Origin of the sequence: Streptomyces sp. NPDC014006 (assembly GCF_043088925.1) — a bacterium.
Lineage (GTDB): Bacteria > Actinomycetota > Actinomycetes > Streptomycetales > Streptomycetaceae > Streptomyces.
In genome coordinates, this window is the sequence record NZ_JBICAJ010000005.1 from 225,057 (window position 1) to 279,340 (window position 54,284).

A 54,284-nucleotide genomic window follows, 5' to 3' on the forward strand; every position below is an offset into this window, starting at 1 on the left:
GTGTGGCCGGCGCGGGCGAGGTTGCGGGCCATCGCGGCGCCCATGATGCCGGTGCCGAGGACGCTGACGGTGAGCTTGTCGGTCATGAGGCGGGAGTTCCTACTCGTGGTGGGCGGTGCGGACCTCAGGCTCCAGCCTTCCCGGAGACGGCCCCGGCAAGCACGCCGTGAGCGGGCCCGCTGCCCCGCGTTCGGGTGAGCGCCGTTCGGGCCACGGGTCCGCGGAACTCACTTGCCGATGCCCGCCGACAGGCCGCGCACGAAGTGCCGCTGGCCGATCAGGAAGACCGCGATCATCGGCAGGGCGGCGATGGTCAGGCCCGCGAACAGCACCGGCCAGTCGGAGTTGAGCCGCCCGGCCATGTCGGCGAGACCGACCGGGAGCGTCTTGAGCCGGTCGTCGGTGATGAAGACCAGCGCGAAGGCGTACTCGTTCCAGGCGAACAGGGACTGCAGGACCGCCGCGGAGACCAGGATCGGCCGGGCCATCGGCACGACCACCCGCCAGAACGTCTGCCAGCGTCCTGCGCCGTCGATGAACGCGGCCTCCTCCACCTCCACCGGCTGGCCGAGCAGGTAGGCGCGTATGAGGAAGGTGGTGAAGGGCACCTTGAACGCCGTGTACAGGACGATCAGCGCCCAGTAGGTGTCGTAGATGTGCAGGGCCTGGAGCAGTTGGGACAGCGGCACGATCGCGACGGTCGGCGAGAGCATCATCGCGCCGAGGACCAGCAGCAGCGCGGGCTGTGAGCAGGGGATGTCCAGGCGGGTCAGGCCGTACGCCGCCCACGCGCTGACCAGGACGACGGCGAGGACGCTCGCGGAGGTGACCAGCAGGGAGTTCAGGAGGTAGCCGAGCACGCCCTGGTGCCAGGCGTCGGCGTAGGTGCCCCAGTGGGGGTGGGCGGGCAGGCCCCAGGGGTCGGAGAAGATCTCCCCGTTGGACTTCAGGCCGGAGACGGCCATCCACAACAACGGGTAGAGCACGGCGATCGCGAGGCCCGCGAGCGTGGCGTGGGCGAGGACGCGCAGCGCCGCCGTGCCGGCCGTGCGGGCGCGCCGGGCGGGCGGCGCGGCGGCGGTGGCCGGGGTTTGGGACCGGTCGAGGGTGAAGGTCATGCCGTGGCCGCCTTCCTGCGGGAGTGCAGGAGCTGGACGGCCCCTGCGGCGAAGGTGATCAGGAACATCACGGTGCCGATGGCGGCGGCGTAGCCCATGTCGTCGCCGGTGAAGGCGGAGGCGTACAGCCAGGTGCCGAGGACCTGGCTGGAGTTGGACGGGCCGCCGCCGGTCATCACCATCACCTCGTTGAAGACCAGGAACGCGCCGGAGATCGTGAGGATGACGAGCAGGGTGGTCATCTCGCGGACCATGGGCACGGTGACGGTGAAGAAGGTGCGGACGCGTCCGGCGCCGTCGACGGTGGCCGCCTCGTACAGCTCGCGCGGGATGCGCTGCATGGCGACGGTGAGCAGCATCGTGGTGTAGCCGAAGGACTGCCACTGGCTCATGTTGATCACGCCCCAGATGGAGGTGGCGGCGTCGCCGAGCCAGTCGTGCTGGAGGGAGCCGAGGCCGACGGCCTTCAGGGCGCTGTTCACCAGGCCCGCGTCCGGCTGGTAGAGGAACTGGAAGAGCAGGCCGGCCACCGTCATCGACACCGCCGCCGGGACGAAGTACACGGTGCGCAGCAGCCCGCGCAGCCGGCGCCCGACGGCCTCCTCCAGTACGGCGGCCAGCACCAGGGCGGCGCCTACCTGGAAGACCACCGACGTCACCGCGTAGAAGACGTTGTTGAGCAGGGCCTGCCAGAACACCGGGTCCGCGACCGCCTGCCGGTAGTTGTCCAGTCCGACGTAGCGCATGCCGGGCTTGAAGACGCTGAACTTGAACAGGCTGAGCCGGACGTTCTCGACGATCGGGTAGTAGACGAACAGCGCGACCAGGGCGAGGGCGGGCGCGACGTACAGGGAGTGGCGCAGCCGGTGCCGCATGCTGCCGTGGGGTGTGCCGGCGTGTCCCATGGGGGCACCTCCTTCGGGGCGGGTTCGGGGATGTGCGGGCAGGTCACGGGGTGACCCCGTAGCGCCGGGCCTGCTCGGCGCCGCGCCGCACCTCGCGCAGGGCCGTTTGCGGGGAGGCTCGCCCGGCGAGGACGGCCTCGGCCGCGGACAGATAGGGGTTGACGATCTTCTCCCCGGCCCGGGTGTCCAGCCATACGGCCATGTCGTGCCCGGCGATGGTGCGCTGGGCTTTGGCCAGGCCGGGCAGTTCGGCCGCGTCGGCGGTGCCCTTGACGGCGCTGAGCCAGCCCAGGTCGCGGACCAGGGTGCGGGCCTGGGAGCGGCTGGTGAGGAACTTCAGGAAGTCGAGCGCGAGGGCCTTGTGGGGTGAGGCGTTGGAGACGAGCAGTCCGTCCGCGCCGCCCGCGATGGCCCTGGGGTCGCCCTGCGCCCCGGGGATGCCCGGCATGGGGAAGAAGTCCCAGTGGTCCGCGAACTCCTTGGGTGCGCCGCCCTGTTCGGTGAGGTAGGAGAACTCCAGCGTCTCGAGGTACTGCATCGCGGCCTTGCCGTACAGCATCCGGGCCTGCGCGGACTCGTGGCTCATGCTGGTGCCGCCGGGGGCCATGCAGCGCTGCTTCAGCTGGGCGAGGTCGTTCAGGGCGCGGGCGTATCCGGGGTGGGTGAAGTCGCCCCGGCCGTCGTAGTCGCGGGCCAGCACGGCGGCCGGGACCTCGGACGCGTTGAACTGGGTGAGGAGGTGGCCGGCGGGCCAGCCGTACTGGTTGCCGAAGGCGAGCGGGGTGTAACCGGCCTTCCGTATGCGGTCGCAGGCGGTGAGCAGCTCCGGGAAGGTGCGCGGCGGCACGGTGACGCCGGCCTTGGCGAACAGGGTGGTGTTGTACGCGAACACCTTGGCGTCGACGTCGAGGGGGACGCCGTAGACGTGGCCGTCGAAGGTGAAGGCGTCGAGGGCGTTGCGTTCGAAACCGTCACCCCAGGCCGTGCCCTTGAGCGCGCCGCTGAGGTCGGCGGCGAGCCGGCCGTCGGCGAACTTGCGGGCGTACTGGCCCGGCCAGGCGAAGAAGACGTCCGGCAGCTCCCGGGAGGCGGCGAGGACGGCGATGCGGTCCTTGTAGGGCTGGTCGCCGACCGCCTGGAGCTCGATGGTGACGCCCGGGTTCTGCTGCTCGTAGGCGCGTACGGCCTGCTGGAAGTAGGGCGCGTACTCGGGGTCGGCCCACTTCTCCAGGACGGTGAGGTGGCCCTGGGGCCGGCCGTGGAGGGTGAAGTCGTTCGGGGTGACGGTGACCGGCCGTTGCCCGCAGCCGCTGACCAGCAGCATCAGCAGGGTGGTGAGCAGGCAGCCGACCACGGGGGCGGGAGTTCGGCGCATCGGTGGCTCCTGGCGGTCGGGATCGAAGGGGTCGGCGGGGGTCAGGGCGTGCCGGCGGCCTCGAACGCGAGCGGGTGGCCGAACGCGCCGGGCTGGGTGCAGACCTCGGCGGCGTAGGCGGCGGCGCGGGCGGCGGCGTCGGCGAGGGGGCGCCCCTCGTGGTGCAGGGCGACGAGCAGGGCCGCGAGAAAGGAGTCGCCGGCCCCCAGGGTGTCGGTGGCCTCGACGGGCACGACGTCCTGGTGGTGCGCGGTGCCCTCGTAGCGGATCAGCGCCCCGCGGGCGCCCCGTGTCACCACGGCCAGGCGCACACCGGCCTTTTCGGCGCGCCCCGTCAGGTCGAGGGCCTCGTTGTCGTCGGTGTCCGGGCGGGAGAAGACGGCGGTGTGTACGTACGGCAGGAGGGGCGCGGCGTACGCCCAGGGGCGGTCGGAGAAGTCGAAGCTGACCGGGCAGGCGGCGGCCAGGCGCGGCAGTTCCTCCTCCAGGTGGCTGCAGTCGCCGGTGTGCAGGAGGTCGAAGCCGCGCAGCCAGGCGAGGTCGGCGGCATCGGGGGTGAAGCGGGAGACGGTGGCGTCGCACTCGCCGAAGGTGCGGTTGCCGTCGTCCTCGACGTACACAGTGGCGTAGGCGTTGGGGCCGTCGGCGGTGCGCACGCGGTCGAGGCACAGGCCTTCGGCGGCGAGGGCGGCGCGGATGTGGGCGCCGGCGGTGTCGTCGCCGGTGACGCCGAGATAGGCGGCCCCGGCGCCGAGCCGGGCGGCGTGCACGGCGACGTTGAGGGCGTTGCCGCCCGGGTACATCAGGCCGCGCTGGGGGTAGCGGTCGACGACGTTGTCGCCGACTCCGCAGATGCGCATGGGGGTTCCTCGGCAGGGAGTCGGTGGGGTGCGGGTACGAGTCGGTGCGGTGCGGGTGGTGTGCGGGTACGGGCCGGCCCGGTGCGGCTCCGCACCGGGCCGGGGGTGGAGCAGGGATCAGGGGGCGGGACTCAGTACTCGACCTGGAACATGTAGCGCCGCTTGTCGAGGTCGTGGCCGCGCACGGACTCGTAGTGGCGGGCGAGACGGGTGCCGAAGACGTCCAGGGCGATGGGGGTGATGTCGCCGCGCAGGTGGGCGGGGACGCCCGGCAGGGAGAACATCGTCGAGTCCACGTGGTGGGCCTTCTTCGTGTACGTGTCGAGGAACGTCCTGGCCCGCTCGGCCATGGGGCGGGTGGCGTCCTCGCCGAGGAAGAGGATCACCGGCTGGTCCTCGGTGACCACCTCGAAGGCGCCGTGGAAGAACTCACCGGCGTTGTAGCTGCCGCCGTGCTTCCACTGCATCTCCATCAGGTAGCACATGGTGAAGCCGTAGCCGGCGCCGTAGTTGGGGCCGGCCGAGAGCACGTAGGTCACCGGCTCGTCGGCGAGCGCGGTCGCGATCGACGCGGCCAGCTCCTCGCCCTCCTCCTGCGCGGTGTACAGCGCGTCGGGCAGGGCCTCGTAGGCCCGCCGCAGCGCGGCGTAGTCGCCCTGGACGCCGGTCTTCTCCAGCAGCGCGTACCCGAGCTGCCCGAACAGCACGCCCTTGGGGGCGACGACGGTGTCCTCGCTGCGGTAGGTGAACGCCACGTGGGCGGCCCTGGCGAGGGGGCTGTCGGCGCTGCGGGTGAGCGCGGCGACCTTGGCGCCGGCCTCGCGGGCGTAGTGAGCGGCGGCGACGGTCTCCTTGGTGGTGCCGGTGTGCGAGGAGACGAGGACCAGGGAGCCCTCGCCGAGCAGGGCGGGCCTGCGGTGGTTGAACTCGTCGCTGTTCATGTGGAAGACGGGGAACTGCGCCCGGGTCTCCAGCAGGTACTGCACGGGGTAGGCGGCGGTGAGCGAGCCGCCGCAGCCCACCAGGAAGACGTTGCGCAGACCGGCTCCGACGACCTCGTCGACGAAAGCGCGTGCGGTGTCGTTCTGGCTGAGTGCGAAGGCCACGGCCTCCTTGAAGTCCTCGGTGATGGGCTTGAGGGGCAGGGTTGCGGTGCTCACGCGGTTCCTTCCGAGATAGGGATGGAGAACGTTCCCAATCACATGCCACAGCGGGCGGAGAGCGGATTGGGAACGTTCTCACCGGCGGTGGTGAGAACCTTCCCACCGCCCGATCCGGAGCGTCAAGACCCCCGTCGCGCCCGATAATCTGACCCCTGCCATGACGACGAACCGACGCAGCAGCGGCCGTGCCCGCCCCGCCACCATCCCCGACGTCGCCCGCGAGGCCGGGGTCTCGCGCTCCACCGCCTCCCGCGCCCTGGCGGACTACGGGGCCGTCTCGCCGCAGGCCCGGGAGAAGGTGCGCGCGGCGGCCGAGAAGCTGGGCTACCGCCCCAACCAGCTGGCCCGCTCGATGATCACGGGGCGCACGCACACGCTCGGCGTGGTCGTGGCCGACATCCAGAACCCGTTCTTCGCGGGCGTCACCCGCGGCATCACCGACGCGGCCCGCGCCGCCGGCTACCAGGTGCTGCTCGCCAACACCGACGAGGACGTCACGGCCGAGCGCGCGGCGGTGAAGACGCTGCTGGACAAGCACGTCGACGGTCTGATCGTCGCCCCCGCCTCCACGGCCGACGCCGCCCACCTGAAGGCCGCGCACACCTCCGGATGCCCCGTCGTGCTGCTGGACCGCCGCGCGCCCGGCCTGCCCTGCGACTCGGTCACCGTCGACAACCGGGGCGCGGCGAAGGACGCGGTGCGCCGTCTGATCACGGCCGGCCATCGCCGGATCGGTCTGGTGAGCCTGGTCGGCACCGGGGACGAGGACCCGTCGGGCCCGATCACGACGGGCCTGGAGCGCATCGAGGGTTACCGGGCGGCGCTGTACGAGGCCGGTATCGGGGACACCGAGCGGTATCTGCGCCGCGGCACCTTCCACCGCCAGGACCCGGCGGCACTGGCGGCCGACCTGCTGGCGCTGCCGGACCGCCCCACGGCCGTCTTCGCCACCGACAGCGTGATCGCCCTCGGAGTGCTGACGGCCGCGCGGGCCGGCGGCCTCACCGTGCCGGACGACCTGTCGGTGGTCACCTTCGACGACCCGGACTGGGCGGCAGCGGTGCGCCCGCGGATGAGCGTGGTGGCCCAGCCCGTACAGGAGTTGGGGGCACGCGCGCTGCGGGCCCTGACGGCCCGCATCGAGGGCAGCGGCGGGGAGCCGCAGCACATCACACTCGACACGACGTTCATCGCCCGGGACTCGGTGGCCGCACCCCCGGACGTTGATTGACCGACCGTTCTGGAATGAGCTAGCGTCAGCTCATGGCCAGGACCAAGGAATTCGATCCGGACGCCGTCCTCCTGTCAGCCCTCGACCTCTTCTGGCGCAAGGGCTACGAGGCGACGTCGATGGCCGACCTGGTCGAGCACCTCGGGATCGGGCGCGCCAGCATCTACGCCACCTTCGGCAACAAGCACGACCTGTATCTGAAGGCCCTGGACCGCTACGGCGAGGCGCACGACCCATTGCTCGCGCTGGAGCTGTCCCAGCCGGGGCCGGCGCTGCCCGCCGTACGGGCGGTGGTGCGCCGCTTCGCCACCGAGTCCGCGGACGACTCCCGCCGCGAGCGCGGCTGCTTCGTCACCAACACGGCGGCGGAACTGGCCCCGCACGACGACGCCGCCGCGCGCCGCGTGGAGCGCAGCTGGGGCCAAGTGGAGACCCTGCTGCACTCGGCTCTGTTGCGCGCCCAGGCCCAGGGCGAGCTGCCCGAGGCGCGCGACCCGCGCGCACTGGCCCGCATGCTGCTGGTCCTGATGCAGGGATTCCGGGTGGTCGGCAAGGCCTCCACGGACCCGGCCCGGGTGCTCGCAGCAGCGGAACAGGCACTGGCGCTGCTGGACTGACGTCCACCCTTGCGCACACGCTCCGGCGGGTACGTATTTCACTGCTCTGATATTTGACCGAACGGTCAATATGGAGACCGGCCCCACGGCCGGGCTCGCCGTCCTGCTCGCCGGCTGCTCGCCGTCGGCGACGACGCCGCGAGCCTCGCCGCGGCCGCGGCCCGGTGCGCGGCCGCGGCTCTCCCGTTCCTTCTCGCCCACCGTTCGGCAACGCGCTGAGGGCCCCCCGTTCCACCACCTCGTTCTTGTGGCTTTCTCGAAGGGAACTTCATGTCCGGCAATCGTTTCTCCGGCCGCACCGCCCTCGTCACCGGCGCCGGAACCGGAATCGGCCGGGCCGTCGCGCTCGCCTTCGCCGCCGAGGGCGCCCGGGTCGTCGTGGCCGGCCGCTCCGGGGCCCCGCTCGACGAGACCGTGGCGCTGGTCGCGCAGGCCGGCGGCACCGCCGTGGCCGAGGTCGCCGACGTCGCCCGGGCCGCCGATGTGCGGGCGCTGGTGCGCGCGGCAGTCGACCGGTTCGGCGCGCTCGACGTGGCTGTGAACAACGCGGGCGTCTTCCGTGGCGCGCCGCTCGCCGACCTCACCGAGGACGAGTGGCACTCCCTGCTCGACATCAACGTGACCGGCGTCTTCCTGGCCCTGCAGGCGGAGATCCGGCAGATGCGCACACAGCCCGGCGGCGGCGCGATCGTCAACCTCGCCTCCAACCTGGGCCGGCACAAGCAGGTGCCGAACACCGTCGCGTACGCCGCGACCAAGGCGGCCGTGGCCTCCCTGACCCGCGGGGCCGCGCTGGAGTACATCGCGGACGGCGTGCGCATCAACGCCGTCAGCCCCGGCTCCTCCGACACGACGATGTCGCTGCGCCCCGGGGAGAGCGAGGCGCAGCGCGCCGTCCGCATGAAGGACCGGTCACCGCTGGGCCGGGTGTCGTCCACCGAGGAGGTCGCCCAGGCGGTGCTGTATCTGGCCTCCGACGCGGCGGCGGCCTTGGTCGGCACCGACCTGGTGATCGACGGGGGCGCCGCGCTGTAGTCGGAGGTCAGCCCCCGCTCAGCGCCGCGAGCGGGTCGTCCAGCACCGGCTGCCAGGCCAACTCGGCCGCGCCGACCAGGCTGTTGTGGTCAAGGGAGCAGGCGAGGATGGGCACGCCGCCGCTGCGGCCCCACAGGCTGCGGTCGGCGACGACGGCGCGCAGCCGCTCGGGGTCGGCGTCCAGCAGCGTGCGGTGCAGCCCGCCGAGGATGATCCGGTCGGGGTTGAGGATGTTCACCAGGCCGGCCAGGCCCAGGCCCAGGCGGTCGATGAGCGCCTCGACGGCACGCCGGACGTCCGGGTCGTCGTACTCCTGCCGGATCAGGTCGTTGGCCTGCTGGAGCAGTGACACCTCGGGGCCGGGGTCGCGGCCCGCGGCGGTGAGCAGGGCGAGCGGGTCCGCCTCGACGTCGAGGCAGCCGCGGCTGCCGCAGTGGCAGGGGCGGCCGCCCTCAGGGTTCACGGTGAGGTGGCCGACCTCCAGGGCGAGGCCCGAACTGCCCGTGTGCAGCCGCCCGTCGAGCACCAGCGCACCACCCACGCCACGGTGCCCGGTGGCCACGCACAACAGGTCGCGCGAGCCCCGGCCGGCGCCGTGCCGGTGCTCGGCGAGCGCGGCGAGGTTGACGTCGTTGGCGGCGAAGGCCGGACCGGTGATCCCGGCGTCGCGCACACAGGAGGCGAAGATCTCCCGCACGGGCGCGCCCACCGGCCAGGCCAGGTGCAGCGGGTTGAGCGCGAGGCCCTCCGGTTCGGCGACCGCGGAGGGCACGGCGAGCCCGGCGCCGACGCAGCGCCGGCCGGTCTCGTGCAGCAGTTGCGCGCCCGCTTCGACCACGGACCCGAGCACCTTCGCCGGGTCGGCGTCCACGGTCTCGCAGCCGGGCGCGGTCGCGACGATCCGTCCGCCGAGGCCGACCAGGGCGGCGCGGAAACCGTCGGCGTGGATCTGCGCGGCCAGCGCGACGGGTCCGTCCTCGGCGAGATTCAGCCGGTGCGAGGGGCGGCCCTGGGCGCCGGCGGGGGCGCTGGGCCGGGCGTCGACACGGATCAGGCCGAGCGCCTCCAGCTCGGCGGCCACCGCGCCGGCGGTCGCGCGGGTGACGCCGAGTTCGGCGGTGAGCACGGCACGGGTCGGGGCCCGGCCGGTGTGCACGAGCTCCAACGCGGGCCCGAGCGCACCGCGCCCCCGGTCCAGCCGCGCCCTCGAGGTGGTCCCTTCCCCCGCCTGCCGGGGGTCCGCCTTGCCGCTCATGAGGGGGAGTCTGTCATGATCCGCTGCTCAGGTGGCGTCCGCCGGCAGCCCACTGACCCGCAGCGTGATGTTCAGCCGCCCGGTCAGCCCGAGCCACGGCGGTGCGCTGCCCGGCAGCACGCGCGGCACCCCGTGGTAGGCGAACCGGGACGGCCCGCCGAAGACGAAGAGGTCACCGCTGCGCAGCTCGACGTCTCTGTACGGCCGGCTACGGGTGGCGGTGTTGCCGAAGCGGAAGACGCATGTGTCACCGAGGCTGAACGACACCACCGGCGCATCGGCCTTCTCGTCCGCGTCGCGGTGCATGCCCATACGGGCGTCCCCGTCGTAGAAGTTGATCAGCGCGATGTCGTACGCCGCCACCGGCTCCGCCTGCGGGCCCAGCGCCGCGGTCACCGCCTGACGGCCCAGTTCGCCGAGCCAGGCCGGGAACGGCTTGACCGGCGCGCCGTCGCCGTCGACGACCGTGCGGGTGTAGGCGTACGGGTACCAGTGCCAGCCGAGGCAGACCTGGCGGGCGGTCATCGTGCCGCCGCCGGGTGTGCGCACGGTGCGCAGGCCCGCCGGGGGGCGGGCCCAGGTGCGGCAGGCGTCGAGCAGCGTGCGCTGCTGCCCGGCGTCCAGCCAGTCCGGCACGTGCACCGCGCCGGGTGCCGGCTCGGCCCTGCGGCGCGGGAACAGCTCGGTGTCCATGGCACCATCCTGCCCCACCGGGCCTGAACTGCGGCTCCGCTAGCCTGGACGCACCATGAACGACCGTATGACGACGCCCTGGGGCGAGCTCGCGCTGACCCGTTTCCCCGAGGACCCGCGCGACAGGCTGCGTGCCTGGGACGCTTCCGACGCGTATCTGCTGCGCCACCTGGCCGAGGAACGGGTCGATCTGTCCGGCACGGTCGTGGTGGTCGGTGACCGCTGGGGCGCGCTGGTCACGGCGCTCGCGGCGCACGCGCCGACGCAGATCACCGACTCGCACCTGGCGCAGGAGGCGACCCGCGCGAACCTCGCCCGCAATGGGGTGACTCCGGGGGTGGTGCCGCTGCTGACCACGCAGGACGCGCCGCCGGAGCGGATCGACGTGCTGCTGGTGCGGGTACCCAAGAGTCTGGCGCTGCTGGAGGACCAGCTGCTGCGGCTGGCTCCCGCCCTGCACGAGGGGTCCGTGGTGATCGGCACCGGCATGGTGAAGGAGATCCACACCTCGACGCTGACCCTGTTCGAGGACATCCTGGGCCCCACCCGTACCTCGCTGGCCCGGCAGAAGGCGCGGCTGATCCTGTGCACACCGCAGCCCGGGCGGGAACGGCCCGCCAATCCGTGGCCGTACACCTACCGGCTGGAGGACGGCATCGGGCCCGTCTCGGGGCGGCCCGTCGTGAACCACGCCGGGGTGTTCTGCGCGGACCGGCTGGACATCGGCACCCGGTTCTTCCTCCAGCACCTGCCGGCGACCGACGGCCCGCGCCGCATCGTCGACCTGGGCTGCGGCAACGGTGTCGTCGGCACGTCGGTGGCGCTGGCCAACCCCGAGGCCGAGGTGCTGTTCGTGGACGAGTCGTTCCAGGCCGTGGCCTCGGCGGAGGCGACGTACAAGGCGAACGGAGTGCCGGGGCACGGGGAGTTCCGGGTCGGGGACGGGCTGGCCGGGGTGGCGTCCGGCAGTGTGGACCTGGTCCTGAACAATCCGCCGTTCCACTCCCACCAGGCCACCACGGACGCCACGGCCTGGCGGATGTTCCAAGGCGCGCGGCGGGTGCTGCGGCCCGGGGGTGAGCTGTGGGTGATCGGCAACCGGCATCTGGGGTACCACCTCAAGTTGCGGCGGTTGTTCGGCAACAGTGCGGTGGTGGCCAGTGATCCGAAGTTCGTGGTGTTGCGGGCGGTGAAGCGGTGACACCGCCCCCGGGCAGATGTAGTGCGACAGGGCCGCGAATGCGGTAGCAGCGCTACCCTCCGGCGCATGTCGTACGACTCCGTGCGGGACTTCTACGACCGGCTCGCACCCGACTACCACCTGCTCTTCCCCGACTGGGACACGAGCATGGCCCGGCAGGCGGACGTGCTCGACGCGCTCATGCGCGCACGGCTCGGACCGGGGCCGCATCACGTCCTGGACTACGCGTGCGGCATCGGCACGCAGTCGATCGGGCCGGCGTTGCGCGGCCACCGGGTGACCGGCACCGATCTGAGTCCGGTGGCCACAGCGCGTGCGGTGGCCGAGGCCGAGGCCCGCGGCGCGCGCCTCCCCGGGGTCGCCGCGGACATGCGGCGGCTGCCGTTCCGCGACAGTTCCTACGACGTCGTGGTCTGCGCCGACAACGCTCTGCCGCACTTGCAGACGGCCGAGGAGGTCACCGCCGCCCTGCGTGAGATGCGTCGTGTGCTGCGTCCGGCTGGGCTGCTCCTGCTGACCGTGCGGGACTACGACCCGGTGCGGGCCCAGCTGCCGGTGTCGACGCCCCCGCAGGTCGCCGAGACGCCGGTCGGCCGGGCCTTCACCTTTCAGCTGTGGCACTGGCACGACGACGGCGCCCACAACGACTTGGAGCACTTCCAGCTGGTGCCCGCCGGGTCCGGCTGGGAGGTCCGGGTCCGCCGGACCACGTACTGGGCGCTGACCCGTGGAGAGCTGTCCGCGTGCGTGGAGGCGGCCGGTTTCGCGGGCGCCGACTGGATCTTGGCTGGTGACAGCGGGTTCTACCAGCCGGTGGTCACGGCCGCCCGCTGATCAGGCCGATGATCCGCGTCACCTCCCGGATCATCGCCTCGCGGCCCACGCTGAGGTACTTGCGGGAGTCCACTGCCTCGGGGTGGGCGGCGAGGAAGTCCCGGATCGCTGCGGTCATCGCCTGGTTGAGGGCGGTGCCGACGTTCACCTTGGTGATGCCGCCCGCGACGGCCGTGCGCAGTTCGTCGTCGGGGACGCCGGAGGAGCCGTGCAGGACGAGCGGCAGTTCCAGGGTCTTGGCGAGGCGTTTGAGGAGTTCGTGGTCGAGGGCGGCGGTGCGGGTGGTCATGGCGTGCACGCTGCCGATCGCGACGGCGAGCGCGTCGACGCCCGAGTCGGCGACGAAGCCGCGTGCCTCGGTGGGGTCGGTGCGGGCGCCGGGGGCGTGCGCGTCCAGCGGGCGGCGGCCGTTCTTCCCGCCGACCTGCCCCAACTCGGCTTCGATCCAGAGCCCTTGAGCGTGCGCCCAGTCGGCGGCGGCGCGGGTGGCGGCCAGGTTCTCGGCGTACGGCAGCGCGGAGGCGTCGTACATCACCGAGCTGAAGCCCGCCGCCGGCGCCTGCCGCAGCAGGGCGTCGCTCTGCACATGGTCGAGATGCAGGGCGATGGGCACCTCGGCGGCCTCGGCGGCGGCGACGGCGGCGCGGGCGAGCGGCAGCAGCCGGCCGTAGCGGAACTTCACGGCGTTCTCGCTGACCTGGAGGACGACGGGCGCGCCGGCCTGTTCGGCGCCGGCGATGACGGCCTCGACGTGCTCCAGCGTGATGATGTTGAAGGCGGCGACGGCTGAGCGGTCGACGGCGGCACGGGTGACGAGCTTGCCGGTGGTCGCGAGGGGCACGGCCTGTCCTTTCCGGGGTGTCGCGGGGCTCAGGGGGCGAGGATCACCGAGCGGGTGAGGTGGCGCGGTCGGTCGGGATCGAGGCCCCGGGCCGCGGCGACGGCGACCGCGAGGCGCTGGGCGCGGACGAGTTCGGCGAGCGGGTCGAGGCCGCCGTCCACCCACAGACCGCCGGTGGCCCGCACCTGGTCGGCGAGACCATCGGGCGCCTCGCCGAACATCCAGGTGGCGGTGCCCTCGGTGGTGATGCTGATCGGGCCGTGCCGGTACTCCATCGCCGGATAGGCCTCGGTCCAGGACAGGGACGCCTCGCGCATCTTCAGCCCGGCCTCGTTGGCCAGGCCGACCGTCCAGCCGCGGCCGAGAAAGGTGAACTGGCGGCAGCCGACGAGTTCTGCGGGCAGCTCGGCGGCCAGCGCGGTGCGGGCGTCGGCGACTGCGGCGTCGTCGTGCAGCCCGAGGTGGGCGCGCAGCAGGGTGAGCGCCGTGGTGGCGAAGCGGGTCTGCACGACGGAGCGCTCGTCGGCGTAGGTGAGCACCACGACGTCGTCGGCGGCTGCCATGACCGGCGTCTCGGGGTCGGCGGTCACGGCGGTGGTGCGGGTACGGCCGTGCAGCCGGCCGAGGAGGTCGAGCACCTCGGTGGTGGTGCCGGAGCGGGTCAGCGCGACGACCCGGTCGTAGGAGCGGCCGTGGGGGAATTCGGAGGCGGCGAAGGCGTCGGTCTCGCCCTGGCCCGCGTCCTCGCGCAGGCCGGCGACCGCCTGGGCCATGAAGTAGGAGGTGCCGCAGCCGACGACGGCGACCCGCTCCCCCGGTGCGGGCAGTGCCGCGGCGTGCGCGGCCGCCTCCGCCGCGGCGCGGGTCCAGCACTCCGGCTGGCTGTTCAGCTCGTCCTCGACGTGGGTCATGCGACTGCGCCTCCAAATATCTGTTTGTTTGTGCAAGATATAGCGAGCTTTCGAGCAACTTCAAGCATTCGACGCCAAGTGGGGTGCGCTAGGGTCACCGGTGAGCCGACATGTGGGAAGAGGGAGGTGCGGATGTCGCGCGACGCCCGCTGGAAGGCGCTGCTGGAGCTGCTCGTCGAACGCGGCCGGCTGGACGTCGAGGAGGCCGCCGCCGAGCTGCAGGTGTCGGCCGCGACGATCCGCCGCGACTTCGACCAGCTGGCCGAGCAGCAGATGCTGGTGCGCACCCGGGGCGGCGCGGTCGTGCACGGCGTGTCGTACGAGCTGCCGCTGCGCTACAAGACGGCCCGGCGCGCCTCGGAGAAGCAGCGCATCGCCAAGGCGGTGGCCGAGCTGATCGCGCCCGGCGAGGCCGTCGGGCTGACCGGCGGCACGACCACCACCGAAGTGGCCCGCGCGCTCGCCGTACGCGGCGACCTCGCCTCCGGCTCCCCCGCGCTCACCATCGTCACCAACGCCCTCAACATCGCGAACGAGCTGGCCGTGCGGCCGCAGTTCAAGATCGTGGTGACGGGCGGGGTGGCGCGCGCCCAGTCGTACGAGCTGATCGGGCCGCTCGCGGACGGGGTGCTCGGACAGATCACCCTCGATGTCGCCGTACTGGGGGTCGTCTCCTTCGACGTGGTCCACGGGGCAGCCGCGCACGACGAGGCGGAGGCGGCGATCAACCGGCTGCTGTGCGAGCGCGCCGAGCGTGTGATCGTGGCCGCCGACTCCAGCAAACTGGGCCGCCGCGCCTTCGCCCGTATCTGCGCGGCCGAAACGGTGAACACCCTGGTCACGGATTCTTCGGCGGACGCGGAAGAGGTACGGCGGCTGACGGAGGCCGGCATCGAGGTGGTCACGGTCTGACGGGCGCCGATGCCGACGGACAGCTCACCGGGAACACCCCCGCTCGACGCCTCCCGCTCGGCCTCCGCCTCCTTCGGCAAGCCGCCGGAGGCGTGCCGCGCCTAAGCTTGAAGCCGCCCCCGCGGGCGAGGTCCAGGGAGGCTGTGATGGCCCAGGCAGCGGACGAGGGTGTGAGTGGGTGCGCCGGGTGTCTGCCGGTAGCCGACCATGGGCTGATCGGTGATCTGCAGACCGTCGCGCTGGTCGGGACGAACGGCACCATCGACTGGTACTGCTGTCCCTCGTTCGACGCGCCGAGCGTCTTCGCCGCGATCCTGGACGCCGAGCGCGGCGGCTGCTTCGAGCTCGCGGCGAGCGGGGCGGCCCGTACCAAGCAGTTCTACTTCCCCGACACCAACGTCCTGATCACCCGCTTCTTCACCGAGGACGGCGTGGGCGAGGTGCAGGACTTCATGCCGCTCGGCGGCGGCCCGGCGGAGAGCGCGCGGCACCGGCTGATCCGCCGTGTGCTGTGCGTGCGCGGCACGGTGCCGTTCCGGGCCCGGGTCGCCCCGCGCTTCGACTACGCCTCCCGCACCCACACCCTGCGGCTGGACGGCGAGATCGCGGTCTTCGCCACCGACCAGCTCTCCCTGGCCCTCACCTCGACAGTCCCGCTGGCGCTGGACGGGCAGGACGTGCGGGCGGAGTTCAAACTCGCCGAGGGCGAGTCGGCGGTGTTCGCCCTGGACGAGCTCGGCGACGAGGTGGCGCCCCGCCGGTGCGCGAGCCGGGAGGCCGAGGAGCAGTTCGCCGCCACCGTGACGTACTGGCGCCGCTGGCTGTCCGCCTCCCGCTACCGCGGCCGCTGGCGGGAGATGGTGCACCGCTCGGCCCTCACCCTGAAGCTCCTCACCTACGCGCCGACCGGCGCGATCGTCGCCGCGCCGACCACCAGCCTGCCCGAGCAGCTCGGCGGCGAACGCAACTGGGACTACCGGTACGTGTGGGTGCGCGACGCCGCGTTCTGCGTGTACGCGCTGCTGCGGCTCGGCTTCAGCGAGGAGGCCGAGGCGTTCATGGACTTCGTCACCCGGCACATCAGCCCCGGCGACTGCCACGGCGCCGGGCCTTTGCAGATCATGTACGGCATCGACGGCCGCACCGATCTGACGGAACGCGAACTCCCCCGTCTGGCAGGCCACTTCGGCTCAGCTCCGGTACGCGTCGGCAACGCCGCCGCCGATCAGCTCCAGCTCGACATCTACGGCGCGCTCGTCGACTCGATCTACCTCTACGACAAGTGGGCGAAGCCGATCTCCAGCGACCAGTGGGACGACGTGTGCGCGCTGGTCGACTGGGTGTGCGCGCACTGGGACCAGCCGGACGAGGGCATCTGGGAGACGCGGGGCGGCCGCAAGAACTTCCTCTACTCACGGCTGATGTGCTGGGTGGCGATCGAACGGGCCATCCGCATGGCCAACCGGCGCGGACTGCCCGCCGACCTCAACCGCTGGCGCACGTGCCGCGACACGATCTACCGCCGGATCATGGACCGCGGCTGGTCGGCGGCACGCGGGGCGTTCGTCCAGTACGAGGACGGTGACGTGCTGGACGCGGCGGTGCTGATGATGCCGTTGTGCAAGTTCATCGCACCGACCGACCCGAAGTGGCTGTCCACGCTGGACGCCCTCACCCGGGACCTGGTCTCCGACTCGCTGGTCTACCGCTACGACCCGCTGAGCAGCCCCGACGGCGTGCGCGGCGACGAGGGCACCTTCTCGATCTGCTCCTTCTGGTACGTCGAGGCCCTGGTGCACGCCGGCCGGCTCGACGAGGCGCGCCTCGCCTTCGAGAAGATGCTGACCTACGCCAACCATCTGGGGCTGTACGCGGAGGAGATCGGCCACACGGGCGAGCAGCAGGGAAACTTCCCGCAGGCGTTCACCCATCTCGCCCTGATCAGCGCGGCGTTCAACCTGGACCGGGCACTCGGCTAGCCAAGGGGGACCTTCACATGAGCGACGGGAACACGTCGACGGCGGCGCAGTACTGGGAGCCCGTGTGGCGGTCGGGCCGCCGCTACCGCACCATCGACGACCAAGAGGCGGCGGTGCTGCGCCGGCAGGTCGGGCAAGGCGCGGGACGGCCCGCGCTGGACATCGGCTGCGGTCTGGGCGAGCTGGCGGCCCGGGTGCACCGGCTCGGCTACCGGGTCACCGCCGTCGACTGCGCGCCGACGGCGGTCGCGGGTGCCCGCCTGCGCCACCCCGAACTGGACGTGCGGCAGCTGGACTTCAGCGCCGGCGACCCGGCCGGGCTGCTGCCCCACCACGCCTACGCGCTGATCACCTGCCGCCTGGTCTTCCGCTGGATGCCTGACAAGCCGGCCTTCCTCGCCCGCGTCCGCGCCCTCCTCGCCCCGGGCGGTGTCTTCTGGGTCGGCACGTCGATCCACGATCCGTCGCACGGCGAGCCCCACCCGTGGCAGCTCACGCCGGGTGAAACCGAACTCCTCACCGCCGACTGGTCGCGCGTCGACACCGAGGACCTGGACGGCTATCACTGTCTGGCGCTGCGCCCCTGAGCGGCGGCGCATGCGGGCGCCCCGCCGCGGGTAGGGTGCGACGCACACGGGGCCGACCCCCGGTTCGTCCGCCCCTCCCGCGGCAGGAAGGAACGCCATGAGCGCCCACCCGAGCACCGACGGCGCACTGCCGCCCTCCTTCATGGCCGCCGAGACGTCGTCCTTCGTGGACTTCCTCGCCGCGCAGGCACCCGACCTGCTGCCGGGCCACCGCGAACTGCCGCCCGCCTCCCCGGGTTTCGAGGCACCGCACGGTACGACCATCGTCGCGGCGACCTACGCCGACGGGGTGCTCGTCGCGGGCGATCGGCGCGTGACCATGGGCAACGTCATCGCCCACCGCGAGTACGAGAAGGTGTTCCCGGCGGACGAGCACTCCGCGGTCGCCATCGCCGGTACGGTCGGGATCGCGGTGGAGCTGGTCCGGCTGTTCCAGCTGGAGCTGGAGCACTACGAGAAGATCGAGGGCACCGCGCTCTCCCTCGACGGCAAGGCCAACCGGCTGACCACGATGGTGCGCGGCAACCTCGGGATGGCCATGCAGGGCCTGGCCGTGGTGCCCCTCTTCGCGGGCTACGACCTGGAGCGGGGCGCGGGCCGGATCTTCGGCTACGACGTCACCGGCGGCCGTACCGAGGAGCGGGGCTTCACCGCGACCGGCTCCGGCTCCGTGTACGCGCGGGGCGCGCTGAAGAAGCTGTACCGCGAGGGGCTGGCGGAGACGGACATCGTCACGGCGGCGGTGCAGGCGCTGTACGACGCCGCCGACGACGACTCGGCGACCGGCGGCCCGGATCTGACCCGGCGGCTGTTCCCGCTGGTCGCGCTGGTCACGGCGGACGGCTTCCGGTGGCTGCCGCCGGAGGAGGTCGCCGAGATCGCGCGGGAGGTCGTCCGGCGCCGCGGCGAGAGCCCCGACGGCCCGCGGGCGAGCGTCCTCTGACGAAACGTGCCGCGGCTGTGGCCCAACGGCCGGACGATCCGTGTGCCCCGCGGACGAGCGGGCACACGGGGGGCATGGTCAACGGTGACACGGGTGACGACAGTCTGGCGCGCGGACCGGGCGCGAGCGGTCACCGCGCGGTGCCGCACAGCGCCGATGTCCGGATCGACGCGTGGGGCGCGAGCCGGGAGGACTGTCTGGCGGAGGCGGTCCTCGCGGTCGTGGAGTGCTTCGCCGACGTGTCCCGGGTGCGGCCGACGGCGGTGGAGCGGCTACGGGTGGCCGGGACGGGCGACGACGACCTGCTGGCCGCGCTGCTGGAGGAGATCGTCTACCGGCTGGAGGTGTACGGCACGGTGCCGGTGGACGTGGAGGCGGACGCGGAGGACGACGCGCTGGACGTGCGCCTCGCGGTGGCCGAGCTGGCGGACGTGGAGATCACCGGCGCGCTCCCGCAGGGGGTGTCCTGGCACGAGTTGCACCTGGGGCAGGGACCGTACGGCTGGTCGTGCTCGCTGACCATCGACGCGTAGCGCTTCGCCGGGGCCAGGTCGCTCGCCGTGCCGTTATTGCGTGGCGCGCCATCCGGTCCAGCGCGTGACGGTGACCACGACGACCGGGCCGTCCGGCGGGTGGGTGGCGTACTGGGGGTACTTGCGCCGCAGCAGGGAGATGGCCCCGGCGTGCTGCTCGCGTGCCGCGGGGTCGGCGGCGTCGGACGGCACGCAGCGGGCTCCGCCGTCGGCCCGCACCCACCACAGCCGGTCCCAGTCCTCGTCGTAGGCGTCGGCGAGCAGGCTCACCGCCGGGTGGACGGCGATGTTGCGCAGCCGCCGCAGCCGCTGGGTGGCCTTCGGTTTGCGGTCGACGGCCGTGACGATCCGGTCGCCGTCGGCGGCGAACACGACGGGCACCAGGTGCGGGTGGCCGCCGGCGTCGACGGTGGCGAGCCTGGCGACGCGGGCGCCGGCGAACCGCCGGCGGGCCTCGTCCTCGTCCATCGCGGGCACCTCAGGTCTCCTCCGCCGCCCTGGTGGTGGGGACGACGGCGACCGGGCACTCGGCGTGGTGCAGCACCGCGTGCACCACGCTGCCCAGGCGCAGTGCGAAGCGGCCGACGGGCGGATGCCGGGAGACGACGACCAGACCGGCCCGCGCGGAGGCCTCCACCAGGGCGGCCGCCGGGGTGCCGATGACGAGGTCGGTGTCGGCCCGGACCTGCGGGAACTCGGCGATCGGCCGGGCCGCGTGTGCGAGCAGACGCGTGTGGACGTGCTGTTCGTCGTCCACCTGGCTCGCCTGGGGCACTACAAGCCCGGCCCGCGCGAGCGGCGCCCAGGCGTGCAGCACCCGCACCCCGACCCCGCGCAGCCGTGCCTCGGCGAGCGCGAACCGTACGGCGTCCGCGTCCCGTTCGTCGCGTACGCCGACGACGATGCTGCCGTACTCGGTCTTCTCGGTGTGCCCGCGTGCGACGACGACCGGCCGGTCCGCGTGCGCGACGGTGCGCAGGCTCACCGAGCCCAGCAGCAGTCCGGAGAAGCCGCCGCGGCCGCGGGTGCCGACGACGATCAGGTCGGCGTCCTGCGCCGCGTCTATGAGGGCCTCGGCGGGCTGTTCGTGGGCGAGCGCGGTGTCCAGGGGCACCCCGGGGTGGCCGGCGGCGATCCGGGCCACGGCGTCGTCGAGGACGGAGGCGGCCGCGTCCAGGACACGCGCCTCGGCGCCCTCGCCGGCCGGGCTGCCCGGGCCGACGGCGTGCAGGACGCGCAGGCCGGTGCCGCGCAGGCCGGCCTCGGTGGCCGCCCAGTCGGCGGCGAGCCAGGCGTCGGCGGTGTCATCGACGCCGACGAGCACAGCGCGCTGCGCTGCTTCGGTCACCCTGCTCATCCCTCTCGCAGCGCGTCGAGCACGTCGGCGTCGCTGAGCTGCTCGAAGTCGTCATACCACAGGCCGACGGCGCGGAAGTCGGCCGGCCGGTACAGGCACACCACGTCGTCGGCCTCCCGGGAAAGCAGATCGGCGGACTCGGGGGCGGCCACGGGCACGGCCAGGACGACGCGTTCGGGCCCCTGCCGGCGGGCCCAGCGGACGGCGGCGCGCGCGGTCGCTCCGGTGGCGAGCCCGTCGTCGACGACGATCACGGTGCGCCCGGCGAGGTCCAGCGGCGGGCGGTCGCGGCGGTAGAGGCGTTCGCGGCGGTGCAGTTCGGCGCGCTCACGCTCCACCGTGTCCGCCAGCGCCTCGTGGGTGAGGCCGAGCCGGTTCAGCGCCCACTCGTCGAACAGGGGCGGATCGTCGCCGGCGAGTGCCCCGACGCCCAGCTCCTGCTGGAAGGGCGCGCCGATCTTGCGGGCGACGAGCACGTCGAGGGGGGCGCCCAGGGCACGGGCGACCTCGCGGGCCACGGGCACACCGCCGCGGGGCAGCGCGAGGACCAAGGGGTGCGGGAGGGTGCCCTTGTCGTGCCGGATGCGCAGCTGCTCGGCCAGTTCCCGACCGGCCTGGGTGCGGTCACGAAACTCCATGCGCCTCGCGTCTCCTTCCGGCGCCGGCCGCCGTACGGCTGCGTGCCGGGTACCCGGCACGCAGCCCGGGCACACGCGGCGCTAGTGGGCCGGGCGGCCCTGCCGCAGGAAGCTGCGCAGCCGGGTGAGCGGCCAGGTGTTGATCACGTCGTCCTCGGTGAGCCAGCCGCGCTGGGCCGTGCCGATGCCGTAGCGCATGTTGGCCAGGTGCAGGGTGGCGTGGGCGTCGCTGTTCACGGCGAACTTCACGCCGTGCCGCTTGGCCCGCAGGATGTCCTCGTCGCGCAGGTCCAGCCGGTCGGGGTGGGCGTTGATCTCCAGGGCGGTGCCGGTGCGGGCGCAGGCGGCGAAGACCGCGTCGAGGTCGGCGTCGATGCCGGGGCGCTTGCCGATGAGGCGGGTGGTGGGGTGGCCGATGATGTCGACGTACGGGTTCTCGCAGGCGCGCACGAGTCGCCGGGTCATCGTGGCGCGGTCCTGCGTGAAGTGGGAGTGCACCGAGGCCACGCACAGGTCGAAACCGGCCAGGAACGATGCCGGCCAGTCCACGTCCCCGTCAGGGCCGATGTTCAGCTCGGCGCCGTGCAGCAGCCGCATGCCCCGCCCCCTGCCGAACGCGCCGTCGAGGGCGCGGACGCGCTCGCGCTGGGCGAGCATCCGCTCGTCGGTCATGCGCTGCATGGCCATGTCCGGGCCGTGGTCGGTGATCGCGTAGTAGGCGTAGCCGCGTTCGGCGGCCGCCGCGGCCATCTCCTGAAGCGGCGCGAGCCCGTCGGTGAGGTCGGTGTGGGTGTGCAGGTCACCGCGCAGGTCGGCCTCGGTGACCAGGTCGGGCAGTTCGCCGCGCAGCCCGGCCTCGATCTCGCCGCGGTCCTCGCGCAGGGTCGGCGGGATCCAGGGCAGGCCGAGCCGGGCGTAGACCTCCTCCTCGGTCTCGGAGACGATCTTCTCGCCGCTCTCGGTGTCGAACAGGCCGTACTCGGACAGCTTCAGCTTGTGGTGCACCGCGCGTTCGCGGGTGCGGATGTTGTGCGCCTTGGAGCCGGTGAAGTACTGCAGGGCAGCACCCCAGGAGTCGGGGGGTACGACGCGCAGGTCGACGGCGAGGCCCTTGGTGGTGCGCACCGAGGTCTTGGTGGTGCCGTGCGCGATGACCTCGCTGACGTACGGCAGCTCGGTGAACGCCGTCATCAGCGGGCCGGAGTCGTCGGCCGCGGCGAGGACGTCGAGGTCGCCGACGGTCTCCTTCACGCGGCGCAGGGAGCCGGCGTAGGCGCAGCGGCAGCAGCCGGTCACGTGGGACAGGGCGGCGACCACGTCGTCGGCGAGGTCGAGGGCGACGTCGAGCAGGACGCGGTCGCCGGCGGACCGCAGCAGTTCGATGCCGTGCAGGATGTTCTGCTCGGTCTTCGGGCCGAAGCCCTTCAGGTCGCGCAGCCGTTCGCCGTGGATGGCGTCGGTCAGCTCCTCGACGGAGGAGACGCCGAGTTCCTCGTACAGCACCAGGGCCTTCTTGGGGCCGAGGGTGGGGATCGCGGTCAGCCGCCGGACACCGGCGGGGATACGGGCGCGCAGTTCCTCGACGGCGAGGACGGTTCCGGTGCGGAAGTACTCGGTGATCTTCTCGGCGATCGACTTGCCGACGCCCGGGATCTCCTGGAGGCCCTTGACGTCGAGGCGGGCCACGTCCGCGTGGTGGCCGCCGATCGCGCGGGCAGCCTTCTCGTAGACACGTGCCCGGAACGCGTCTCCCCCGGTGATCGAGATCAGGTCCGCGTACTCCTGGAACAGCGCGGCGATCTCGTCGTTGGAACGAGCCACACCTCCAGGGTAGGTGCGGTACGCGGCGGCGGCAGGGGGTACCCGCGAAGGTGGCACCACTCTTCCGGGCTCTTCGGGGAGATGACTCGCATGCTGTTGCTCGGACTCCTTCTGCTCGCGGCCACGGTGGCCTTCACCGTCCTCGCGATCGCCGGCAATCTGGGCGGCGGACCCCGCTACGCGGTGTCCGTGCTCGACCACCACATCGCCACGCTGAACGGGCTGGCCCTGTTCTGCTCGGGTCTGGCGCTGGCGCTGATCTTCTGTCTGGCGCTGGCCATGATGAGGAGCGGTGCGCATCACCGCCGTCGCGGGGAGCCGCGCGTCGTCGAGACGGAGGAGAGTACGACACTGGACGACATGATGCGCAGGCCGCACCGGCACGCCTGATCCGCAGGCGGCCGCTCAGCGGGGATGGCCTGCGGGCGCCGAGCACGCGCGCCCGGGCAGGCCGGCTCGGCGCGGCCGGCGGCGGCTGCCGCCGGCCGGACGTCTCCCGGGGTTGCGGTTACCAGATGACCGGCAGCCGCTCCGGGATGCGCTTCATGAACCCGGTACGCCAGACCAGTTGCTCCGCGGGCACGGCGAGCGCGAGCTGCGGCAGGCGTTCGGTGAGCACCTCGAGGGCGACCTCGGCGTGGCGGCGGCCGAGGCCGGTGGCGGGGCAGTAGTGCGAACCTCCGCCGAAGGAGAGGTGGTCGGCGGCGTTGGGGCGCTCGACGTCGAAGCGGTGCGGGTCGGGGAAGCGCTCCTCGTCGAAGTTGGCGCCCTCGACGAGCACCAGCACGAGTTCGCCCGCGCGTACCCGCACGTCGCCCAGGGTGACGTCCTCCAGCGCGATCCGGGGGAGCGCATCCCCGATGGAGAGGTTGACCCGCAGCAGCTCCTCCACGGCCGCTCCGGTCACCTCGGGCCGCTCCCGCAGCAGGGCCCACAGCTCGGGGTGGGTGAGCAGATGGACGAGGGCCATGGTGAGGAAGCCGGAGGTGGAGATGACGCCGGCGCCGAACAGCGTGACGCCGACGGTGGCGAGCATCTCGTCGGTGAGGTGGGCGTAGTCCGGGTCGTCCCGCAGGGTGGACAGTTCCCCCATCAGCCCACCGGTCGCGGGGTCGTTGAGCAGGCCGGTCATCCGGGCGATGTCCCGGTCCCAGTTGACCTTCGCGCCGGTGATCGGGCACGGCGAGTTCATGAAGGCGATGTCGAGGCTGCGCAGGAAGGCGGGTGCCTCGCTGGTGGGGATGCCGAGGATGTGGCAGTGCATCCCGGCGGAGTACGGCTCGCAGAACGCGCCGCGCAGATCGGCGGTCGGCCCCTCGGCGACGAGCGTGTCGACGAGGCGGTGCGCCTCGCGCCGTATCCACTCCTCCAGCCCCTCGGCCTTCGGGTTGAGCGCCCTCATCACCGCCCGGCGCAGGCCCGCGCCGGTGATGTTGCCCATGTTGTTCACGACCTCGGGCGGGATCGTCAGGGCGTACTGGCGGGGCATGCCCGGGGCGGAGGTGTCCTTCAGGGAGAACCGGCCGTCGGTGAGGACCTGCCGGCACAGCCGGTACGACGAGACCAGCCACGCCTCGTCGCCGGCGATGGTGCGCACCCGGGTCACCGGAGCCGCCTCCCGCAGCGCGGCCACCTCGTCGGGCACCTGGGTGCCCTCCCAGGAGAAGGGGAAGTCGAGCAGGGGCGGGGTGTGGACGGTGCTGAGGGTCATGCGGCGGCTCCTTCGACGGCGGCGGGCGCGGGGACGGGGGCGGATCCGGCCGGGTCGGCGTCGGCCGGGGTCACGATGGCGTGGCCCTGATTGCGGGAGGCGCGCAGTCCGGCGCCACGCGCGTACAGCAGCTCGGCCATGGGGAGCAGTTGGTGGTAGCAGTTGAGCGAGGACGGCACGCCGAGGATGGCCGGGGTGTCGAGGAAGAGCGGGGCCTCCGCGCAGACGTACTCCAGGCACACCGCGCGCTGCCGCTCGCCGGCCGGCTCTCCACGGGCGGTGAGGAAGCGGCTGACGAGCGCCGTGCACACGGCACGGAAGTCGTCGTCGGTGCCAAGCCGGCGGGTGAGGTGCTGGTGCAGGTCGCGGTAGGCGTCGTTGGCCCGGAAGGCCGACATGGGCTGCCAGCGCAGCCGCTTGCCGTCCGGGTCGGCCGCCGTGACCGCGTCCCGCACCTTGGCGCGTACGCCCCTGAGGTTCTTGACGGCCTTGCGGCGGGCGTCGTCGGGGGTGTAGCCGGACGCCTCGTACATGTCGGCGACGTAGAGGTCGGTGTAGACGAAGTCGACGCGTTCGAACCGGTTCAGCCCCCAGCGGGCGAGATCGTGCAGCCGCCCGGCTGAGAAGTAGCTGTTGCCGGGGGACACACCGATGACGGCGTGCGCGCCCTCGTCGTGGATGACCCGGCAGTGCGAGGTGTAGGGCTGGACCTGGAAGACGTCGGCCATCAGCACGGATGCTGTGGTCAAGGGGTGATCCTCCGCCGCGCGCAAGTCCCGGCAGGGCCCTGTGCCCTGGGTGTGGCGACGCGGCGCCCACACACTATGTGCGTCGACACGAACACGGGGCGTCACAGATCACTTTGGCCGAAAAGACTCGTAGCAAGACCTCAAATTCCCAGCGGAGGCGGCGGCTTCAGGCCATACGGGTGGCTCTGCGGGGGACGTCACCGTCGCGATGACGGCGAGACCACATCCCTCGGACCGTCCAATCGGAGCCAGGCTGAGGTGCGGCAGATGAACGGCAATGCGACATTTCCCTTGCCCTCATGTCGAATTCACTGATTGTTCATCTGTGGCGGCGCGTACTCGTCGCGGCGGCCGCACATCCCGAAGCCGGCGCGCCGGGTGGGCGTGCTGTCGTACGCGGCCGCCTCGCCGAGGTGGGCGATGTCCCCCGCCTCCAGCGCGTCGAGCTGTGCACCGGTGCGCTCGGCGGCGGCCAGAGCGCCCACGCGCCACAGGTCACGCCAGGCGGGCACCCGCGCGCGTACCAGGCGGGCGGCGGCACGCTGGAAGGCGCGGAACGGGCCGTCGTCCCCGGCGAGCAGGGCCGCGCGCAGCGGCAGGTAGCCCTCCACGGCGAGATCGCGGCGGCGCCGGGCGGCGACCTCCGCCTCGGGGCCGGCGCCGGGCGGGAGCGTGGCCGCGGCCGCGTACGCCTCCTGGTCGGCGAGCACCTCGGGCGGGAAGGTGAACACCGCGTCCCCGGCCTCCGGCAGAGCGCTGTTCTGCATGAGCACGGTGACGCGCAGATCGTCGCCCTGCACCATGCGGTGGACGGTGCCCGGCGTGAACCAGGCGAGGGAGCCCGCCTCGAGGGGGATGTCCCGGCAGCCGTCCGGACCGAGGGTCTGCACCGCGCCCCGGCCGCCCGTGACCACATACGCCTCCGTGCACACGAGGTGCAGATGAGGGCTGCCGCCGCGGACACCGTCGGCGGCCTGCCAGTCGTAGGGGCTCAGATGGGACAGTCCGACGGCGCCCGGCAGCGGGTGCGCGCCCGAGGGCGTCACCACGCCAGGCCCTTCAGATGCGCGGCGACCCGTTCGCGGTCCCAGGCGCCGTCGGCGATCACCATCCGGTAGCGGTAGCCGAAGGTCTCCCCCGGCGCGAGCGCGAACTCCTCGAAGAAAGCCCAGGAGAACGCGACCGTCGGGATGGGGTCGCTGCGCACGAACCAGTGGGAGGCGTGGATCGCGCACGCCTCGTCGAGGTTCTCCGGGGCGTGCGCGAAGACGAGCGTGGAGTGTCCGTCCACCTCGTCGTGCTCGGCGGTGAAGGCCAGCCACGGGCTCTGACTGCCCATCAGCTCGTCGGCGCCCTCCCCGTCCGGGGCGAAGACCTGGCCGCCGGTGAAGTCGCGGGGCCCGCGCCACTGCAGGCCGGTGTAGCCCGCCATCTCGCGCCCCGCGGTGGTCGGGGAGCCGAACACCAGCGGCCGGCCGCGCACGTTGGTGAGCCGGATCGACCAGTCCAGCGCCCAGGCGCCGGCCGCCTCGTCCACGGCGTGCACGGTGATGCCGCGCTCCTCGCGTGCCCACTCCTCGCCGCCATGGGTCACCCAGGTCAACGCCTCGGTGAAGGCGAGGCGTTCGTCCTCGGCAGTGAAGGAGGGGAAACCGTCGTGGCGCATGACGCCGACCCGCTCGGGCAGTGCGAGGTATCCCCGGCCGTGGACGTAGGAGTTGCCGCCCCAGAAGTTCTGTCCGGACAGGTGACTGGCCGTCATCTGCACGCCCTTGTGCCAGCGGTGGTCGCTCGGCCGATACCCGGTCACGGTGCGGCCGGCCAGGGTGCGCAGCGGGTGGGCGTACGGCTTGCGGGACTCGAAGGGCTCCGGGTCGGGCCGGTAGACGTAGCGCAGGATCTCGACGCCGTCTGCGGCCTCGACCGTGAGGTGCTCGCCGTGGACATGGTGGACGCGGATGCTCACGCGGTCTCCTTCGGGGCCCAGTCGGGGTGGTCGCCGTGCATGGCCGCGTAGTACCGGTCGCCGGGGCCGATCTCTCCGGCCCGCACCGGCCGGCCCGTGAACGCCGCCTTGTACAGGGCGGCGGCGAACTCCAGCGTGGCGCGCGCCTCCGGGCCGCTGCCGGGCGGCCGTACGCCCCGGTCGTAGGCGTCGAGGAAGGTGCCGAGCTGCGCGGTGTGCGAGCTGGGCACGTCGGCGGCCGGGCCGCGCCAGGCGGCGGCACGCTCGGGGGTGACATGCGGGGCGGGGCTGTAGGACCAGTCGTCATTGCCGTGGCCGTAGAGGTGGGTCAGCTCCACGGTCGCGTCGGCGCAGTCGATCCGGATGCGGCTCGTCTCGTCGGGCGACAGGACGCTGTTGACGACGGTGGCGAGGGCGCCGGAGCGGAAGCGGACCAGGGCGGTGGAGACGTCCTCGCTCTCGGTGTCGTGCGCCAGCCGGGCGGCCATCGCCCGCACCTCCTCCCACGGTCCGAGCAGGTGCAGCAGCAGGTCGTACTGGTGGATGCCGTGCCCCATGGTCGGCCCGCCGCCCTCGCCGGACCAGCGCCCGCGCCAGGGCACCGCGTAGTAGGCGGCGTCCCGGTACCAGGTCGTCTGGCAGTGCGCGACGCGCGGAGCACCCAGCTCGCCGCTCGCGATCAGCTCGCGGGCGTGCACCGCGCCGGAGCCGTAACGGTGCTGGAAGACGACGGAGGCGTATGCGCCGGACGCCTGTTCGGCGGCGGCGATGTCGTCGTACTCCGCGAGCGACAGGCACAGCGGCTTCTCGCACAGCACCCAGGCGCCCGCCTTGAGCGCGGCGGTCGTCTGCTCGCGGTGCAGCGCCGGCGGCGTCCCGACGAGCACCAGGTCGGGGCGTACGGCGTCCAGCATGGCGCCGGTCGAGGTGTACCCGGCGACCTGCTCGCCCGCGAGTTCCCGGAAGGCGTCCAGCCGGCCCTGGTCCACGTCGACGGCGGCGACCAGCTCGACCCGGTCGGCGTGGGCCGCCAGCGCGGGCAGATGACCGCCGGTGACGATGGCCCCGGTGCCGATGACGGCGACGCGGCGGCGGGCGGGTGGCAGGGGCATGCAGCGCTCCTCGGAGGCTCGGCGACCAGGTGTCGGACAGTGTCCGAGGGAGTTTAGAAAGCGCTTACTCCCCGAGCGGAGACCTTAGGGTCCCGGGGTGGGGACGACAACCCCGCACGTCGACATTCGCGTACGCAACGGCTGTCGGCCGTACGGTGGAGGCATGGGCGGCGGCACGCTGACGCTGTTCCTGTGCGGCGATGTGATGCTCGGGCGCGGCGTCGACCAGATCCTGGCGCACCCGGGCGATCCGGCGCTGCGGGAGGAGTACGTCGAAGACGCGCGCGTCTACGTCCGGCTGGCGGAGTCGGCGGGCGGTCCGGTGCCGGTCCCGGTTCCGCCGTCCTGGCCGTGGGGCGACACCCTGGCCGCGCTGGACGCCGAGGCCCCGGACGTGCGGATCGTGAACCTGGAGACGTCGGTGACCCGCGGCGGCGCCTTCGCGCCCGGCAAGGCGGTGCACTACCGGATGCACCCGGCCAACCTGCCCGCCCTGCTGATGATCCGCCCCGACGTGTGCGTGCTGGCCAACAACCATGTGCTGGACTTCGGCCGCCCCGGCCTCGCCGAGACCCTCGCCGCACTGGCCGGGGCCGGTCTGCGCAGCGCGGGCGCCGGTCCGGACGCCGATGCGGCCCAGGCTCCCGCCGCGGTGCCGGCCGACGGCGGACGGGTCCTGGTGTTCGCGATCGCGACGAGGTGCAGCGGCGTCCCGGCCGACTGGGCGGCCGGACCGGACCGCTCCGGCGTCGCCTGCCTGCCCGCCCTGACCCCCGCCACGGCCGACGCCGTCGTGGACCGGGTACGGCGGGTGAAGCGCCCCGGCGATCTCGCGGTGGTGTCGGTGCACTGGGGTTCCAACTGGGGCTACCGCGTGCCGGCTTCCCAGGTCCGCTTCGCGCACGCCCTGGTCGACGGCGGCGTGGACGTGGTCCACGGCCACTCCTCGCACCACCCCCGGCCGATCGAGGTGTACCGGGGGCGGCTGATCCTGCACGGCTGCGGCGACTTCATCGACGACTACGAGGACATCACCGGCTACGAGCGGTACCGCGACGACCTGCGCCTGGCGTTCCTGGCCACCGTCGAGCGGGACACGGGGGCCTTGGCCCGGCTGCGCATGCTGCCGCTGCGTTCCCGGCGGATGCGGCTGGAGCGGGCGCCGCGGGAGGACCGGGAGTGGCTGCGGGCGGTACTGGACCGGATCAGCGAGGGGGTGCGGATCGGGCTCGGCGACGACGGGGTGCTGGTGGGGCGGGTGGCCGACACCGGGCCATGAACGCTCCGGCCGCTCACCCCGCGTCGAACCACGGTCTCCCGGCGGCCCAGTGCCGCACCCAGCCGGCGAACCCCGGCTCGGCCGTCGTGTGGCCGAACTCCGCGCCGAACGGCACGGCCCCGACATCGGTGACGTGCCAGATGTGTCCCCGGTGGGGGCCGGTGACAACGAGGTGCCAGTACATCCCGCACCCGTCGGTCCCGAGCACGACCGACCCGTGGCGGTACACCGCCGCAATGCGCGCCTCGGCCTCCTCGGACGCATCCGGATCGTCCTCCCACAGCCACGGCTCGGTCAGCGGGAAGGGCTCGCCGAGGTCGCGCGCGCCCGCGTCGTCGCCCCAGTCGCGGGGCAACTCCCCCAGCGCCGTCAGACCGCAGTCGGGCGGGCCGAGGTACGAGCCGTCGGTCACGTCGGCCACGAAGGTGCGATACGGCTCGGGCAGTACGATGCCGTGCCGCGCCTCGAAGGCCCGCATTGCGTCCCAGCCGAGCGCGGACGCCCCGTCGTCATCGGCCCCGAACGCCGCACGCAACTCGGCGATGTCCTGTGTGGTCGCGTGATCGTCTCGCATCCCGTCAGAGGTACCAGACGGCACCGACAGCGGCACCACCCGCCCGACGGACCAGCTCGGCGGCGCACCCGCCCGACGGTCCGGCTCAGCGGCATTCCCCGCCCGACGGACCGGCTCAGTCCTCCGCGACCAGTTCGGCGGGCGTGGCGATCACGTCGACCAGGGCGTCGCCGCGCAGCGCCGTCAGGGCGAGGGGGCGGCCGATGGCGTCCTCCAGCATCCGGCGTTGCAGGGCCTGGGCGCTGTCCACCGGATCACCGTCGGCGGTGAGCAGCAGGTCGCCGCTGCGCAGTCCGGCGCGGGCAGCCGGGGAGGCGGGCACGACCTCCGCGATGCGCAGCCCGGTGCGCCGTCCGGTCCGCTCGCGCAGCGGCGGGGGCAGCGGGGCCGGGGTCCCGGCGATGCCCAGGTAGGCGCGGCGCACGCGGCCCGCGGAGAGCAGCGCGGCGATGATCTTCCGGCTGGTGCCGTTGACCGGGATGGCGAGGCCGAGGCCGATGTCGGCGATCGCGGTGTTGATGCCGACGACCGCCCCGTCCGCCGCGGCGAGCGCGCCGCCGGAGCTGCCGGGATGGAGGGCGGCGTCGGTCTGGACGACATCGTCGACGACCCGGGTGGCGACGCCCGCGCTGGTCGGCAGGGACCGGCCGAGGCCGCTCACCACGCCGGCGGTGACGCTGCCGGCCAGCCCGAGCGGGTTGCCGACGGCGACGACGAGCTGCCCGACCCGCAGCGTGTCGGCCTCGCCGAGCCGCACCGGCGGCGGCGTCGGCCCGTCGGCCCGGACCACGGCGAGGTCGGACAGCGGGTCGGCACCGATGACGTGGAACGGCACGGTCGTGCCGTCGGCGAAGGAGGCCGTACCGGCGTCGGAGCGGCCCACGACATGTGCGTTGGTCAGCAGGAACCCGTCGTCGGTGAAGACCACGGCGGAGCCGGTGCCCCGCACGAACCGGCCACGGGTCCACCGGTGCGCGACGGTCACCGCCGCCACCTTCGGCGTCAGCTCGGCGGCCACCGAGGTGACGATCCGCGAATACGCGTCGAGCGCGGCCTGCTCCTCGCCGGAACGGCCGGGCTCGAAGAGAGTCCCGTCCACGGGGCGCCCCTTCCGCTCGCCCGGTGTTGATTACATGATTACACCGGGCGGGCGGAAGGGGAACGCCCCGCGTGGCGGGACCGGAACACCGTGCGCTACAGCGACCGCTCCAGCCGCTCCGCGACCAGCTTCACGAAGCGGGCCGGGTCCTTCGGCTGGCCGCCCTCGGCCAGGACCGCCAGGCTGTGCAGCAGCTCGGTGGTCTCGGTGAGCGGGGTGCGGTCCGCCGGCTCCTCCTGGAAGGCCCGGTTCAGGCCCTGGACCAGCGGGTGGCCGGGGTTGAGTTCCAGGATCCGCTTGCTGCGGGGCACCTCCTGGCCCATCGCCCGGTACATGTTCTCCAGCGCCGGGGTCAGATCGTCGGCGTCGGAGACCACACACGCCGGGGAGACGGTGAGCCGGGAGGACAGGCGGACGTCCTTGACCTCCTCGGCCAGCTGCTCCTTCATCCAGCCGAGCAGACCGGCGTAGCTCTCGGCCTGCTTCTCCTTCTCGCCGTCGGTCTGCTTCTCCTCCTCGCCGTCGAGGTCGATCTCGCCCTTGGCGACCGAGCGCAGCCGCTTGCCCTCGAAGGTGCCCACAGTGTCGGCCCACACCTCGTCGACCGGATCGGTGAGCAGCAGCACCTCGATGCCCTTGGCTCGGAAGGCCTCCATGTGCGGGGAGTTCTCCACGGCCTGCCGGTTCTCGCCGGTGAGGTACCAGATGTCCTCCTGACCGTCCTTCATCCGCTCCACGTACGCCGCGAGGGTCGTCGGCTCCTCGGCGCTGTGGGTCGAGGAGAACGAGGCGACGGCGAGGATCGCGTCGCGGTTCTCCGCGTCGGTGACCAGACCCTCCTTCAGCACGGCGCCGAACTCCCGCCAGAAGTCGGCGTAGCGCTCGGCGTTCTTCTCGCGCATCTCCTTGACGGTGGCGAGGACCTTCTTCGTCAGCCGGTTGCGCATCGCGCGGATGTGCCGGTCCTGCTGGAGGATCTCGCGGGAGACGTTGAGGGAGAGGTCCTGCGCGTCGACGACGCCCTTGACGAAGCGCAGGTAGGGCGGCAGCAGCTCCTCGCAGTCGTCCATGATGAACACCCGCTTGACGTACAGCTGCAGGCCGCGCCGGTGGTTCTGGGTGAACAGGTCGTGCGGGGCGTGGGCGGGGACGAACAGCAGCGCCTGGTACTCGAAGGTGCCCTCGGCCTGGAGCCGGATCGTCTCCAGCGGATCGCGCCAGTCGTGGCTGATGTGCTTGTACAGCTCGTGGTACTCGTCGTCGGACACCTCCTCGCGCGAACGCGCCCACAGCGCCTTCATCGAGTTCAGCGTCTCGTGCTCGGGCGTGTCGCCGCCGTCGCCCTGGGGCTGGACGAGCTTGACGGGCCAGGTGATGAAGTCCGAGTACCGCTTGACGATCTCCCGGATCTTCCACTCGGACGTGTAGTCGTGCAGCTGGTTCTCGGGGTCGGCGGGCTTCAGGTGCAGGGTGACGGCGGTGCCCTGCGGGGCGTCGTCGACGCGCTCCAGGGTGTACGTGCCCTCGCCGCGCGACGACCAGCGGGTGCCGTGGCTCTCGCCGGCCCGCCGGGTGAGCAGGGTCATCTCGTCGGCCACCATGAAGCCGGAGTAGAAGCCGACGCCGAACTGGCCGATGAGGCCTTCCGCGCCGCCCTCCTCCTCGGCCTCCTTCAGCTCCTTGAGGAACTGGGCGGTGCCGGAGTTGGCGATCGTGCCGATGAGCCGCCCGACCTCGTCGTAGGACATGCCGATGCCGTTGTCCCGCACGGTGAGCGTACGGGCGTCCTTGTCCACCTCCAGCTCGATGTGCGGGTCGGACACATCCGCGTCGAGCGTGTCGTCCCGCAGCTTGGCGAGGCGCAGCTTGTCCAGCGCGTCGGAGGCGTTGGAGACGAGCTCCCGGAGGAAGACGTCCTTGTTCGAGTAGACCGAGTGGATCATCAGCTGGAGCAGCTGACGGGCCTCGACTTGGAACTCAAACGTTTCGGTCGCCATGGTTCGCGATTACCTCACTGATGGCTTTGGCTTCGGTCACCTTCGGTGGCCGTGACTGGTGCTCTCACTTTAAAACACCTGGTCAGGCCGGGAGGGTGACTTTCGGACGCGGGCGGCTCATCCGCCGCCGTCCCGGCGTGCGCGGGAGGCGGGGCGATCGTCTACTGAAGCCCACCCGACGCGTCGCAGCCCGGCCCACCCGACGGAGGCGCCCGCGTGCCCACCCGATGGACTTCCCACGACCGCCCGCCCCGGGACGGCACCGGCCCTCCGGCCCCGGACGGCGGCGCTCCGCCGCGCCCCGTGCTGCTCGGCCGTCCCTGCCTACGGCTCCTGTTGCTGCCGGTGCTGCTCGGGGTGCCCATCGCACTCGCCGCGTTCTGCTTCGGCAGCCTGCAGCACTGGCTGCAGCGGGAGGTGTGGGAGGAACTCCCCCGCTCCCTCGGACACGCACCGGCCCCCTGGTGGTGGCCGCTGCCCACCCTCGCGCTCGCCGGGCTGATCCTCGCCCCGATCGTGACCCGGATGCCCGGGGGCAGCGGGCACCACCCCGCGCAGGGTCTGCGCGGTACGCCGACCAACCTGCGCAAACTGCCGGGCGTGGCGCTCGCCGCGCACCTCCCGCTCGGCGTGGTCCTCGGCTCCGAGGCGCCGCTCATGGCGGTGGGTTCCGCGCTCGCCCTGCTCACCCTGCGCGCCGTACGCCGCACTGCGGACCGGCCGACGACGGCGGCGGTGGCCACCGCCGGCTCCACGGCGGCAGTCTCCCCCATTCTCGGCGAGCCGCTCCCCGCCGCCGACGGTGCCGGGGAGGCCGAGGAAACGAGGGGTGCCGAGAGGCCCGGGAGACCGGGGGTGGCGGCCGGTGAGCGGTGACCCGTCCGCGCCCCCGTTCCCGTCGGCGCGCCTGTGGCTGGGCGCGGGCGCCTGTGAGATCGCCCTGCTGCTGGGCTACTTCCTGCTGCCGTTGCACCGCCTGGGCCCGCAGCACTCCGCCCTCGCCGTGGTGCTGCTGGTCGGCGCCCTGGGCGTGCTCGCCCTGCTGATACTCCGGCAGATCCACGCCGTGCTGCTGGAACGGCCCGGGGCGCACCCCGGTCTCGTCATCCCGCTGCTGATGTGTTCGTCGGTGCTGGTCTTCTCCGCGGCCTACTTCGTCCTGGCGCACTACCCCGGCGAGATCACCGGTCTGGCCACCCGCGTCGACGCCCTGTACTTCACGCTGGTGACCCTCGCCACGGTGGGCTACGGGGACATCACCCCGATCGGGCAGGCGGCACGGGTGGTGACCTTGCTGCAGATCCTCTACAACTTCGTGTTCCTCACGGCGGCGGCTACCGCCCTGACGCACCGCATCCGCAGCGGTATAGGCACCCGTGGCCGCCGGTACCGCTGAGCCCTCGAACGAACGGCCGGCCCCGCTCCAGCGGGACCGGCCGGGTCTACCTCTGTTCAGGAGCGGACGGGTTCCGTGACGTCGATGCCGCGCGAGGCGACGATCCGGGCGCTGCCGTCGACCAGCCGGTAGCACAGGCCGACCACGGCGGCCTTGCCCGCCTCGACGCGCTCGGCGAGGTCGCGGGACCGCTCGAGCAGCAGGTCCACGGTGCGCTTTATGTGCTCGTCCAGGGCCGCCTCCACGCTGGAGTCCCCGGCCGCGCGCGCGGCGAACACGCTGGGCGTGACGCGCTCGACGATGTCGCGGACGTAGCCGCCGGGCGTCTGCCCGTTCTCCAGTGCGGAGCAGGCCGCGCTGACGGCGCCGCAGGAGTCGTGGCCGAGGACGATGACCAGCGGGGCGTCGAGGACGCTCACGCCGAACTCGATGGAGCCGAGCACCTCCGGACCCACCACGTGGCCCGCGGTGCGGACCACGAACAGGTCGCCGAGTCCACGGTCGAAGATGATCTCCGCGGCCAGACGGGAGTCCGAGCAGCCGAAGAGGACGGCGAACGGCTTCTGGGACGGCGCGATCTCGGTGCGGCGCGCGGCGTCCTGGTTGGGGTGCTGGGGGGCACCGGAGACGAATCGCTGGTTGCCGTCGAGGAGCAGGTCGAACGCCTCGCGGGCGGAGAGGGTCGGCGCATCAGTCATGGCCACAGGTTACTGGGTGGTGGTGAGCCCCGCCGGGTCAGGTCAGGTGGCCGAAAACGACGAGGTTCTGGGTGTAGTCCCGGGCGGATCGGTCGTAGCTGCCGGCGCAGGTGATCAGACGGACCTCGGCCTGCGGTGTGTCGGCGTAGACGCGGTCGCTCGGGAAGTCGTCCTTGTCGAAGGTCTCGGCGCTGTCGACGACGAAGGCCGCCCGGCGTCCGTCGGCGCGGTCGACGTAGATCAGGTCGCCCTTCTGCAGTTCGTACAGGCGGGCGAAGACGGCCGCGGAGGTCTTGGTGTCGACGTGCCCGGCGATGACCGACGTGCCCGGCTCACCGGGCGAGGGCCCCTTGGCGTACCAGCCGACGAGGTTGGTGTCGTCGGCCGGGGGCGGCTGGAGCCGGCCGCTCGTGTCGAGGGCGAGGTCGGTGAAGGGCGCGTCGACGGCGATCGCGGGGATCAGCAGGCGGGTGGGCCGGGAGCGCGGCAGATGGCGGTCCGTGTCGGCCTGGGCAGACGGCGCCGTGGCGGCGACGGCCGGCGCGGCGTGCGGCCGGGGGCCGGCGCCGGGGGCGGAGGTGTCGTGGTTGCCGGCGAGACCGACGGCGGCGACGAGGGCCACGGCCGCCCAGAAGAGTGTCGCGAGGGTGCGCGGTCCGCGTTTGGGCGGCTGCGGATCTGTCTCGGGGGAGGACGGGCAGGTTGCTGCCATCGGAACACCACCTCATTCGGGCACGGCAGCGGCGAGGACCGGGAGATCGAGCGGCGGGGCCGCCGCCGGCTGGATGCGCGTGCGGCGGCCCGTGGAGCTATGTCGGCTATGTCGTCGGGCATGGTCAGGCCACGCTTCCGGCGACCTTCTTGCGGCGCAGCAGGTACAGGCCGGTGCCGGCCACCGCGACCGCGGCGAGCCCGCCGGCCGTGACGCCCTGCGTGGCGAGCGCGCCGCCGCCGGTGTGCATACCGCCGTGCGGCTTCTTCTCCTCACCGCCGCTCCAGGAACCGCTGTCCTGGCCGCCGCCCCAGGTGTCGTTGCCGGGAGTCTTGCCGCCCCAGTCGGAGCCGCCGTTGTCCTTCTTGTACGTCTCCGGGTCCTGCTTGGGGTCGCGGGGGCTGCTGCCCCAGTCGTCGTTGGAGAGCAGGGTCAGCGCTCCGCCACCCGTGTGCATTCCGCCCTGCGGCTTGCCGTGGCTGCTGTCCTTGTCGTGCTCCTTGCCATAGGAATTGTCGTGCTCCTTGCTGTGGGAGGAGTCGCCGTGGTCCCAGCCACCGGACCCCTCGGCATAGGCGGGTGCGGCGATGGCGAGAGCCGCGGTGGCCGTCGCGGTGGCGAGCAGGATGCGGGCAGAACGCATTCGACAGTCCTTCCGTCACAGCCGGGCAGCCGACGCCTTGTCAGCTGGAGAGACCCGGCCCTGGCGTGATCCACCGTCAGTCAAGACCGGCCGGCGCACCATTCAGGGCGCTCACACGGGTTACGACCCCACCCCTACGGCGGCATCCGGCCCCTCCCGCGGGCCTTCCGCACGCCGGTCCTGGCGCGTGGGCTGGGTGAGGGCGCGGGCCGGGCGGCTGTCAAGGAGGCTGCCGGGCGGACGGCGGCGCGGACGGTGCAGTGGCGGCAGCGGGACCGCCGGGTCTGCGCCCTGGCAGGGGCCGCGACGGGGCGCCTACAGTGTGACGCCCCCGGTCACCGGCTCCCGCCCCGGTCGCCGTCCGCATCCGCCGTCGTGACGTGGGCGGACGCGGCGCGAGGGGCACCGGCGATCGCCCATGTGAACGGCACACCATCCCGTAGCCCGCCCCGGGCCGCGCCGCCGTGCGGGCACGACGGCTGCCCTGGGCCCGTCGTATGCCGCTGGAGGCCGCTGTGTCCCGACCCTGTGTCGCCCTGATCGCCGACCCCACGTCGCCCGAGGGCTGCCGGGAGTACCTCGCCCGGGCCGTCGAGCTGCTGACCGGCGCTCCCCCACTGCGGCTGGACTCCCGGTACTTCACGGTGGGCGGCGCCGGCCGCGCCGTACCGGAGGACGGGCGGTTACGGCTGCGGGTGCCGGACGAGGGCGTGAACGTGGTGCCGGACGTGGTCGTGCTGTACGAGATCCCTCCCCACCGGCGGCATGAACTCGACGCGTTCCAGCGGGAGTTGGCACGGTCCGGGGTGGCGCCGCTGGTGGGCACCCCGGAGGCGTGGCGGGCGGCGACGCAGAAGGACCGCACGATCGCGTGTTTCGCGCGGGAGGGGGTGGCCCACATGGAAAGCTTGGTGCTGTCCCGGCCGTCCCCGCAGGAGGCCGCGGCCGCCTTCGACAAGCTGGGGCGGGACGTGTGGGCCCGGCCGGTGGTCGGCACCGGCGGCAACGACACCTTCCACGTCACCCGCCCCGGGCAGCTGGAGCGGGCGGCGGATTTCTACGCCGAGCGGGGCACGGACTGGCTGCTCTCGCGGGACGCGGGGAACTTCACGGCCGACGGGCGGCGCCATCAGTTCCGGGTCTTCGTGCTGCACGGCCGTGTCGTGCACGCCCGGGAGCATCTGCAGCCGGCGCTCGACACGCCGTGCAACACGTGTCAGGGCGCCACGCCCGTGCCGATCGCGCCGGCGGACCTGCCGCCGCGGCTGGCGGAGCTGGCCGTCGCGGCGACCGCGTCGGTCGGGCTGCCGTTCGCCGGGGTGGACCTGGCCGTGGAGCAGGGCGGGGTCGTCTTCGAGGTCAACGTCCAGCCGGCCTTCGTCGACGGGGAACTGCCGACGGTGGCGGTGCCGTATGTGCGGGCGCATCTGGGCGCCGTCCTCGGACCGCGTCCGGGCGGGCGGGCGCCGGCGGGGGCGGCGTCCGAGGGGTGAGGCAGGGGCCGGGACGCGCGGGCACCGGGATCATCCGATCGGCCTTTCTTCGGCGACTGGCCCGGCCGGGCAGGGCAAGTAGGCTGAAGTGAACGCTGTGTGTGCGTCGCGAGCCGACGGAAGAGCACCCCGTGAACAGAAGTCTGCGCGTGCTCCACCAGGGAGTGAGCTGGGTCAAAGACCACCACCTGCTGCGGCGCGGCAGGGAACTGGAGCTGATGCACCGGGCCATGGGGTTCGCCACCCTGGCCCTGGTGACGCTGGCCCCGCTGCTGATCGTGGTGGCCGCGGCGGATCCGCTGCAGCGTGGGGGCTTCTCCTCGTGGCTCGCGGACGGCATGGGGCTGTCCGGCCGCTCCGCGAAGATCCTCACCGACATCAGCAGTCCGCCGAGCAACGTGGTCAACACCACCAGCGTGTGGGGCGGTATCGCACTGGCCGTGTTCGGTGTGTCCTTCGCGGGCAGCGTGCAGAACGGCTACGAACGGATCTGGAACCTGCCACCCGGGCCCTGGCACAAGATCTGGCGGCAGGCGGCCTGGCTGGCGGCCCTCACGGTGTATCTGTACCAGGAGGCGCAGACCCGGGTGGCCCTGAGCGGGCCGGAGCGTATCGCCCTGTCCTCGGCGACGGGCATCGTGTTCTTCTGGTGGGGCCAGTACTTCCTGCTCGGGGGTCAGGTGCGCTGGCTGCACCTGCTGCCGGGTTCGGTCGCCACGATGGTGGGCCTGGTCGGGCTCAGAGGCTTCTCCTACGTGGTCTTCACGCCCCTCATCGTCGACAACGCGGTCAGCTACGGCACGGTCGGCATCGTCCTGGTCGTCGAGTCCTGGCTGATCGGAGTGGGCTTCGTCGTCTACGGCGGCTCGATGTTCGGCCACTGGCTGTACGCACACCACCTGTGGAACCACCCCCCGGACGCCGAGCTCAGCCCCCCGACCCCCCAACCACCGGGCCCGGACCCCGGCCCACCACGCCGGCGGTGAGGGGGCGGACGACGGCACGGGGGATCGGGGGTGGGGGGCGGGCGACGGCACTCGGGTCGGGGGTGGGGTGGGGGTGGGTTGAGGCGGAGGGGCGGGGGCGGCCTAGGGGTGGAGCTGGGGCGGCGAGCCGGGCGGCCAAAGGCCCGGGGGCGGCCAAAGGCCGGAACTGAGGCCGCGGGCCGGAGCAGAGGCCGCGGACCGGGGGCGGCGGCGAAGGGCCGGAACTGGGACCGCGGGCCGGACAGAGGCCGCAGGCCAGGGCGGCCAAGAGCCGGGGCGCCAAAAGCAAGAACTGAGGCGCAGGCCGGAATTGCGGCCACGGACAGGGGCGGCCAAGGGCCCGGGGGTGGCCGAAGGCTGGCACTGAGGCCGCAGGCCGGGGACGGCAGCCAAGGGCTGGGACTGCGGGGCCGGAACTGAGGCCGCAGGCCAGAGTGGCCAAGGGCCGGGGTGGCCAAGGGCCAGGGTGGCCCAGGGCGGAGTCGATACCGCAGACCGGGGCTACGGCTATGGGCTACCGGCCGCTGGGCTGGGGCCAAGTGCCGCCGCGGCCGGGTAAAGCCGAGCCGGACCGGAGACCAGAAGCCTGCGGCCGGGCCGAAGGCCGCAGCACGACGCCGGCCGTTGTGCCGGAGGCCCGGGGCCGGGGCGGAGGCCACACCAGGGCCCCGGGCCGGATCACGGACCCGTGGTGGGGCCGGAGGCCGAAGGCCCCGAGCCGGAGGCCGGAGACCCGAGCCGAGGGCTGAAGGCCCGAGTCGGAGGCCGGAGCCGGGGGGCCGGAGACCCGAGCCAGGGCCGAAGGCCACTGGTCCGCGGCCGGGCCGAAGGCCACGGTACGGGCCGGAGGCCAGAGCGCAGCGGCCACAGCCGGGCCGGTGGGTGACGCTGGCGCAGTCGGGGGTTCAGCTGGTGAGGAGGGCGTCGATCTGCGACACCGCCTGCCGCAGGCCCTCGTCCATGCCCATCTTCAGCAGCTGCTCCATCTGCTCACGCGAGTCGAACGTGGAGCGCATCTCCATACGCGTGCCGTCTCCGTGCGCGGTGAGCCGTACCCGTACCGACATGGTCGGCATGTCGGCGGCCGGGTTGCCCTCCTGGTCGGCGAAGCCGTCCGTGAACTCCAGCAGGTCCGGCGGCGTGACGGTGGTGACGCGCCACCAGCCGCGATGCGTGTCGCCCTCGGGCCCGGTCATGAAGTACGTGACGCCCCCGCCCGGCGTCAGGTCGTACTCCTCCACGGTCGCCGGGTATGTGGGCGGCCCCCACCACCGCTCCAGCTGCCGCGGGTCGGCCCACAGCTGCCAGACCCGCTCGACGCTCGCGGCGAAGTCGGCGATCAGGGTGAGGGTCAGGTTGTCCAGGTCCTTGTCCACGCTGGTGACACTCATCGGTCTCGTCCTTTCGTGTCGAGTGCCCTGTTCTCCGCCGCCGCGCCGGAGTCCTGCGCGAGCAGCCGGGACATGCGGTCCACGCGCCCGCGCCAGGCGGACTCCAGTTCGTCGAGCACCTGCCGGGCCCGGCCGACCGCGTCGGGGTCCGTGCGCACGAGCTGCTCCCGTCCGCTGCGCTGCTTGCTGACCAGGCCGGCCCGCTGCAGCACCGTGACGTGTTTCTGTACGGCGGCGAAGCTCATCGGATAGGCGTCGGCCAGCCGCGACACGGACACCCCGGAGCTGAGGCACCGCCGGAGGATGTCGCGCCGGGTCGCGTCGGCCAGCGCGTGGAACAGCCGGTCAACGGCCTCGTCACCCAGCTCATCTACAACCATTTGGTTGTACGTTAGCCCCGTACCGACGGCGCTGTAAAGCCCTCCTGGGTACCGAGCACCGTCAGCAGGGCCAGCCGCTCGGCGTCCTCGCTGCCCGGCTCGGCGGTGAAGACCATGATCCGCAGGTCGCTGCCGGCCACGGAGAGCACATCGCAGTCGAGCGTCACCGCACCGACCCGCGGATGCCGGATGGTCTTGCGCGCCGCCGCGTGGACGCCGACCGCACCGCCGTCCCACAGCTCGGCGAAGCGGGCGCTGTGCCGGCGCAGCTCCGCGAGCAGGGCGCGCAGCCGGCGGTCGGCGGGATAGCGCGCGGCGGCGCCGCGCAGATCGGCGACGAGCGCGGCCTCGAAGGCGCGTTCCTCCTCGGGGGTGTACACGACGGGCCCGCTGGAGCCGAGGAAGTGCCGCCACACACCGTTGAGCTCCCAGCCGCGCCAGCGCGAGGAGTCGTCCATCAGCGCGGCGTACGGCGGGTTGGCGACCAGCAGCGTCCAGGTGGCGTCGTAGACCGCGACCGGGGTGCCCGACAGACGGTCCAGCAGCCGCTGCACGCTGGGCGGAACGAAGGCGGGCACCGTCGCCGGGCCCGGCGGGGCCAGCCCGGCCAGCCGGTACAGATGGCCGCGTTCGGCCGCCGACAGCCGCAGCGCCCGGGCCAGTGCCTCGACGACCTGCGAGGAGGGGTTGGTGGCGCGGCCCTGCTCGAGCCGCATCACATAGTCGGCGGAGATCCCGGCCAGCTGCGCCAGTTCCTCGCGCCGCAGTCCGGCGGCTCGCCGCCGGCCGCCGGCCGGCAGACCGGCGTCCGCCGGAGCGAGCCGGTCGCGCCAGCGGTGGATCGCCGCACCCAGTTCCTCAGGAGGCATGATCCCCAGTGTGCCGTGCGGAGCGGGCTCTTACCTGGTACCGGCGTTCCTAGGACAACCCGTCGTCTGGCTGCGCTCCCGCCGCAGGCGAACGCTGGACGTATGACGAACACACTGATCACCGGGGCCAACAAGGGTCTCGGCTTCGAGACCGCCCGCCGTCTGCTCGCGGCGGGCCACACCGTCCACCTCGGCGCCCGCGACCCCGAGCGCGGCCGGCGCGCGGCGGACCGGCTCGGGGCACGCTTCGTCCAGCTGGACGTCACGGACGACGCCTCCGTCGCCGCCGCGGTCAAGACCATGGAGTCGGAAGGCGGCCTGGACGTCCTGGTCAACAACGCCGGCATCGAGCCGCGCCGGCCCGACGGCTCCTTCGTGGACCCGGCGCAGACCACCGCGGACGCGATGCGGGCCGTGTTCGAGACGAACGTCTTCGGCATGGTCCGGGTCCTGCACGCCTTCCTGCCGCTGCTGCGGCGCTCGGCCCACCCGGTCGTGGTCAACGTCAGCAGCGGCCTGGCCGCCACCGCGGCCCTCGCCGACCCGGGGTCACCGGCCCACTTCTACCCCGACATCGCGTATCCGTCGTCCAAGGCCGCGGTCAACATGCTCACCGTGCAGTACGCCAAGGCGTTCCCCGGCATCCGGATCAACGCCGCCGACCCCGGGTTCACCGCCACGGACCTCAACCACCACACCGGCACCCAGACAGTCGAAGAGGGTGCGGAGGTCATCGTGCGCCTGGCCCGCGTGGGCGCGGACGGCCCGACGGGCACCTTCCAGAACGCCGCGGGTGTGCTGCCCTGGTGAGGTGGGACCAAAGGGCCGGCGGCCGAAGAACAGAGGGCCTGCGACGGGGCGCGGAGCGGCTTGGATAGAGTCGGCCCATGTCACACCCTGACAAGCTGCTGGTCGACATCGCCGCGCACGTGGAATCCGGTCACAGCACACAGATGTCGCTGACCGTGGTCGTGGACGGAGCCGTGATCACCGGGCGGCTCGCGCCCGAGACGGTCTGGCGTCAGCGGGTCGCCGAAGTACTGCGCGACTCCGAGCGACTCAGCCCGTTCGCCGGGATCTTCACCGCGGGCCACGAGGAGCCGGACCCCTCCGATCCCCCCAGGCCGCCCACACACCTGCATTTCCACCTGGCGCGGATCATCCAGGGCACCACGGGCATCCCCGAGAGCGGCGGCATGTACCGCGTCGCCATCGGGGACGTCACCGCCTGGACCATCGGGGACGTCCGCTACTCCGACACCTGAGCCACGACCTTCACACCTCGACCGGGACCGGCCGCGGCACGCAACGTCGCGGCCGGCAGGACGAGTTCGGCGCCGTCGCGGGCGGCCGCGAAGCCCCCCGTCGTGCCGACCGCCCGCTCTGCCGTGGTGCCACGGGAGTGAGTGCGGCCTGGCCGTGAGATCCGGTGCTCAGGCCCGCGTCGTGAGTGGTTGCTTCCCTCCGCCTCGCGTCATCGGCGGTTGACCGCTGTCGCCTCCGCGAGTGATCGCCCGGTGCGCTGCCGGGGCACCCGGTGCGCGCGTGATGATCATGGGGCGGTGACGTACAACTCCCCACTCCCCCGCCGTCGCGGCCTGCTGGTCACCGCCGCGCTCGGCGTGCTGAGTCTCCTGCCCGTGCCGCCCGTGCACGCCGCCGCGTCCGCGCCCCGGCCGGCCACGCCCTCCGAGCGGACCACCGACGCCTACCTGCGCGTCGTTCGCGACGACCCACGGCTGCTGCGCCGCTTCTTCGAGGCCATGCCCAAGGGTGGCGAGCTGCACAACCACCTCTCCGGTGCGGTGACGACCGAGTACCTGATCGAGCTGGCCGCCGAGGACGGGCTGTGCATCGACACCACGACGATGACCGCGGTGGCCCCGCCCTGCGGGCCCGGCACCCGGCCGGCCGGCGACGCGCGCACCGACCTCGCCTTCCACGACGCGCTGGTGCGGGAGTGGTCCATGCAGGACTTCCCGCCGGACGGCAACGGCCACGACCACTTCTTCGACACCTTCGGCAAGTTCGGCGAGGTGACCTGGCGGCATCGCGGCAAGCTGCTCTCCGAGGTCGCCGACACCGTCGTACGCAATAACCAGTTCTATCTGGAGACCATGGTCTCGCCCGCGTCCGACGGCGCGAAGAAGCTCGCCGGTGAGGTCGGGTGGGATGCCGATCTGGCCCGCCTGCACGGCAAGCTGACGGCCGGCGGGAAGCTCGACGCGCTGGTGACCGAGGCCCGCAAGGAGGCCGACGACTCCGACGCCGAGTTCCGTGCGACGTCGCGTTGCGGCACGCGGCAGGCCCGGCCGGGGTGCGGGCTTCAGGTGCGGTGGATCTCGCAGGTTTCGCGGGGCAGCGCACCGGAGCGGGTGTTCACGCAGCTGGCCCTCGGGATGCGGCTCGCGGAGCGCGACCAGCGGTTCGTCGCGGTCAACCTCGTGCAGCCGGAGGACTGGGACAGCTCACTGCGCGACTACAGCCTGCAGATGCGAATGGTGCAGTATCTGCGGGGTGTCTACCCGAAGGTCCATGTCACGCTGCACGCCGGGGAGTTGTGGCCCGGGCTCGTCAAGCCGGCCGATCTGAAGTTCCACATCGCCCAGGCGGTGAACGTCGCCGGGGCCGAGCGGATCGGGCACGGGGTGGACCTGGTCCACGAGGACGACTGGCAGCGTACGGCGCGGACCATGGCGGACCGGGAGGTCGCCGTCGAGGTGCCGTTCAGCAGCAACGCGCAGATCCTCGGGGTACGGGGGGACGATCATCCCTTCGCCACGTACCGTGCCTTCGGCGTGCCGGTGGTGCTGGCCACCGATGATCCCGGGGTGAGCCGGATCGACATCACGCACGAGTACCAGTACGCCGCGCAGACGTACGGGCTGTCGTATCCGGAGCTGAAGGATCTCGCCCGGGCCTCGCTCGAGTACGCGTTCCTGCCGGGGCAGAGTCTGTGGCGGGGCAATCCGACGCGGGGCGGGTATGTGACGGTGGCGGCCTGCCGGGGCGTCGAACCCGGGCGGGTCATGCCGGGGGGTGCGTGTCGTCGGCTTCTCGCCGACAGCCCCAAGGCTGCCGTCGAGTGGCGTCAGGAGGCCGCGTTCCGGGGCTTCGAACGGACGGTGGGGCTGGGACGCTGACGCTCCACCGGGGACCGTCGTGGGGTGCGCTGGGGTCGCTCCTGCGGCGGTCCCTGCGGGGGCGTTGGGATTGCGTGCCTTCGCCTGCGGCGGCCCCGCGGGCTTCGTTGTGTGTGGTTGCTCGCGCAGTTCCCGGCACCCCTTCATGCCTGCGGCGGCCCCGGCGGGGGTGGGGTGGTTGCCCACGCCGCTCCCCGCGCCTCTTGGGCGCCTGCGGCGTCCCCTTCGCGCCGTGCGCGGCTGCGGGTGGTGCTGGCGCGGACCTTCAGGCGGGGTTCCACCAGCGCCGGTTCCGCGCGGGCGTCGGGGTCCTCGATGTGGCGCAGCAGGTGGGCCACCGCCAGGGCGCCCATCTGGGTGAACGGCTGGGCCACCGTGGTCAGCGAGGGCGAGCAGTACTCGGCGAGTTCGATGTCGTCGACGCCGACGACGGAGATGTCGTCGGGCACACGGCGGCCCAGTTCGTGCAGGGCCCGGATCACGCCGAAGGCCATCTCGTCGCTGGCGACGAAGACCGCCGTCGCGTCGGGGATGCGGCCGAGGATCAGGCCGTTGCGGTAACCGGACGCGGGTGACCAGTCGCCCTCCAGCGGGGGCGGGACCGGGCGGCCGGCCTCCTGAAGGGTCGTGCGCCAGCCGTCCCGGCGGGCCGCCGCTTCCAGCCACTCCTCGGGGCCCGCGATGTGCCAGACCGTGTCGTGGCCGAGGTCGAGCAGGTGGCGGGTGGCGAGGCGGGCGGCCAGGGTCTGGTCGACGGCGACCACCTCGGTGGCGGCGGTGCGGGAGCCGTCGATGGTGACGGTGGGGACGGAGCGGGTGAGCTGTTCGATCCGCGGGCTGGTGTGGGTGAGCGGCACGGACAGGATCACGCCCTCGACGTCCTGGTCGGCCAGGCGGGAGAGGGCGTCCTCGATGGCGGAGGTGTCGAGCGAAGCCGTCGTCGCCGTGCTGACCGTGTAGCCGGCCTCGCGGGCCGCGTTCTCGATGCCGGAGGTGACGGCGGCGCGCGAGTAGAACGTGGTCTGCAGGGTCACCACGCCGATCGTGCGGCTGCGTCCGGAGGACAGTGCGCGGGCGGCGCTGTTGCGGCGGTAGCCGAGCTGTTCGACGGCGGCCAGGACCTTGGTGCGGGTCTTGTCCTGCACGTTCGGGTGCCCGGAGAGCACGCGGGAGACGGTCTGTGCCGAGACCCCCGCGAGCCGGGCCACGTCCGCCATGGCGGGTGGTCTGTCCACTGCGGCAGTCCGATGTGCCATGTGCCCCTCCCCCGGGTCGGTGGGCTCGATGATATCGCCCACATGGCGGGGCCGGTGCGGGCGTGGACGGCCAGTGTTCGCCCCTGTTGGCATCGATAACATCGTCTGCCATAGTTGCGGCCGTCGGCAGCTGTAAGGGGAGACATATGGAGCGGTCCGTTGTCCGTCGAGGAGCGTCCTCCCCGGGCGGGATATCGATAACACGTCGCGGTCACGGCGCGACGGCTCCCCTTCTGACGTACGCCGGCGGAGCGCTGCTGCGCGCCGGGCGGCCGCACCGTGTGCTTGCCGGCTCCTTGCACTACTTCCGGGTGCACCCCGGGCAGTGGGCCGACCGGCTGGACCGGCTCGCCGCGCTCGGGCTGAACACCGTGGACACGTATGTGCCGTGGAACTTCCACGAGGGCACGCCGGGGGACGTCCGCTTCGACGGCCGGCGCGATGTCGCCCGCTTCCTGCGGCTGGCGCAGGAGCGGGGGCTGGACGCGATCGTGCGGCCCGGACCGTACATCTGTGCCGAGTGGGACAACGGCGGGCTGCCCGCCTGGCTGACCGGCAGGCCCGGCGTGCAGCTGCGGACCTCCGACCCGTCGTTCCTGGACGCGGTGGGCCGCTGGTTCGACCACGTCCTGCCGCGCATCGCGGAGTTGCAGGCCGGCCGTGGTGGGCCCGTCGTCGCGGTGCAGATCGAGAACGAGTACGGCAGTTACGGCGACGACGCGGCCTATGTGCGCTGGGTGCGCGACGCCTTGGTCGAGCGGGGGATCACCGAGCTGCTCTACACCGCCGACGGCCCGACCGCGCTGATGCAGGACGGGGGCAGCGTGCCAGGGGAGCTGGCGGCGGCCACGTTCGGTTCGCGGCCCGAGGAGGCGGCGGCGCTGCTGCGGGCGCGCCGGCCCGGCGAGCCGTTCCTGTGCGCGGAGTTCTGGAACGGCTGGTTCGACCACTGGGGCGAGAAGCACCACGTGCGCTCGGCCCGCAGCGCCGCCGAGGAAGTCGGCGCCATCCTCGACGCGGGCGGCTCGGTCAGCCTCTACATGGCGCACGGCGGCACCAACTTCGGTCTGTGGGCGGGCGCCAACCATGACGGCGGCCGGCTCCGACCGACCGTCACCAGCTACGACTCGGACGCGCCGATCGCCGAACACGGAGCGCTCACCGAGAAGTTCTTCGCACTGCGGGAGCGGCTGGCCGCCGTGCGCGGCTCCGGTCTGCCCCCGGTGCCCGCCGATCCGCCGGTGCTTGCGCCCCGCTCCCTTCCTGTGACGCACGGCGCCGCCCTGCTGGACGCGTTGCGCGCGACGGGCGAACCGGTGCGCGCCCCGGCGCCGCTCGGTTTCGAGCAGCTCGGTCAGTCGGCCGGTCTGGTGCTGTACGAGGCAGAACCGCTGCTGCCCGAGGGCCGCCACGAGGTGACGGTGACCGGACTGCACGACCGGGCCCAGGTGTTCGTCGACGGCGCACCCGTGGCCGTACTCGAGACGGAGTCCGCCTCGTTCACAGTGGACGGGGCCGGGGGGCGGGTCCGGCTGGCGCTGCTCGTGGAGAACCAGGGCCGGATCAACTACGGGCCGCTGCTCGGCCAGGGCAAGGGAATCCTCGGCGGGGTGCGGGTGGAGCGCCGGCTGGTGCACGGCTGGACCATGTACCGGCTGCCGCTGGACGAGTGGACCGCGCGGGACCTGGCGGTTGCCACGGCGGCGGCGCCGGCCGACGGACGGGCGGGACTCGCCACCGCGACCCTCACCGTCGGCGAGCCCGCCGACACCTTTCTGCGTCTGCCCGGTTTCGGCAAGGGGTTCGTCTGGGTCAACGAGACGCTGCTCGGGCGTTATTGGGACGTCGGCCCGCAGACCACCTACTACGTCCCGGGGCCGATGCTGCGGCCGGGTGAGAACACCCTGACGGTCCTGGAACTCGAACACCTCGGTGAGCGCATCGCCCTGGAGGACCGGCCGGACCTCGGTCCGCCCGAGGAGTACGTCGAGACCTTCGACTGACAAGGACGGCGGCGCACGCCGGGGCCGGGCAGGGAGCGGACGGCTTCCCTGCCCGGGCCCGGCTCGGACGGCGATCAGCCGGCGTCCGGGCCCGGCCGGCTCACGGGGCGATCGGCAGGCGGCGCTTGTGCTCCGTGATCCGGTAGCGGTGGACGATGGCGGCGAAGGCCTCCTCGCCGACCGGCTTGCCCTCGAGGAAGTCGTCGATGTCGTCGTAGGTGACGCCGAGGGCGTCCTCGTCGGGCCGGCCCGGGTTCAGCGTCTCCAGGTCGGCGGTCGGCGTCTTCCACACCAGCTCGGCGGGTGCGCCGAGGGCGTCCGCCAGCGCCCGCACGCGCCGCTTGGTGAGGCCGGTGAGCGGCACCACGTCGGCGGCGCCGTCGCCGTACTTGGTAAAGAAGCCGGAGACCGCCTCGGCCGCGTGGTCGGTGCCGACGACCAGGCCGTCGTGCGCGCCGGCCACCGCGTACTGGGCGATCATGCGCTGCCTGGCCTTGACGTTGCCGTGCACGAAGTCCTGGTGGTGGTCGTCGCGGAAGACCGTGTCACCGGCCAGCAGTGCCGCCAGGGCCGCGTCGCTCGCGGGCCGGATGTCGACGGTCAGCACGCGGTCGGGCCGGATGAACTCCAGCGCGCGCTGCGCGTCGTGCTCGTCGGCCTGGACGCCGTAGGGCAGCCGCATCGCGAAGAACATCGCGTCGTGCCCGGCCGCCCGGGCCCGCTCCACGGCGAGCTGGCACAGCCGGCCCGCGGTGGAGGAGTCCACGCCGCCGCTGATGCCCAGCACCAGGGCGCGCAGTCCGGTGGAGGTCAGCCGGTCGGCGAGGAACGCCACCCGGCGCTCGATCTCGCGCTGTGCGTCGAAGTCGGCGCTCACCTCCAGCTCGCGGGCGATCTCCTGCTGCACGGCCATGGACGCCGGGTCGGTCACGGTTGCTCCTTCGGTACGGGTCTGCTGGGTCTTCAGGGACGGGTACCCGGCAACGGCGGGGCACCCGTGACGGACATGACCAGGGAGTACAGGGCGGTGTCGGCGGCGATGAACAGGCGGTTGCGCTTGGCGCCGCCGAAGCGGATGTTGGCGACGACGTCAGGGACCAGGATGCGGCCGAGGAGGGTGCCGTCGGGGTCGTAGCAGTGCACGCCGCCGTCGAGGGCGGCGGCCCACAGGCGGCCGGCGTCGTCGAAGCGGATGTTGTCGAAGCTGCCGGCCTTGCACTCGGCGAAGACCTCGCCCTCGCCGAGGGTGCCGTCCTCGCGGACGTCGAAGACGCGGATGTGGTTGGCGCGGCTGTCGGAGACGTACAGCCGGCGCTCGTCGCGGGAGAAGACGAGCCCGTTGGGTCCGCTGAAGCCGTCGGCGACGAGCCGGACCTCGCCGGTGCCGGGGTCCACGCGGTAGACGTTGCAGGCGCCGATCTCGCTGTCGGCGCGGTGCCCCTCGTAGTCGGTGGTGATCCCGAAGTCGGGGTCGGAGAACCAGATCGAACCGTCGGACTTCACGGCGGCGTCGTTCGGGCTGTTGAGCCGCTTGCCCCGGAACCGCTCGGCGAGCACCGTGAGGGAACCGTCATGTTCGGTGCGGGTGACGCGGCGGTTGCCCTGCTCGCAGGTGATCAGGCGGCCCTCGCGGTCCAGGGTGTTGCCGTTGGGGTGGCCGGCGGGCGTTCGGAAGACGCCGACCGCGCCGGTGGTCTCGTCCCAGCGCAGCAGGCGGTCGTTGGGGATGTCGCTCCACAGCACGTACCGGCCGGCCGGCACGTAGAGCGGGCCCTCGGCCCAGCGGCAGCCGTCGTAGAGCTTCTCCAGCCGCGAGTCGCCCGCGTTACACCGGCCCGTACGGAACCGCTCGTCGAGTATCTCGTACAGCTGCGGTCGCTCACCGGGCATGCCGTCACCTCCACCGTACCTGCGGACATCGCTCAGACGATACGTCACGGCGCGCGCCCGGCGCGGTCCTGGGCCGGGCCTCCCGCGCTGGTCAGCCCAGTGGAACGGGCGGGCCGGTGACGCCTCGCGCCGGTACCGGGCGTCTCCGCGTCGCGGGGACGCTCCGCCCCGCCAATCCCCTTGCTCCGTCCGGCACGGGCTTCTAGCCTGACTTTGTGCCGCAAATAAACAAAACCCGTTCGCACAACGCCGTGCCGGGTCACCAGCCCCCACTCGGCCGACTCCGTGCCGTCCTGACCGCCTTCTTCGCCCTCGACGGCTTCGTCTTCGCCGGCTGGGTGGTGCGCATCCCCGCCATCAAGCACCAGACCGGCGCCTCCGCGAGCGGCCTCGGCCTCGCGCTCCTCGGTGTCTCCGCCGGGGCGGTGATCACCATGACGCTCACCGGCCGGCTGTGCCGCCGTTACGGCAGCCACCGGGTGACCATCATCTGCGCCGTCCTGCTCTCCCTCAGCGTGGCCCTGCCCCCGCTCACCCACTCTGCGCCGACGCTGGGGGCGGTCCTCCTCGTCTTCGGCGCGGCCTACGGCGGCATCAACGTGGCCTTCAACAGTGCGGCGGTCGACCTGATCGCGGTGATGCGGCGGCCGATCATGCCGAGCTTCCACGCGGCCTTCAGCCTGGGCGGCATGGTCGGCGCCGGGCTGGGCGGCCTGGTGGCGGGACGGTTCACGCCGACCCAGCACCTCCTCGGCCTGACGGTCATCGGGCTGGTCATGACGGCCGTGGCGGGCCGGCCGTTGCTCCGGTGCGGCCTGGTGCCGCAGGCAATGGCGGACGGGGAGGCCGCGGCGCCCGGTGAGACGGCGGGGCAGGCGCCGGGGCGGCGTCCTGACCGGCGCACCCGGGGGCTGGTCGTCGTCTTCGGGCTGATCGCGCTGTGCACCGCCTACGGCGAGGGCGCGATGGCGGACTGGGGCGCCCTGCACCTCGAGCAGGACCTCGGCACCTCGGCCGCCTTGGCCGCGGCCGGCTACTCCTGCTTCGCGCTGGCGATGACGCTCGGCCGGCTCACCGGGACGACCCTGCTGGAACGGCTCGGCCGCACCCGCACCGTCGTCGCGGGCGGCGCGATCGCCTCCGCCGGGATGTTCCTCGCCTCGCTCGCGCCGTCCGCCTGGGCCGCCCTGCTGGGCTTCGCCGTGACGGGGCTCGGCCTCGCCAACCTCTTCCCGGTCGCGGTGGAACGGGCGGGCGCGCTCGCCGGCCCGAGCGGCGTCGCCGTCGCCTCCACCCTCGGGTACGGCGGCATGCTGCTCGGCCCGCCCGCGATCGGTTTCATGGCCGACTGGTTCTCCCTGCCCGTGGCCCTGACGAGCGTGGCGGTCCTGGCGGCGATCGCGGCGGCGGTCGGCTTCGCGACGCGCGGATCGGCGGTCCGCTGACCCGGAGGGGTCGATGGGGCGGCGGGGTCACACGACGGCGGGGCGGCGGGCCCGTGGGGGCGGTCGGCTTCGCGACGCGCGAGACAGCGGACCGCTGACCCGGCGGGCCGACAAAGCGGGGCGGCGCTCCCCTGGTCGGGTGGCAGCGCCGCCCCGGCCCGCCTAGCCGCCCACCAACGCGGCCACCAGGCGCTCCATCGGCGCCCGTGGGTCCGGGGCGCCCGGCCAGCTGGTCATCAGCAGGTGGTGGGCGGTGCCGACGACGGCGAGGGCCGCCGTGGCCGGGTCGACGGTGTCCGCCACCCTGCCGAGCCGCTGCTCGGCCTCCAGGTAACCGGTGATGGCCTGCTGGATCGCCGTGAAGCCGGGCGCCCCGCCCTCCAGCGCCTGGCGGATGCGCAGCGCGGCGGCGGGGCGGGTCATGGCAAGGCCGGAGATGGCCGGGCCGCCGGAGTCGAACAGGGCGAGGGCGACGGCGTCGAGGTTCTCCGCCACCGTGCGCTGCCCGACGCGCCCGGACAGGGCCTCGGCCCGCGCCGCCGTACGCGCGAAGCGGTCGAGGCACAGCTCGGCCACGAACTCGTCCAGGCCGGCGAAGTGCGCGTGCAGCAGGCCCTTGGCGCAGCCCGCCTCGGTGGTGACGGCCCGGCTGGTGAGCGCGCCCGGCCCGTCCCTCTCCACGACCCGCTCCGCCGCTGCGAACAGCCGCTCGCGCACGTCCGGCGTCGCCACTCCACGCGGTGACATGAACCCCTCTTCCGTCGCGCCGCTGCGCCCTCCCGGGCGCAACGCCTCGGATCGTAACCGGCATTGCCAGTTTGGGCGGTTGCCCATATTCTTTGGGCGTACGCCCATTCTCCGCCCTCGAGCACAGGAGGCACCATGCCGGACGTCGTCAACACCGAGCAGGCGCAGGCGTGGAACGGCCCGGAAGGCGACCACTGGGCCCGCCACCAGGACCGCTGGAACGCCGTGAACCAGGACTTCAACGAGCCGCTCCTCGACGCCGCCGGGATCACCGGTGCCCACCGGGTCCTCGACCTCGGCTGCGGCTCCGGGCAGACCACGCGGCTCGCCGCACTCCGGGCACCGCGCGGGCACGCGGTGGGCCTCGACCTGTCCGGCCCGATGCTGGCCGCCGCACGGGACCGGGCGGAACGGGAGGGCATCGCCAACCTCTCCTTCGTCCAGGGCGACGCGCAGGTGCACCCCTTCGAGGCGGACTCGTACGACGCGGCGATCAGCCGCTACGGGGTGATGTTCTTCGCCGACCCCACCGCCGCCTTCGGCAACGTGGGCCGTGCCCTGCGCCCCGGCGGGCGGCTCGCGTTCGTCTGCCCGGCCGAGGCCTCGCTCAACGACTGGGTGATGGCGATCGCGTCACTGCGCGGCCTCCTGCCCGTCGGGGACTTCGGGGCGCCGGGGCTTCCCGGCATGTTCTCGCTGGCCGCACCGGACCGCATCCGCGCCGTCCTCACCACGGCCGGCTTCACCGATGTCGGCGTCCAGCAGGTGCAGGCCGACGGAACGTGGGGGGCCGACGCCGAGGACGCGGCGGCTTTCCTGCTGGGTACCGGCCCCGGCCGCCACCTGCTGGAGCAGGCCGACGCGACCGCCCGGGCCCGCGCCCACAGCACGCTCACCGCCCATCTGCGCCACCACGAGGCGGCGGACGGCACGGTCCGGCTGCGCAGCACGTCCTGGCTGGTCACGGCGGACCGCCCGGCCGGCTGAGCGGTCCCGCGACGGAAGCGGTCTCCCGGGGGCCTCCGGTCGCTACGATCGCGGCAGCACAAGGGGGTGGGACGACGTGGCGGCCAGACCGAGGATCAAAGACGTGGCGGAGTACGCGGGCGTCTCCCCCAAGACGGTGTCCAACGTGATCAACGACTTCGAGCACGTCTCCGCGCACACCCGCGCCGCCGTCCAGAAGGCGATCCGGGCACTGGGCTACCGCGTCAACCTCGCCGGACGCCGGCTGCGCCAGGGCCGTACGGGCATGATCACCCTCGCGGTGCCCGAGCTGGACGTGGCGTACTTCGCCGAGCTGGCCAAGCAGGTGATGGCGGAGGCGGAGCGGCGCGGGCGCACTGCTGCTGCACCAGACCGGCGGTGTGCGGGAGCGGGAGCTGGCGGCGCTGCACGGCTTCGACGCGCAGTTCTCCGACGGTGTGATCCTCAGCCCGCTCTCCCTGCTCCCCCGCGACCTCGCCACCCGGGACCCGCGGCTTCCGGTGGTGCTGCTCGGTGAGCGGTCCGCCGAGGGCGGCGGCGACCACGTCGGCATCGACAACGTACGGGCGGCGCGGGAGGCCGCCGCCCATCTGCTCGCGCGGGGCCGGCGCCGGATCGCCGTCGTCGGCGGGACCGTGCGCGGCCCGCAGGGCACCGGCCGGTTGCGCACCGACTGCTACCGCCAGGCGCTGCGGGCTGCGGGGGTGCGGTTCGACGCGGACCTGGTGGTGCCGGTGGACGCCTCCCTCTGGCAGGACGGCGCGCGGGCGGCGGCCGCGCTGATGGACCGCGATCCGCGGCCCGACGCCCTGCTCTGCCTCAACGACCACCTCGCCCTCGGCGCGTTGCGCGCGCTGCACGAGCGGGGACGGAGCGTGCCGGACGAGGTGGACGTGGTCGGCTTCGACGACATCGAGGCCTCCCGTTTCAGCGTGCCGAGTCTGACCAC

The 54,284-nt window shown here is 73.0% G+C and carries 54 protein-coding genes and 1 pseudogene (2 of these 55 cut by a window edge); 23 read left to right on the plus strand and 32 right to left on the minus strand.

The genetic code is table 11. From position 1 onward, the window contains the following. From ACF1GV_RS19210 to ACF1GV_RS19235, 6 genes are all read right to left on the minus strand, one after another. Positions 1-86, minus strand: the 5' portion of a protein-coding gene (locus ACF1GV_RS19210) for an NAD(P)-dependent oxidoreductase (RefSeq protein WP_391682132.1). 805 nt of this gene lie to the left of the window's left edge; only the first 86 of its 891 coding nucleotides appear in the window; the start codon lies at positions 84-86; its stop codon lies off the left edge, out of view. 141 nt (positions 87-227) lie between these two features. Next, positions 228-1,118, minus strand: coding sequence for a carbohydrate ABC transporter permease (locus ACF1GV_RS19215; protein WP_391682135.1), 891 nt, complete (start codon positions 1,116-1,118; stop codon positions 228-230). Beyond that, positions 1,115-2,023 (minus strand): carbohydrate ABC transporter permease, encoded by a 909-nt coding sequence (locus ACF1GV_RS19220; RefSeq protein ID WP_391682137.1) that lies wholly within the window; start codon positions 2,021-2,023, stop codon positions 1,115-1,117. The genes ACF1GV_RS19215 and ACF1GV_RS19220 overlap by 4 nt, the downstream gene beginning before the upstream one ends. Positions 2,024-2,066: 43 nt before the next feature. Continuing rightward, a complete protein-coding gene (locus ACF1GV_RS19225) occupies positions 2,067-3,398 on the minus strand; it encodes an ABC transporter substrate-binding protein (protein ID WP_391682139.1) in 1,332 nt (443 codons plus the stop codon). Between the two features lie 41 nt (positions 3,399-3,439). Then, entirely contained in the window at positions 3,440-4,258 is an 819-nt protein-coding gene (locus ACF1GV_RS19230) for a PfkB family carbohydrate kinase (RefSeq protein WP_391682142.1), read from the minus strand. A 131-nt stretch (positions 4,259-4,389) separates the two neighbouring features. Next, on the minus strand, positions 4,390-5,418 hold the full coding sequence (locus ACF1GV_RS19235) for an SIS domain-containing protein (RefSeq protein ID WP_391682145.1): 1,029 nt from the start codon (positions 5,416-5,418) through the stop codon (positions 4,390-4,392). Positions 5,419-5,578: 160 nt separating this feature from the next. Here ACF1GV_RS19235 and ACF1GV_RS19240 point away from each other — a divergent pair, with 160 nt between their 5' ends. The 3 genes from ACF1GV_RS19240 (at position 5,579) to ACF1GV_RS19250 (ending at position 8,304) form a co-directional block, all read left to right on the plus strand. After that, positions 5,579-6,652, plus strand: a complete 1,074-nt coding sequence (locus ACF1GV_RS19240; protein ID WP_391682148.1) for a LacI family DNA-binding transcriptional regulator — start codon at positions 5,579-5,581, stop codon at positions 6,650-6,652. A gap of 32 nt (positions 6,653-6,684) precedes the next feature. Next, entirely contained in the window at positions 6,685-7,269 is a 585-nt protein-coding gene (locus ACF1GV_RS19245) for a TetR/AcrR family transcriptional regulator (RefSeq protein WP_391682151.1), read from the plus strand. Between the two features lie 270 nt (positions 7,270-7,539). Further along, entirely contained in the window at positions 7,540-8,304 is a 765-nt protein-coding gene (locus ACF1GV_RS19250; protein WP_391682154.1) for an SDR family NAD(P)-dependent oxidoreductase, read from the plus strand. Between the two features lie 7 nt (positions 8,305-8,311). Here ACF1GV_RS19250 and ACF1GV_RS19255 read toward each other — a convergent pair whose 3' ends face one another. Together ACF1GV_RS19255 and ACF1GV_RS19260 are read right to left on the minus strand one after the other, a co-directional pair. After that, complete coding sequence (locus ACF1GV_RS19255; protein WP_363265961.1) at positions 8,312-9,559, minus strand: ROK family protein; 1,248 nt, start codon at positions 9,557-9,559, stop codon at positions 8,312-8,314. A 27-nt stretch (positions 9,560-9,586) separates the two neighbouring features. Next, a complete protein-coding gene (locus ACF1GV_RS19260; RefSeq protein WP_391682157.1) occupies positions 9,587-10,252 on the minus strand; it encodes an alpha-ketoglutarate-dependent dioxygenase AlkB family protein in 666 nt (221 codons plus the stop codon). Positions 10,253-10,319: 67 nt separating this feature from the next. On the opposite strand from ACF1GV_RS19260, the gene ACF1GV_RS19265 reads away from it, so the two are divergent. Then, the gene (locus tag ACF1GV_RS19265; RefSeq protein ID WP_391682944.1) at positions 10,320-11,453 is read left to right on the plus strand and encodes a methyltransferase; all 1,134 of its coding nucleotides are present in this window, start codon (positions 10,320-10,322) and stop codon (positions 11,451-11,453) included. A 66-nt stretch (positions 11,454-11,519) separates the two neighbouring features. After that, on the plus strand, positions 11,520-12,287 hold the full coding sequence (locus ACF1GV_RS19270; RefSeq protein WP_391682160.1) for a class I SAM-dependent methyltransferase: 768 nt from the start codon (positions 11,520-11,522) through the stop codon (positions 12,285-12,287). Here the strand turns inward: ACF1GV_RS19270 and ACF1GV_RS19275 are convergent. Next, positions 12,271-13,128, minus strand: a complete 858-nt coding sequence (locus ACF1GV_RS19275) for a ketose-bisphosphate aldolase (RefSeq protein WP_391682163.1) — start codon at positions 13,126-13,128, stop codon at positions 12,271-12,273. The genes ACF1GV_RS19270 and ACF1GV_RS19275 overlap by 17 nt on opposite strands. Before the next feature lie 29 nt (positions 13,129-13,157). Next, complete coding sequence (locus ACF1GV_RS19280) at positions 13,158-14,039, minus strand: SIS domain-containing protein (RefSeq protein WP_391682165.1); 882 nt, start codon at positions 14,037-14,039, stop codon at positions 13,158-13,160. A 132-nt stretch (positions 14,040-14,171) separates the two neighbouring features. Between ACF1GV_RS19280 and ACF1GV_RS19285 the strand changes: the two genes are divergently transcribed. The 5 genes from ACF1GV_RS19285 (at position 14,172) to ACF1GV_RS19305 (ending at position 18,993) form a co-directional block, all read left to right on the plus strand. Then, positions 14,172-14,951 carry a DeoR/GlpR family DNA-binding transcription regulator gene (locus ACF1GV_RS19285; protein WP_363265956.1) on the plus strand — a complete coding sequence of 260 codons (780 nt, stop codon included), beginning with the start codon at positions 14,172-14,174 and terminating at the stop codon, positions 14,949-14,951. A 146-nt stretch (positions 14,952-15,097) separates the two neighbouring features. Further along, positions 15,098-16,930, plus strand: a complete 1,833-nt coding sequence (locus ACF1GV_RS19290) for a glycoside hydrolase family 15 protein (RefSeq protein WP_391682167.1) — start codon at positions 15,098-15,100, stop codon at positions 16,928-16,930. A gap of 17 nt (positions 16,931-16,947) precedes the next feature. Continuing rightward, positions 16,948-17,517 (plus strand): class I SAM-dependent methyltransferase, encoded by a 570-nt coding sequence (locus ACF1GV_RS19295; RefSeq protein WP_391682170.1) that lies wholly within the window; start codon positions 16,948-16,950, stop codon positions 17,515-17,517. 97 nt (positions 17,518-17,614) lie between these two features. Continuing rightward, positions 17,615-18,460, plus strand: coding sequence for a proteasome subunit beta (gene prcB / locus ACF1GV_RS19300; protein WP_391682174.1), 846 nt, complete (start codon positions 17,615-17,617; stop codon positions 18,458-18,460). Positions 18,461-18,534: 74 nt separating this feature from the next. Continuing rightward, positions 18,535-18,993 carry an archease gene (locus ACF1GV_RS19305; RefSeq protein ID WP_391682176.1) on the plus strand — a complete coding sequence of 153 codons (459 nt, stop codon included), beginning with the start codon at positions 18,535-18,537 and terminating at the stop codon, positions 18,991-18,993. A 33-nt stretch (positions 18,994-19,026) separates the two neighbouring features. Here ACF1GV_RS19305 and ACF1GV_RS19310 read toward each other — a convergent pair whose 3' ends face one another. The 4 genes from ACF1GV_RS19310 to polX form a co-directional block, all read right to left on the minus strand. Continuing rightward, on the minus strand, positions 19,027-19,470 hold the full coding sequence (locus tag ACF1GV_RS19310) for a TIGR03668 family PPOX class F420-dependent oxidoreductase (protein WP_391682179.1): 444 nt from the start codon (positions 19,468-19,470) through the stop codon (positions 19,027-19,029). A gap of 1 nt (position 19,471) precedes the next feature. Then, complete coding sequence (locus ACF1GV_RS19315; protein WP_391682182.1) at positions 19,472-20,350, minus strand: universal stress protein; 879 nt, start codon at positions 20,348-20,350, stop codon at positions 19,472-19,474. Beyond that, positions 20,347-20,988, minus strand: coding sequence for a phosphoribosyltransferase (locus ACF1GV_RS19320; protein WP_391682184.1), 642 nt, complete (start codon positions 20,986-20,988; stop codon positions 20,347-20,349). Before ACF1GV_RS19320 ends, ACF1GV_RS19315 begins: the two co-directional genes overlap by 4 nt. 81 nt (positions 20,989-21,069) lie before the next feature. Beyond that, complete coding sequence (gene polX / locus ACF1GV_RS19325) at positions 21,070-22,809, minus strand: DNA polymerase/3'-5' exonuclease PolX (RefSeq protein WP_391682186.1); 1,740 nt, start codon at positions 22,807-22,809, stop codon at positions 21,070-21,072. Positions 22,810-22,899: 90 nt separating this feature from the next. Between polX and ACF1GV_RS19330 the strand changes: the two genes are divergently transcribed. Beyond that, positions 22,900-23,199: a hypothetical protein gene (locus tag ACF1GV_RS19330; protein WP_391682189.1), complete on the plus strand. Its 300-nt coding sequence runs from the start codon at positions 22,900-22,902 to the stop codon at positions 23,197-23,199. A 118-nt stretch (positions 23,200-23,317) separates the two neighbouring features. On the opposite strand, the gene ACF1GV_RS19335 is transcribed toward ACF1GV_RS19330, so the two are convergent. The 5 genes from ACF1GV_RS19335 to ACF1GV_RS19355 form a co-directional block, all read right to left on the minus strand. Next, positions 23,318-24,520 carry a cytochrome P450 gene (locus tag ACF1GV_RS19335; RefSeq protein ID WP_391682190.1) on the minus strand — a complete coding sequence of 401 codons (1,203 nt, stop codon included), beginning with the start codon at positions 24,518-24,520 and terminating at the stop codon, positions 23,318-23,320. Continuing rightward, a complete protein-coding gene (locus ACF1GV_RS19340; protein WP_391682193.1) occupies positions 24,517-25,269 on the minus strand; it encodes a tRNA-dependent cyclodipeptide synthase in 753 nt (250 codons plus the stop codon). The genes ACF1GV_RS19335 and ACF1GV_RS19340 overlap by 4 nt, the downstream gene beginning before the upstream one ends. 308 nt (positions 25,270-25,577) lie before the next feature. Further along, positions 25,578-26,318: a cupin gene (locus ACF1GV_RS19345; protein ID WP_391682196.1), complete on the minus strand. Its 741-nt coding sequence runs from the start codon at positions 26,316-26,318 to the stop codon at positions 25,578-25,580. After that, positions 26,312-27,235 carry a PmoA family protein gene (locus ACF1GV_RS19350; protein ID WP_391682198.1) on the minus strand — a complete coding sequence of 308 codons (924 nt, stop codon included), beginning with the start codon at positions 27,233-27,235 and terminating at the stop codon, positions 26,312-26,314. Before ACF1GV_RS19350 ends, ACF1GV_RS19345 begins: the two co-directional genes overlap by 7 nt. Further along, positions 27,232-28,347 carry a Gfo/Idh/MocA family protein gene (locus ACF1GV_RS19355; RefSeq protein ID WP_391682200.1) on the minus strand — a complete coding sequence of 372 codons (1,116 nt, stop codon included), beginning with the start codon at positions 28,345-28,347 and terminating at the stop codon, positions 27,232-27,234. The genes ACF1GV_RS19350 and ACF1GV_RS19355 overlap by 4 nt, the downstream gene beginning before the upstream one ends. 163 nt (positions 28,348-28,510) lie before the next feature. Here ACF1GV_RS19355 and ACF1GV_RS19360 point away from each other — a divergent pair, with 163 nt between their 5' ends. Continuing rightward, a complete protein-coding gene (locus tag ACF1GV_RS19360; protein WP_391682202.1) occupies positions 28,511-29,626 on the plus strand; it encodes a CapA family protein in 1,116 nt (371 codons plus the stop codon). 13 nt (positions 29,627-29,639) lie between these two features. Here ACF1GV_RS19360 and ACF1GV_RS19365 read toward each other — a convergent pair whose 3' ends face one another. The 3 genes from ACF1GV_RS19365 to htpG all read right to left on the minus strand — a co-directional run bounded on the left by ACF1GV_RS19365 (position 29,640) and on the right by htpG (position 33,296). Further along, positions 29,640-30,200, minus strand: a complete 561-nt coding sequence (locus tag ACF1GV_RS19365; RefSeq protein ID WP_391682204.1) for an SMI1/KNR4 family protein — start codon at positions 30,198-30,200, stop codon at positions 29,640-29,642. A 115-nt stretch (positions 30,201-30,315) separates the two neighbouring features. Then, the gene (locus ACF1GV_RS19370; protein ID WP_391682206.1) at positions 30,316-31,299 is read right to left on the minus strand and encodes a S1C family serine protease; all 984 of its coding nucleotides are present in this window, start codon (positions 31,297-31,299) and stop codon (positions 30,316-30,318) included. Between the two features lie 95 nt (positions 31,300-31,394). Next, positions 31,395-33,296: a molecular chaperone HtpG gene (gene htpG, locus ACF1GV_RS19375; protein WP_391682208.1), complete on the minus strand. Its 1,902-nt coding sequence runs from the start codon at positions 33,294-33,296 to the stop codon at positions 31,395-31,397. Between the two features lie 216 nt (positions 33,297-33,512). Here htpG and ACF1GV_RS19380 point away from each other — a divergent pair, with 216 nt between their 5' ends. Both ACF1GV_RS19380 and ACF1GV_RS19385 read left to right on the plus strand, forming a co-directional pair. Then, positions 33,513-34,172, plus strand: coding sequence for a hypothetical protein (locus tag ACF1GV_RS19380; RefSeq protein ID WP_391682210.1), 660 nt, complete (start codon positions 33,513-33,515; stop codon positions 34,170-34,172). Beyond that, positions 34,162-34,692 (plus strand): potassium channel family protein, encoded by a 531-nt coding sequence (locus tag ACF1GV_RS19385; RefSeq protein WP_391682213.1) that lies wholly within the window; start codon positions 34,162-34,164, stop codon positions 34,690-34,692. The genes ACF1GV_RS19380 and ACF1GV_RS19385 overlap by 11 nt, the downstream gene beginning before the upstream one ends. Before the next feature lie 56 nt (positions 34,693-34,748). On the opposite strand, the gene ACF1GV_RS19390 is transcribed toward ACF1GV_RS19385, so the two are convergent. The 3 genes from ACF1GV_RS19390 to ACF1GV_RS19400 all read right to left on the minus strand — a co-directional run bounded on the left by ACF1GV_RS19390 (position 34,749) and on the right by ACF1GV_RS19400 (position 36,745). Further along, positions 34,749-35,390: a carbonic anhydrase gene (locus ACF1GV_RS19390; protein WP_391682216.1), complete on the minus strand. Its 642-nt coding sequence runs from the start codon at positions 35,388-35,390 to the stop codon at positions 34,749-34,751. A gap of 37 nt (positions 35,391-35,427) precedes the next feature. Further along, positions 35,428-36,102: a class F sortase gene (locus ACF1GV_RS19395; protein WP_391682219.1), complete on the minus strand. Its 675-nt coding sequence runs from the start codon at positions 36,100-36,102 to the stop codon at positions 35,428-35,430. Between the two features lie 124 nt (positions 36,103-36,226). Next, the gene (locus ACF1GV_RS19400; RefSeq protein WP_391682221.1) at positions 36,227-36,745 is read right to left on the minus strand and encodes a hypothetical protein; all 519 of its coding nucleotides are present in this window, start codon (positions 36,743-36,745) and stop codon (positions 36,227-36,229) included. 515 nt (positions 36,746-37,260) lie between these two features. Between ACF1GV_RS19400 and ACF1GV_RS19405 the strand changes: the two genes are divergently transcribed. Both ACF1GV_RS19405 and ACF1GV_RS19410 read left to right on the plus strand, forming a co-directional pair. Then, positions 37,261-38,238 carry a RimK family alpha-L-glutamate ligase gene (locus ACF1GV_RS19405; RefSeq protein ID WP_391682224.1) on the plus strand — a complete coding sequence of 326 codons (978 nt, stop codon included), beginning with the start codon at positions 37,261-37,263 and terminating at the stop codon, positions 38,236-38,238. Positions 38,239-38,369: 131 nt separating this feature from the next. Then, entirely contained in the window at positions 38,370-39,224 is an 855-nt protein-coding gene (locus tag ACF1GV_RS19410; protein WP_391682226.1) for a ribonuclease BN, read from the plus strand. A 905-nt stretch (positions 39,225-40,129) separates the two neighbouring features. Here ACF1GV_RS19410 and ACF1GV_RS19415 read toward each other — a convergent pair. Genes ACF1GV_RS19415 through ACF1GV_RS19425 form a run of 3 tightly spaced genes read right to left on the minus strand, consistent with a single transcriptional unit; the run spans position 40,130 to position 41,864 of the window. Next, a complete protein-coding gene (locus ACF1GV_RS19415; RefSeq protein WP_391682229.1) occupies positions 40,130-40,615 on the minus strand; it encodes an SRPBCC domain-containing protein in 486 nt (161 codons plus the stop codon). After that, complete coding sequence (locus tag ACF1GV_RS19420) at positions 40,612-40,995, minus strand: ArsR/SmtB family transcription factor (RefSeq protein ID WP_391682232.1); 384 nt, start codon at positions 40,993-40,995, stop codon at positions 40,612-40,614. The genes ACF1GV_RS19415 and ACF1GV_RS19420 overlap by 4 nt, the downstream gene beginning before the upstream one ends. A gap of 11 nt (positions 40,996-41,006) precedes the next feature. Next, positions 41,007-41,864, minus strand: coding sequence for a helix-turn-helix domain-containing protein (locus ACF1GV_RS19425; RefSeq protein ID WP_391682234.1), 858 nt, complete (start codon positions 41,862-41,864; stop codon positions 41,007-41,009). 102 nt (positions 41,865-41,966) lie between these two features. On the opposite strand from ACF1GV_RS19425, the gene ACF1GV_RS19430 reads away from it, so the two are divergent. The 3 genes from ACF1GV_RS19430 (at position 41,967) to ACF1GV_RS19440 (ending at position 45,007) form a co-directional block, all read left to right on the plus strand. After that, positions 41,967-42,674 (plus strand): SDR family oxidoreductase, encoded by a 708-nt coding sequence (locus ACF1GV_RS19430; RefSeq protein WP_391682237.1) that lies wholly within the window; start codon positions 41,967-41,969, stop codon positions 42,672-42,674. Between the two features lie 77 nt (positions 42,675-42,751). Next, a complete protein-coding gene (locus ACF1GV_RS19435) occupies positions 42,752-43,129 on the plus strand; it encodes a hypothetical protein (protein ID WP_363265419.1) in 378 nt (125 codons plus the stop codon). Positions 43,130-43,426: 297 nt separating this feature from the next. Further along, complete coding sequence (locus ACF1GV_RS19440) at positions 43,427-45,007, plus strand: adenosine deaminase (RefSeq protein ID WP_391682240.1); 1,581 nt, start codon at positions 43,427-43,429, stop codon at positions 45,005-45,007. 143 nt (positions 45,008-45,150) lie between these two features. On the opposite strand, the gene ACF1GV_RS19445 is transcribed toward ACF1GV_RS19440, so the two are convergent. Further along, on the minus strand, positions 45,151-46,263 hold the full coding sequence (locus ACF1GV_RS19445; RefSeq protein ID WP_391682243.1) for a LacI family DNA-binding transcriptional regulator: 1,113 nt from the start codon (positions 46,261-46,263) through the stop codon (positions 45,151-45,153). Positions 46,264-46,454: 191 nt separating this feature from the next. Between ACF1GV_RS19445 and ACF1GV_RS19450 the strand changes: the two genes are divergently transcribed. Next, positions 46,455-48,266 (plus strand): glycoside hydrolase family 35 protein, encoded by a 1,812-nt coding sequence (locus ACF1GV_RS19450; protein WP_391682947.1) that lies wholly within the window; start codon positions 46,455-46,457, stop codon positions 48,264-48,266. Positions 48,267-48,366: 100 nt separating this feature from the next. Here ACF1GV_RS19450 and nadE read toward each other — a convergent pair whose 3' ends face one another. Both nadE and ACF1GV_RS19460 read right to left on the minus strand, forming a co-directional pair. Continuing rightward, positions 48,367-49,197, minus strand: a complete 831-nt coding sequence (nadE, locus tag ACF1GV_RS19455; protein ID WP_391682246.1) for an ammonia-dependent NAD(+) synthetase — start codon at positions 49,195-49,197, stop codon at positions 48,367-48,369. A gap of 32 nt (positions 49,198-49,229) precedes the next feature. Continuing rightward, positions 49,230-50,156, minus strand: a complete 927-nt coding sequence (locus ACF1GV_RS19460) for an SMP-30/gluconolactonase/LRE family protein (RefSeq protein WP_391682248.1) — start codon at positions 50,154-50,156, stop codon at positions 49,230-49,232. Between the two features lie 251 nt (positions 50,157-50,407). Here ACF1GV_RS19460 and ACF1GV_RS19465 point away from each other — a divergent pair, with 251 nt between their 5' ends. Then, the gene (locus ACF1GV_RS19465; protein ID WP_391682949.1) at positions 50,408-51,601 is read left to right on the plus strand and encodes an MFS transporter; all 1,194 of its coding nucleotides are present in this window, start codon (positions 50,408-50,410) and stop codon (positions 51,599-51,601) included. 162 nt (positions 51,602-51,763) lie between these two features. Here the strand turns inward: ACF1GV_RS19465 and ACF1GV_RS19470 are convergent, their stop codons facing one another. Continuing rightward, entirely contained in the window at positions 51,764-52,348 is a 585-nt protein-coding gene (locus ACF1GV_RS19470; RefSeq protein ID WP_391682251.1) for a TetR/AcrR family transcriptional regulator, read from the minus strand. 135 nt (positions 52,349-52,483) lie between these two features. Between ACF1GV_RS19470 and ACF1GV_RS19475 the strand changes: the two genes are divergently transcribed. Together ACF1GV_RS19475 and ACF1GV_RS19480 are read left to right on the plus strand one after the other, a co-directional pair. Then, a complete protein-coding gene (locus ACF1GV_RS19475) occupies positions 52,484-53,335 on the plus strand; it encodes a class I SAM-dependent methyltransferase (RefSeq protein WP_391682254.1) in 852 nt (283 codons plus the stop codon). A gap of 76 nt (positions 53,336-53,411) precedes the next feature. Further along, a pseudogene (locus tag ACF1GV_RS19480) lies at positions 53,412-54,284 on the plus strand (LacI family DNA-binding transcriptional regulator) (it continues 172 nt past the right edge of the window).

What these genes read in the sequence shown, in the direction of transcription:
- ACF1GV_RS19215 (WP_391682135.1), bottom strand. Translation starts at nt 1,118, where the DNA reads ATGACCTTCACCCTCGACCGGTCCCAAACCCCGGCCACCGCCGCCGCG.
- ACF1GV_RS19220 (WP_391682137.1), bottom strand. Translation starts at nt 2,023, where the DNA reads ATGGGACACGCCGGCACACCCCACGGCAGCATGCGGCACCGGCTGCGC.
- ACF1GV_RS19225 (WP_391682139.1), bottom strand. Translation starts at nt 3,398, where the DNA reads ATGCGCCGAACTCCCGCCCCCGTGGTCGGCTGCCTGCTCACCACCCTG.
- ACF1GV_RS19230 (WP_391682142.1), bottom strand. Translation starts at nt 4,258, where the DNA reads ATGCGCATCTGCGGAGTCGGCGACAACGTCGTCGACCGCTACCCCCAG.
- ACF1GV_RS19240 (WP_391682148.1), top strand. Translation starts at nt 5,579, where the DNA reads ATGACGACGAACCGACGCAGCAGCGGCCGTGCCCGCCCCGCCACCATC.
- ACF1GV_RS19245 (WP_391682151.1), top strand. Translation starts at nt 6,685, where the DNA reads ATGGCCAGGACCAAGGAATTCGATCCGGACGCCGTCCTCCTGTCAGCC.
- ACF1GV_RS19250 (WP_391682154.1), top strand. Translation starts at nt 7,540, where the DNA reads ATGTCCGGCAATCGTTTCTCCGGCCGCACCGCCCTCGTCACCGGCGCC.
- ACF1GV_RS19255 (WP_363265961.1), bottom strand. Translation starts at nt 9,559, where the DNA reads ATGAGCGGCAAGGCGGACCCCCGGCAGGCGGGGGAAGGGACCACCTCG.
- ACF1GV_RS19260 (WP_391682157.1), bottom strand. Translation starts at nt 10,252, where the DNA reads ATGGACACCGAGCTGTTCCCGCGCCGCAGGGCCGAGCCGGCACCCGGC.
- ACF1GV_RS19265 (WP_391682944.1), top strand. Translation starts at nt 10,320, where the DNA reads ATGACGACGCCCTGGGGCGAGCTCGCGCTGACCCGTTTCCCCGAGGAC.
- ACF1GV_RS19270 (WP_391682160.1), top strand. Translation starts at nt 11,520, where the DNA reads ATGTCGTACGACTCCGTGCGGGACTTCTACGACCGGCTCGCACCCGAC.
- ACF1GV_RS19280 (WP_391682165.1), bottom strand. Translation starts at nt 14,039, where the DNA reads ATGACCCACGTCGAGGACGAGCTGAACAGCCAGCCGGAGTGCTGGACC.
- ACF1GV_RS19285 (WP_363265956.1), top strand. Translation starts at nt 14,172, where the DNA reads ATGTCGCGCGACGCCCGCTGGAAGGCGCTGCTGGAGCTGCTCGTCGAA.
- ACF1GV_RS19290 (WP_391682167.1), top strand. Translation starts at nt 15,098, where the DNA reads ATGGCCCAGGCAGCGGACGAGGGTGTGAGTGGGTGCGCCGGGTGTCTG.
- ACF1GV_RS19295 (WP_391682170.1), top strand. Translation starts at nt 16,948, where the DNA reads ATGAGCGACGGGAACACGTCGACGGCGGCGCAGTACTGGGAGCCCGTG.
- prcB (WP_391682174.1), top strand. Translation starts at nt 17,615, where the DNA reads ATGAGCGCCCACCCGAGCACCGACGGCGCACTGCCGCCCTCCTTCATG.
- ACF1GV_RS19305 (WP_391682176.1), top strand. Translation starts at nt 18,535, where the DNA reads ATGGTCAACGGTGACACGGGTGACGACAGTCTGGCGCGCGGACCGGGC.
- ACF1GV_RS19315 (WP_391682182.1), bottom strand. Translation starts at nt 20,350, where the DNA reads ATGAGCAGGGTGACCGAAGCAGCGCAGCGCGCTGTGCTCGTCGGCGTC.
- ACF1GV_RS19320 (WP_391682184.1), bottom strand. Translation starts at nt 20,988, where the DNA reads ATGGAGTTTCGTGACCGCACCCAGGCCGGTCGGGAACTGGCCGAGCAG.
- ACF1GV_RS19330 (WP_391682189.1), top strand. Translation starts at nt 22,900, where the DNA reads ATGCTGTTGCTCGGACTCCTTCTGCTCGCGGCCACGGTGGCCTTCACC.
- ACF1GV_RS19335 (WP_391682190.1), bottom strand. Translation starts at nt 24,520, where the DNA reads ATGACCCTCAGCACCGTCCACACCCCGCCCCTGCTCGACTTCCCCTTC.
- ACF1GV_RS19355 (WP_391682200.1), bottom strand. Translation starts at nt 28,347, where the DNA reads ATGCCCCTGCCACCCGCCCGCCGCCGCGTCGCCGTCATCGGCACCGGG.
- ACF1GV_RS19360 (WP_391682202.1), top strand. Translation starts at nt 28,511, where the DNA reads ATGGGCGGCGGCACGCTGACGCTGTTCCTGTGCGGCGATGTGATGCTC.
- ACF1GV_RS19365 (WP_391682204.1), bottom strand. Translation starts at nt 30,200, where the DNA reads ATGCGAGACGATCACGCGACCACACAGGACATCGCCGAGTTGCGTGCG.
- htpG (WP_391682208.1), bottom strand. Translation starts at nt 33,296, where the DNA reads ATGGCGACCGAAACGTTTGAGTTCCAAGTCGAGGCCCGTCAGCTGCTC.
- ACF1GV_RS19390 (WP_391682216.1), bottom strand. Translation starts at nt 35,390, where the DNA reads ATGACTGATGCGCCGACCCTCTCCGCCCGCGAGGCGTTCGACCTGCTC.
- ACF1GV_RS19395 (WP_391682219.1), bottom strand. Translation starts at nt 36,102, where the DNA reads ATGGCAGCAACCTGCCCGTCCTCCCCCGAGACAGATCCGCAGCCGCCC.
- ACF1GV_RS19400 (WP_391682221.1), bottom strand. Translation starts at nt 36,745, where the DNA reads ATGCGTTCTGCCCGCATCCTGCTCGCCACCGCGACGGCCACCGCGGCT.
- ACF1GV_RS19415 (WP_391682229.1), bottom strand. Translation starts at nt 40,615, where the DNA reads ATGAGTGTCACCAGCGTGGACAAGGACCTGGACAACCTGACCCTCACC.
- ACF1GV_RS19420 (WP_391682232.1), bottom strand. Translation starts at nt 40,995, where the DNA reads ATGGTTGTAGATGAGCTGGGTGACGAGGCCGTTGACCGGCTGTTCCAC.
- ACF1GV_RS19425 (WP_391682234.1), bottom strand. Translation starts at nt 41,864, where the DNA reads ATGCCTCCTGAGGAACTGGGTGCGGCGATCCACCGCTGGCGCGACCGG.
- ACF1GV_RS19430 (WP_391682237.1), top strand. Translation starts at nt 41,967, where the DNA reads ATGACGAACACACTGATCACCGGGGCCAACAAGGGTCTCGGCTTCGAG.
- ACF1GV_RS19435 (WP_363265419.1), top strand. Translation starts at nt 42,752, where the DNA reads ATGTCACACCCTGACAAGCTGCTGGTCGACATCGCCGCGCACGTGGAA.
- ACF1GV_RS19445 (WP_391682243.1), bottom strand. Translation starts at nt 46,263, where the DNA reads ATGGCACATCGGACTGCCGCAGTGGACAGACCACCCGCCATGGCGGAC.
- ACF1GV_RS19460 (WP_391682248.1), bottom strand. Translation starts at nt 50,156, where the DNA reads ATGCCCGGTGAGCGACCGCAGCTGTACGAGATACTCGACGAGCGGTTC.
- ACF1GV_RS19470 (WP_391682251.1), bottom strand. Translation starts at nt 52,348, where the DNA reads ATGTCACCGCGTGGAGTGGCGACGCCGGACGTGCGCGAGCGGCTGTTC.
- ACF1GV_RS19475 (WP_391682254.1), top strand. Translation starts at nt 52,484, where the DNA reads ATGCCGGACGTCGTCAACACCGAGCAGGCGCAGGCGTGGAACGGCCCG.